Genomic DNA, 52,755 nt, shown 5'->3' on the forward strand with positions numbered 1-52,755 from the left:
TACGCCCTGTTCGCCTTCCGAGTACGGGAGGACGTTCTACACTTCAACTGCGGATAACCCGCGCCTTTTTCCGCGCACCCGCCGCGACAGCAAGAAATGGAGAAAGCGTTATGCGCTGCGAACCCGCGTAGAACGCTGTATCAAGCGCCAGAAAGTCGATTACAAACTGGAAGCGTCGCGCGGGCGCAGAGTTCCCGCCACTGGAACTTTCGCGTGTACTTGATCGCCATGTGCCAGCATGCCGACGCATGGCTGGAAGAAGCCAGGAAACAAAAACAACAGAGGTCCGTTGATAAGTGGCTAAAAGACCTGACAGCCGCTTAATCCCATACGGTTCACATCGCATTTTTTTAAAATGCCCGGGTTTTGGGTTCTTCGGCATACACATTTTTGAAAACAGCTTTCATCTGTGCCATTTCATCGGCGCTTCTGCTTCATTCACCCCTCATTTCGACTCAGAATGCTTGCTTTATTCCGAGCCTCTATTAAAATGCCAAAACAGCAAACGTCTGTGCAATCGTTCGCGCTACTGATGATTTTCCAATCCACTTTTTTATTCCTCTTTTGCTTCGATGAAGGTCTGCTTGATGATTTTTCTGGTTCTTGGATTTCACTAGCATTAATTAGGTACTGAAATAGAACTTGTAAACGCAGATGCAGATGCACTAAATAGCAGGACACCAGAAAGAAAAAAAGAAGTTATTGTTTTTACAGTTGAAAATTTAAATATGTTAAACATATCCTTTTTTATGAAGTACAACAATATTATAACATCTAATAGGAAGATTTCAACATTTTTTTGGTAAAGTGAACTATTATACAAAAAAACTACCTTATAAGAAGTCTCACTCTATCATTATTTACCATAATCGTGTTCAAATTTACTAAGCGTTGGCAAAGGAGAAGGAAACCAGTTACAACCAAGTTCGCACAACCTACGGTTCCGTTGATCAGGGTAAGCTCCCCCTTCGCCGACGATCAAGTTCGCCAAATGGGACAGCTGCGCCAAATCGCCTTGACTACCCGCGTAATCTGCTTCTCCGGTACCGGATTTGATCGAATTCCCGATGATGATCACGTCAGTAGCTGATTATTGTCAGTTATCAAGAACGTATTGAAATGCTTCTTTCTTCGGTTGGAGTGGCCGATCTCAGCGTTGATATAGAACTCGACAACGATAAATCAATATCGAGCTCCGGATATCCCAAACACATGGGGAGTATGTATATTGAGTTCACCAAGAGGAAAAAAATCCCTCGCAGCATTACGCTGCGAGGGCACAAGTCAATCCATATTGCATAGAACCGTAACAGAAAAATGACTTGGAACAGGAATACGGCATGAATAAACGTTACGCTTACTTCGCTACGGTATGGATCGGATGTCCAAGCACGACTTCCGCCGCTTCCATTACGATCTCGCCAAGCGTTGGATGAGCGTGGATCGTCAGTGACAGGTCTTCAATCGTTGCTGCCATTTCCACAGCCAAGCCCATTTCCGCAATCAGGTTAGACGCTTCCGCGCCGACGATCTGGGAACCGAGCACGACGCCGGTATCCGCGTCAGCTACGATCTTGACGAAGCCTTCCACGTTGCCTCCAAGGGACAGCGCACGTCCATTCGCCGCATATGGGAACTTGCCGGCTTTGACGTGATAGCCTTTTTCCTTCGCTTCTGCTTCGGAGAGACCTACGCTTGCGCACTCTGGATCGGTGAAGCATACGGCAGGGATGCACTTGTAGTCGACAACACTTGGCATGCCCGCGATAACTTCTGCAGCCACTTTACCCTCGTAAGAAGCTTTATGCGCCAGAGCTGGACCGGCAACGATATCGCCAATGGCGAAGATGTGCGGAATGCTTGTACGCCCTTGATGGTCGACTTCGACCAGGCCGCGGTCGGTCATTTTGACGTCGATCATTTCGAGGCCAAGCTCGCCATCGGTGTTCGGACGGCGGCCAACCGTTACGAGCAGGTATTCTGCGGAAACTTCTTTGCTTTCGCCTTTGACCGTGAATTTCACCGTAACGTCTGTCTCCGTTTGCGTTGCGCTCTCCGCTTTCGCGCCCGTGAAGATTTCCACATTGGATTGCTTCATGTTTTTCGCGACAAGCTGCGTCATATCTTTATCGAAGCCTGGCAGCACCATGTCTGCACCCTCGATGATCGTTACTTTCGTGCCAAACTTGGAGTACATTTGGCCAAGCTCTGCGCCGATGTAGCCGCCGCCGATGACGATCATCGACTTCGGAATTTCCTGAAGTTCGAGAGCTTCCGTCGACGACAGAATGCGGCCGCCGAACGGGAAAGCTTTCAACTCGATTGGACGGGAGCCGGTTGCGATAATGCAGTTCTTGAACTTGTAGCGCGGCGCTTCTTGGTCGTTGAATACGCGCGCTTCATTTTCGTTGATGAACATGCACTCGCCGTTGAACACTTGCACTTTGTTCGCCTTCAGCAATGCGCCAACGCCGCCGGTCAGCTTTTTCACGACGCCGCCCTTGAATTCTTGCACTTTTTTGAAGTCGACTTTTACATTTTCAGCCGTGATGCCAATAGCGGAAGCATGTTGAGTCACTTCATATTGATGTGCTGCGCTGATCAATGCTTTGGAAGGAATACAGCCGCGGTTCAAACATACGCCGCCGACTCCCGATTTATCTACGATAAGCACGCTTTGACCGAGTTGGGCAGCGCGAATCGCTGCCACATAACCGCCCGGGCCTGCTCCAATAACCAGAGTATCAATGTTCAAAGATGCGTCTCCTACTACCATCCGGTTACACCTCCATGACAAGCAGTTCTGGATTCGCAAGCAACTGCTTGATATAGTTCATAAAGTTTTGTGCCGTTGCGCCGTCGATGAGACGGTGGTCGAAGCTGAGAGACAAGGCCATTACTGGTGCTGCCACGATTTCGCCGTTCTTCACGACCGGTTTTTCCGTAATGCGGCCGGTACCCAAAATCGCAACTTCCGGGAAGTTGATGATTGGAGTGAAGAACATGCCGCCTGCGGAACCGATGTTCGTAATTGTGATCGTGCTGCCTTTCAATTCGTTCGGGCCGAGCTTGCCTTCGCGTCCACGGATAGCCAGATCCTTGATGCTATCGGCGATCATCCAGATGCTGCGGCGATCCGCATCATGGATAACCGGAACGATGAGACCGTTGTCTGTATCGGTAGCGATACCGACGTTGTAGTACTTTTTGTACACAATCTCGTTGTTCGCTTCGTCGATCATCGCGTTCATCGCCGGGAACTGACGGCAAGCCGCAACAAGCGCTTTGACGATAAACGGAAGGTAGGTTACCTTCGTGCCTTTCTTCTCCATCATTGGCTTCAAGCGGGTACGGAATGCAACCAGATCCGTCACGTCCACTTCGTCCATGATCGTAACATGCGGCGCCGTGTAAGCCGACTTGACCATCGCATTGGAAATGGCTTTGCGGATGCCCTTGAATGGCACGCGCTCTTCTTCGGCTTCGCGTCCATTAGCTGCTAGAGCTGCAGGCGCTGCTTTAACTTCGGCAGCAACTTGAGGCGCTTCTGCCTTCGCGGCAGGGGCTCCGCCATTGGCGAATGCTTCCACATCCTCGCGCGAAATTTTGCCGTTTTTGCCGGTTGGAGGAACTTCGCCGATGTTCACGCCCAATTCGCGGGCCAGCTTGCGCACGCTTGGCGTTGCCAGTACTTCATGGTTAGGCGCTGCTGCCGTACCTTCCGCTCTTGGAGCTTCCTCTTTTGGAGCTTCCGCTGCCGGTGCTGCTGCCGGTTCTTCCTTCGACTCTTCGGCCGGAGCCGCTTGTTCTGGAATATCCCCTTCGGCGTCGATAATAGCCACCACTTCGCCCATATGGCATACTTGGCCATCCTTTGCCAGCACTTCCAGCACCGTGCCGTTTACCGGACAAGGCACTTCAACGACAGCTTTATCATTTTGAACTTCCATGATGATGTCGTCGTCGGTAACTTTGTCACCCGGTTTGATGTGTATTTTAATAATTTCGCCTTCATGCAGCCCTTCACCCAGCTCTGGAAAGCAATATTCAAATGTAGCCACAAGAACAACCTCCTTCAAATCTGTACGTTTCTACCTTAGAAGTCCAATACTTTTTTGGCGCCAGCTACGATGCGGGCAGGTGTTGGCAGCCAAGTGTCCTCGATTTGGGCAAACGGATATACCGTATCCGGACCGGTTACACGCAGCACTGGCGCTTCCAGATGAAGAATCGCCTTTTCATTGATTTGGGCAATGACTTCTGCAGCGACGCCGGAAGTTTTTTGCGCCTCTTGAACGACGATAGCGCGGTTCGTCTTCTTGATCGAAGCGACGATTGTATCGATATCCAGCGGAATCAATGTGCGCAGGTCGATCACTTCCGCTTGTATGCCTTCCTTCTCCAGTTCAGCCGCCGCTTTTATCGCCGTATGAACCATCAAGCCGTAAGCGATGATCGTAACGTCCTTGCCTTCACGGACGACCTTCGCTTCGCCGAGCGGAACAGTATAGTCTTCTTCAGGCACCTCTTCGCGATAAGCATGGTACAAGTTCAAGTGTTCCATGAAGAATACAGGGTCATTGTCACGGATCGCCGAGATGAGCAATCCTTTCGCATCAAATGGATTCGAAGGAACGACCACTTTAATGCCCGGTGTCTGTACGAGTAAACCTTCCAACGAGTCCGTGTGCAGCTCAGCCGCTTTTACCCCGCCGCCGAACGGCGTACGGAATACGATAGGCGCATTGTAGCGTCCGCCGGAGCGATAGCGCATGCGCGCTGCTTGAATACAGATTTGGTCAAGAGCTTCATAAATGAAGCCGACGAACTGGATTTCTGCGATTGGGCGGAAGCCCTGGATGCCGAGACCGACAGCCATCCCGCCGATTGCGGACTCTGCCAACGGCGTATCGAACACACGCTCATCGCCAAATTCTTTTTGCAGACCTTCTGTTGCACGGAACACGCCGCCGACATGGCCGACATCCTCCCCAAATAACAACACGTTCGGATCCCGCTTCAACTCCACGCGCATTGCGTCGCGAATCGCTTCTTTCATATTCATTTGTGCCATTGCATCGTATCCTCCTTACGTTATCACACAGCCTGATTCGGACTGGTTCGCATTCTCATGCGATGCTGACTTTTATCGATAACCGGATGCATTTCCTGCTTACCCGGTTCATTGTCGTTCTGCTGTTTATTAAAAATCGGCTTTTTGCTCTTCCAAATATTTTGGCGTCGTCTCGAACATGCTGTCAATCAGACCGGCAACCGTCATCTTTTCGGTTTTTTCCGCACGCTTGATTTCTTCGTTCACTTTCGCTTTCGCTTCGTCTTTCACACGGGCTGTATCTTCTTCCGTCCACAGTCCCTTTTTCTCCAAATATTTGCCGAAGCGTACGAGCGGATCTTTGATTGCCCATTCCGCTTCTTCGTCTTTCGTGCGGTATTTGGTCGTGTCGTCGGCCATGGAGTGAGGACGGAAACGGTACGTCAACGACTCGATCAGCGTTGCGCCTTCTCCCTTGCGTCCGCGTTCTGCCGCGATTTGAACCGCCTTGATGACCGCGAGTACGTCCATGCCATCAACCTGCATGCCGTGAATGCCTGCTGCTACCGCCTTATGAGCGATCGATTTCGCTGCCGTTTGCTTAGTGAACGGCGTTGTAATTGCATAACCGTTATTCTGTACGAAGAAAATAACCGGTAGGTTGTACGCGCCAGCAAAGTTAAGGCCTTCATAGAAATCGCCCTCGGAAGAACCGCCGTCACCCGTGTACGTAATCGCTACGTTCGGTTGTTTTTTCAGCTTGAAGCCTTTGGCAATCCCCATCGCGTGCAGAATTTGCGCGCCGATGATGATTTGCGGCATCAATACGTTGACACCTTCTGGAATTTGCCCGCCATGCTGATGTCCGCGGGAATAGAGGAATGCTTGGTACAATGGCAATCCATGCCATACGATTTGCGGCATGTCACGATATGCCGGCACAACGAAGTCTTCCTTCTCAAGCGGGTATACGCTGCCTACCATGGAAGCTTCTTGACCGGATACCGGCGCATAGAAGCCGAGGCGGCCTTGGCGGCCCAAATTGATGGCACGCTCGTCCCATGTCCGCGTGAATACCATGCGGTACATGATTTCCTTCAATTGTTCGTCGGTAAGTTCCGGCACGAGATCCGGGTTCACGATTTCTCCTTCTGGAGACAAGACGGACAATGGCTGAACATCTTCCGTCTGAACTTCAAATGGATACTTGCTCATTGTTTTCACCTCAATAAAAGTTTGAAGATTTTGTTAAACTGTTATAGAATAATTATACACCTGTTTCACTCAATTGGTCAAAAGAAAACGCGAAAAAAGTAATTATTTTATTGTGGTGTTGTTATAACAGATATAACTTCATACTATAACAGCATGTCACAAAATTGTGAACTTTAGCACAAAGCAGTCCTCTGCCCACAAGCACGGCGTCTATTTCCACAGCGAGCGGATCGCTAAAAAGTGGACTTTTTGACCAGCCTCTTTATAGAAGAACATTTTGGCCAATCAAAGATTATTATTCTGCAATAAAAGCTAAATCTTGCACAAGGCGGTGTAAATGATGTCCGATTCATCCATTCTCAAACGAACGATCCACAAGCATGTCATTCCAAGCAGCCTGCTGAGCGCAGATCGCCATGTTCGCGTCTACCTGCCGCCAGGATATCAGGAGATGCTGAGCTACCCGGTCGTCTACTGCCAGGATGGCGAAGATTTCTTCAACTTCGGCCGCATCGCGACCTATGCGAACAAACTCATTATTGAAGATGAAATGGAGCCTTTCATCATTGTCGGCGTAGACGTGGACAAAAAAATACGTACATCTGAATATTCCCCCGACGGGCAACGTTTTGAATCATATACCCGCGCATTCGTCGAAGAAATTGTTCCCTTCATCGAGCAGCATTATCCGGTACGGACCGATTGGACCGAGACCATCTTGGCGGGCGATTCGCTGGGCGGCACCGTCTCTCTTCATTTGGCGCTTCGCCATCCAGAACGCTTCCGCCAGGTCATCTCGCTGTCGGGTGCGTACTATCCACACTCGCAAGAGCTGATTGCCCGAGAGTCGGACTTGGGCTGGCTGCACTTGTTCATGATCGTCGGTTTGCAAGAAACTGCTTTCAAGACAGATCGGGGCGTGTTCGATTTTGTCGCCTTGAACCGCGCGGCGAAGCAGCTTCTGGAGGACAGAGGCGCCCATATCCAATACAGCGAGCATGATGGCCTGCATCAATGGGGCTTCTGGCAACAGCATATCCCGGACGCGCTCCGCTTTTTCCTTGAATAGTTCCCTTTGCCTGTACCGCCAAAAGAGAACAGCTAAAAGTAGTGGCATACTGAAAGGTATGTCACTACGGTATGCACTACTTTTGTGTCGATTTGCCATGATCCAGGCCCTGCTCCTGAATGATCTTGTTCAACAGCCGGACGCAGCCCGCCTGAATCAGCCGGTATACTTCATCAAAATTGCCGGTGTAGTATGGATCAGGCACGTCTTCCGCCTGCTCCTCCGGAAGCAGTGTCATAAAGCGAATCACCTGAGCCTGTCTCGCTGCTGCCCCTTCCCAAGTCAGTACATTCTGTTCATTGCTTCTATCCATACATACAATATATGTAAAATCACTAAAATCCCCGGGTCTGAATTGTCTGCCCAGTATGCCTTCATATGAAATGCTGCATTCATCCAGTATCGCGCACGTGCCTTGGTGGGGCGGCAGACCAATATGCCAATCTCCGGTACCCGCGGAATCGACGGCAAACACGTGTTCCAGGCCCGCTTGCTTCACTTCTTGTCGAAATATCGCCTCTGCCATCGGTGAACGGCAAATGTTGCCGAGACAGACGAATAATACGCTCACCACTGCTTTACACCTCCTTTTCGCTTCGGAAGGGCTAGGTCTCTTCACTTGTAAATATACCTATTTCGACAACAAATAACAAGCTCATGTACCAAGAAGGCAGGTTAGGGATTGGTCTTGTGGCTGCAATCGGATATACTTAGAATGCACACACATCTATATTCGGGACTTTCAGCGTTAGAAGGTCTCAAAGAGGAAGGATAGCCATGTACATAGCCCCCCCTGTACCCCGCCCTCGCCATGTCGTTATTTGTGCCGGTGGCATTCTCGATGCCTCCCTGCTCTCCGTGTGTAACGAGGCGGATGTCGTTATCGGCGCTGATCGGGGTGCATTAGCTTTGGCCAATCAGGGAATCTGCCCGGACGTGGCGATTGGGGATTTCGATTCCGTCACAGAGGATGAACGGATCCAAATACGAAACTGCAGCAAGCATTATCATGATTTTGACGCAATCGACAAAGATTATACCGACACCGAGCTGGCCTTCCATACGGCGCTCGCATGGAGGCCCGCCCAGATCACGCTGCTGGGTGCAACCGGCACGAGACTGGATCATACGCTTGGCAATATCCATCTGCTGCGGGTCGGTCTTGATCAAGGCATCCAATGCCAAATTGTTGACGCCCACAATATGATCCGGCTAACCAATTCCGAACTGACTCTGCCACGGCAGCCCTACTCATATATGTCGCTGCTCCCGCTTAGCATGACTGTTACCGGCATTACGCTCAAGGGCTTCGCCTATCCTCTGGTAGATGCCACGCTTCAAATCGGGCAGTCGCTCGCTATCAGCAACCAGTTCGCCGCCAAGGAAGGATCCGTCACCATACGGGACGGCTACCTGCTTGTCATCTGCAGCCGCGACTAAGCGGGGGCAATCGGGATGCCGGCTGACGATGTTCTCCTCGAGAGGAAACAACCGCATGCCCTCGGTAAGCTAACACCGGGATGGCAGCAGGCCTGGAAAATCAGGCCGTTGCGGTCCCTTGCTACATCTATCTCAGGGACCTGCTTTTCTCGTTCCGCGCGCATAGGCCTGAAGACGCACTTCCGCTTGCTCCTGCTCCATCTTCGCTGCCCAATCCCGATCGTCTTCGGGAATGACTACTGTGGCCTCCGACCAGCGCTACTCGAATCCGGACTGGTACAGCTCCTTCACGAATTCCAGCTCGGACTCCGGCTCCAATGAACGGAACAGCACTGGAATGAATGCGAGCGGTTCCCCTGGCGCCTTACGGCCCATTCTGGCACGGCCGCGGGAAGTATCCCTGCGCCGCAGCCTCCTTTTCGCTTGCGAAGGTCTCCACAATGGCGCGTCGCTCCCCGCATCGGGAACGGTAATAAATACGAATACCGTCTCGAATCGCTCCATAGACAACGGGACGCTTGACCAGGCGTCCTCCGCCGAACGCATAGTTGTTATAGTAGTGCCCCCCTATCGGAAGCCCTTGAATAAATGCAACGAACCCGATGTCATCGACCGTGTTGTTCCAATCCTCCTGCCCAATTAACGGAAGCGTAAACGTATATGTAATCCCCAGCTTGCGGGCATGCGTATTGTGAAGGTTAATGTAATAGGCAAGATCCGCCTGAATCGAGTTCACGATAGTCATCCGGCGCACCTGCTCGAACTGGTCGGCACCCGCCAATATTGGAATACGCTGACCCACGGCTTCATTGACCCGCTCACGCTTACCCTCGTACCATCGCTCTGTTGTCGCATCGAACGCATACACGTAATCATCCAGGGTGAACGACACGCTATTCCCCGGCGCATCCGCAAAAGCATATGGCTTCTTCGCATGCCATAGCGGCTTGGATTCCAGCTCGCCGTCGCTGCTGCGAATCTCGCCGTAAGCATAAATCCAATAGCCGTCATAATCCATCACAGCGATAGCGGGAATATGTCCGAGCAACACCTGCTGTCCGACGCCATCACCAGATACATCGAAATTCGTGAACAGCGTCTCGCAAAATTGCTCCAAAGCCCGCTCTTTGTTGGCACGGAAATGTTTGAACGATTCGTAGCCCGCTTCATATTGCTGATATTCATTCCTATGAAGCGCAAACGCCGCATCCTGCACCGCGGCATGGATAGCCCCGTCATACATGCGCGTCAGCTCCTGTGCACCAGCCTGATCTTCGATCCGCCAATCCTGCAGCAGCATCGACGGAAAGAAAATGGCGACGAAAAATAGTGCCAACCCGATGAAATAACCGGAATTAATAGTCTTCATTCCGCACCATTCCTCCGTATGGGATGTAGATGCGCGCCAAGTCATCAGGAAGCGTGCGGGTAAGAAAGCTGCGGACAAGAACTGCATTGGTTCCATTCACATTTTTGACAACGACTCGAAAAATATCTCCCACCTTCAAATAATATACCCGGTCTGGATCGGTTAGCGGTGCTGAGGTGTCCGGGAATAAGACGCGGTTCAAATCATCCGCATAATGAAAATCATAATACACCTCGAAGCGCGCTTGGAAGGTTCCGGCATCCGCCGGATCCGTATGGATAGGATTGTATTTCTTGATTCCATGCTCCATCTCGATATCGAATATATGGCCGGTTTGCGCCAGTTGAGCGTTCAGATCATTGACCATGTGCGGCGTAATAAATCCTTTGTCACGGACGGCATCGACAAATCCGGTAACGGACGAATAGGCCAGCGTATAGGCAAGCTGATCCTGCTGTTGATACGAAGCGCCTATCGGATACAGGAATATCAAATAACATGCAATGACAGCTGCGAACAATGTAATGATTCCTTTAGCCACACCGTAATCTCCTTCCTATAGCGGATCGAAAATCACCCTCTCCAGGATCCCGTCCGTACACCATACCTGTCTCATGCGATACAATCCGCTCAGCCAGATTCCCGAAGCGTCTATACGATCCCGGTCCACATCCCGCCCATATTCTGTCGACCCAACTTGGATCACGGCATCTATCGCGCGAATATGATAGATCGATTGCAGCACGACCGCTCCCGTAACCGTATAGGTCTGTGGAATTTGCAGCCGGAGCGCGAGATTCGGGTCCCGCTCATCGAGAACCCGTTCCGCTTCATCCAGCAGAAGATTGTGAGCAGTTACCGCATCATGCGAGAACGAGAGCGCCGCCACAAAAAGGATAAGGGCAACCAAGAGGGATATCATGCGAGGGGCATTTTCCATAAAAATTCTCCCCCAAATCTCCAGTCCTTGCTCGAATGGCAGCACCAAGGACTGGACACAACTTTGAATTGCCGTTCAGGCACCCGTTGCTTGAATTCTCCATTTACTGTTGCTCGAACACAATGCCGCGTGTTACATTGCTCTGGTCCACGATGACACGGGCTTTAAATTTGCCGCTCGGGTTGACATAGCTGTCCAGCGACTCCAGCGTCGACAAATCGAGTCTTTCGTTGCGCTTCGCGCTGGAGAAGGTTCCGTTGTCAAGTACATCCGACCCGTAGTAGGTTCCTTCCTTAATTCCATGCGACTTGTTTTTGCCGGTGATGACGCGAATGCCGAACTGATCCTGCTTATAAAATTTGCGGATGGCGTTCACAACCTGGGAACCACTTACTGCTGTATTGTCATATACAGTGAACGATGCTTTGCTGAGCTCCGTCTGTATAGACGAGAATTCATTTTGCGCCGTCTTCGTCGCCTCCTGGGCGCTAACGAACAGCAATACGACAATCGTAATCAATGCAATGGTCAAAAAGATTCCCGCCGCTACCTTCAGCGCGGATTGAGCATTATTCATGGCAAATCAGCTGCTCCTTTTCGCAATTTTTGTTCTATTGGTCTCTGATTGGTATGCCTGGCTGCCCGAAGCAGCTTACTGGCCGGAAGTTACAATTGGCGAATTTGTTCAAAAGACGTACGCATTTGCTCACCGCTCATCCAGACGAGCGGTATAACCAAGTATAAAAAGACGAGCGCATACATCGGCGCGAATCCGAACCATTTTCCCCATACTGCTTTGGCATCGATGCTCTTCTCATAATGCTGCTTGATCATCTCCTGCTCATATAGCCAGTCCTGCTCTACGTCATCGAAGGCTTGGTGAAGCGGAATCAGATCGAAGGCCAATTCGATTTTTTCGACGAAGCGGACAAAGTCCGGATAGGGGGCATCCCGCTTCAGTTGCTGCAGCGCCTCCTCCGCCCCGCTCTCCCAATTCATGAGGCATGCGTGCAGCGGCCTTTTGAAATAAATAGAGCTGCGCCCCATCCAGCCCACGATCTGTTCAGCCGTCATGCGGTCGAAAGCTCTCAGCAGCAAGGTTAGCGTCTGGAACTGGCTAATCTCCGTCCTCATGTCGATATGCTGCAGTCGGATCCGAAGATGAAGGAGGACGACCGGGCAAGCATAAGCGGCAAGACTTGCGGCAAGGACCAGCACCACCTCCCACCACTGAATGCGGCTCCCTTGCAGCCGATCCGTATAGTGGGCGAAGTAGATGGCTAACTGCTTCGATTTCCGTTCGCTTGACACCGAAGGGTGAGCCAGGAGTTGTCCCCTCCACGTCTCAAGCGCTTCCTGCGACGGCTGCCCGGCGCTGCTGCCGGGGATTGGCGGCATCTCCAGCCCAAGCGCCGTCATCTGCCGCTGAAGTTGATTCCACGCCCCGGAAGAGGCTATCGACTGCAATAGGAACAGCAGACAGACGCCGCAACAAAGCACGACTACAGCCAAGGCCCAGCGCCGGGCATTGAATTGATCAACCGGCATATCATCGTTCCCCTCTCTCAGCAACCGCTGGATCCGGCGAATCACTGCCGCCGGCGTGCGGGCCATCAAACGGTGCACGAGGCGCTTAACGGCAGGACGGGTCCAGAGACGGTGCTCCCATGTCCGTCGGACCACAGCTTCGGCCCCCCGGCCTGCCTGCCAATGCAACTGAAGCAGCAGCCTATGGCAAATGAAGACCGTAATGAACACCGCCAGTTGAAGCAGCCAGCCGAGCTTGCTCTCATAAAATTGATCCATCAACGGGAAATAGGCCTTTGCCCATCGGGCGAGCGGGTTAGCGAATAACACGGGTGCGACCGCAATCGCCTGGAGCCCGCTCAGCAAATAGTCCAGCCGGGAGCGCATCGTCAATTCTAGATGCATCTCTCTGATAAGCATCGAGATGCCTTGAAGATAGGATGATCCTTGCCGCTGAGGCGGATCCCCGTATTCGACCACGAAGCGCGACAATCCGGCGAACAGCTTAAAGTAACGGTTTGGAGCCGCCTCCTCATACGCGGCCAGGGCCGCTTCCGGCTCATGTTCATCCATCATGTCTAGCATTCGTTTCATATGGGGCTCAAGCATCGGGTGGCTGCCGTCCGCCGCCTCGGCGATCGCCGCATCGACCATGCGATGGCGATGATAGGCTTGCCTTACACTGGCGAAGGCCTCCGCCCCAAGCTTCATCAGCTTGTGTTCGGCGCGCTGGACAGCCACATCCCGGTACAGCCCTTCCACGACGCTCAATACGAGCACAAGCATGAGCCATGATAGCACATCCTGTTCGAACAAGAGGAACACAATCGCCGCCAACGCAGCTGTCGCGGCGCTGCCGAGCAAGACGGCTGCCGTCTTCTGGCGCAGCAGCCATGCATCATACGAATAGAATGGGCTTAGCCGCCGCCGGATTGCGTGGGACCGTCCCTTTAACAGCGGTGTCTTCCCAGCTATCACATAGAACCGTTGCAGCCCCGCATGCCATGCCGCTTTGATATATCCGCCCCAAGATTCGCTTTGCCGCGGGAATAGATGAGCCTGTCCCGCTTCAAGCCCCCGACTGATTCGCCAGAGCAGAATACCAACGGCTGCCGAGACGGAGGCCAGCGCCATTAGCACAGTACTAACCGGCAATCGCCATCCCTCCTTCCTGGGTCAGCCATTCGCGGAACCTGCGCTTGTCCTCGGCTGTCATTTCCTGCTCCATTGCTTCCGCCTGCCGATCAGAAATCGGATGAACCAAGCAGTACCGGCCTTCCCGGTATTCGACGATATTGCGGTATTCGAACACGCGCGTACGGTCAAGCCGGCGGTGCAGCTTCTCCGAGGACAGAATATAACGTTCCCAGGATAGTCCTGCGATCCCGCTCCCCACGTCCGGCAGCATGTCCCCTGGCTCCAGATCCGCTACCGGGACGCACTCGGTTATCCGCTCGATATAGCGTTTGCCGTTCACGTCACGTGCCAGATGCACATCAAAGTGGAGAACGCCGCAAACCTGCTGCTCCGCAATCGCTTCATTATGGAACATCCCGCTTTTAAGCAGCGAGTTGCGAATTGCGAAAATAAGATCCGGGAACGTTTTCGCATGATGCGTGAAGACGGTGAACAAGCTTGCGACCTGCGCCATTTGAATCATCCAGGCCGCCACCGGATCGGTAGCGACCTCACCGAGTATATGCACCGTGCCGTCCGTTTTCTTCTGCACGTCTAGCCCGGCCTGGCCGGTGATGCGCTCGGTCTCCCTAAGCGAGACAATATTTCGTTGTGGATACAGGCGCCGCAAATGAAGCTCGAACGCCTGCTCCTGCACGCGAAGCGGATAGAACGGATAGATAGCTTGGACTAGCGCCATCAATAGCGTCGTTTTCCCCGATCCTTGCGCCCCGGTAATGGCCGTCACCCGCGCCCCTTTCATTAAATAAGTAAGCAGGGCGATCGGCAGCTCCGCGTTATTGTCCGTAATTAGCTGTGAAAGCGTTACCTGGCTCGTATCAAATTTGCGGATGAAGAAGCACCATGCTTCAGCAAAGGGAGGGCGGAGAACGACAACCCGCGAACCATCCTTCATATGGTTCACCCGGTAGCCGTCCGCTTCGGTCAGCGGGCCGGGCGATTGATATTTGTAAATGTTATGGCACACCCTTCGCAGCTCCGCATCGCTGCCAAAGGAAAGAAACGCGAACCGAATCGATTTGCCTTTATAAAAAATCCACACACTGTCACAGGCACGGATATGCTCCTTGGCCGGCTCCCCCGATTCCGGCTGCATCAAATCGGCGTACGGCGAGCCGGCCAACACCTCAGGGACCCCGTTAACGCCGCCGGATACGCCGTCAATGCGCATATCACGTATCTCATCAATAACCGAGAACCCTTTATACCGCTGATACAGTCGCTGAGCTACAATCCGTATCCGATCGCGGTACGCGAACTTCAGTCGCTCCAGCCGAAACGCTGCGTCGACATCTGCGCTCGTAACGACATAGCCTGATTCGTCTTCCTCAGACGGAAGAACTCTTAATTCATCCCACTTGAATGTCCGAATCAATTCATCCAATGCGCCGTACCCGTATCGCTGCTTGTATACATACAGGAGTAAGTCAAACTTGTCCTGCACAGTCAGCAGAGCCGGACGGTTGAACGAGATAAGCCGCTCCACCTCATCTGTCGTGAGCTTAATATGCTGTTCGATAATATCGACAATCCACTCTTTAATATATTTCTTGGCCGCAGGATCGCCGCTGTTGCATGCTTTCAGCGCCTTTTTGAGCGCCTGCCGCCGCACCGTCTCGCGCCGGAATTCCTCTTCATTCGTATGCACATTCATCAGAATGTCAGAGGTCCACATTATGAAATACTGCTTCACGACAGCGTCGAGTTTCTCCCATGTCCAATCCTGCCGCTTGTCTGCAATGGCCGCCTCCCTTCCCTTGCTGTGCAGACGCAGCACCAATCCGGCAAGCGTGCCCGCAGTAAAGACTGCGACGAGAATTTCGTTCCAGAACATGCGCTCACCCCGCTTCCCCTGGACCAGAACGCGCTATCGCGCCTGACTCCGACATAAGCCATTTCGCCAGCTTCTTGTGTTGATCGGCGAATCCATTCCGCTGTTTCCGCTGCGGCTTCATGAGCTGTTGAATATACCAGGCAAGCAGCTTGCCATCGTCTGCGGCGTTGCGGAAAGCGGCGGAGTGCGGAATAATGAAGAGCGGTACCTCCGGCTTGTATTGACGCCGAATCCGGACAGCATTTTGCCGGATATCGTCATCATACATGCCTAATATATAGGCGGATACGGGAGAACCCCGATCGCAAAATGAGGCCTCTAACGATGGACGCTGCTGGCTGGCGACGAGCAGCGTCCCATGCACCCGCGCCCCGACAGCCTGCACCATTTCCTCATCTTCCCTGCCCGCGTCCCACAGCAAAATGTCGTACCGCTTTTCTGCCAGTCTCATGATCCTCGGTATCCATTGGTACAGCTTGGCTCTGCCGGACAATCGTTCATGTACGACGTCAAATCCAGTCAGCATATCGAGATTGCGCATGACGGGAGCTGTAAAGGATACGAACATATCATCCTCCACTTGCTGGTGCTCCAGCATGCGAAGGAAATTGCTCCAACCGTTCGGAGTGGCGCGATAATGGATCGAAGACGCAGCCTCCGGCTTCGGCAGGAGCGCCTCCAGACCCCCTCCACGCTGATCGGTATGAATGAGAAGCACGCGCAACTGGAAGCGCCAGGCGATCGTCATTCCCAAGCATGCCATCAAGGAAGTGCTTCCGCACATTCCCCGTCCCGCCGAACGTATCATCCAATGCTTGCATAGCGGCATGTTTGATTACCGTCCTTTCGTCTTGGCCTTCAGGCATCTTCTCCATTCTTTGTCCCCTAACGGACCCGCAATCTGTTCCATCAGCTTGCGCCATGCTTTTCTCGTTCTGCGCGCATAGGCCTGAAGACGTATCGTTCCCGCTTGCTCCTGCTCCATCTTCGCCGTCCAATCCCGATCGTCTTCGGGAATGACTACTGTGGCCTCCGACCAGCGCTGCTTGAATCCGGACTGGTACAGCTCCTTCACGAATTCCAGCTCGGACTCCGGCTCCAAAGAACGGAACAGCACCGGAATGAATACGAGCGGTTCCCCTTCCTGATTGTGCTGGAAGGCAGCCAGCCACTCTTTGTTCTTCGCGATGTGATAGCTCTCTACAGTCTGGCAGAGGAAGCGGCAATTCGCTTCCGCCCATTGCGCGGGAGCAAAAAATGCGGCTGAATCCGTATCAACAAGGACATCATCATAGCTCGGTGGCGCCTCACCTTCCCGCTTCAGTCTCCGGAACGCGTCCATCCACTCCGAGCATCCGGTCAGGACATCGAAGCCGTTCCAGTTGATAAGATTCATCGACGGATCCGATCCAGCAACCCGGTACGCATTCCATTGCGCCCGGCTCCCGTCAATCAACAGTACTTTGCGCTGTAGCCGGGCCAGCAATGTGCAGACTGCAAATAAATGTTCACTCTTGTCTACGCTTCCAATAAAAACTGCGCTGATCAATCGAATCCCCCCCTTCTTCACTTCCACTTCTGCCGGTAACGGCGGACAGGCTCGGAGAAGATCGATTCGTGCTCAGCCGCGTCTTCTGCATGATGTCCGAATCCGCCTGCCCCTTGCTGTGAGGACTTCTCCGGAAAGGAATGATCGGCTCCATCCGGATGCATCGGCTCTGTTGACCGTCCGTCTGTATCCTTCGCTTTTCCTGCGCCTTCGGGAACCGTATTCGGAAATAACCGCTGCGTATCCTGGGCTAACGGTTCTGCGAACGTGCCGCCCTTCGGACCGACGAACGGAGAATCCCTTACCGCCTGCGGTACCCTTCCGGTCAGCGGAGATTCCTCGGTTGCCCGGGCGGAAACAGGATAACCAGTCGCCGGCCGCCCATGCTCAGGGCTCATTCTGGCCCCGCTGTGAGCGTCACTCTTGTCGGCCCATGCCTTTTCCATTTGTTGGCGAAGGCGGGACATGAACGCCGCATTGGCCTGCTTCACGATATTCGGGTTCGACTGCATCAGCTTCAGTACCTGTTCATTCGACGGATAATTGACTACCGCATCCTTTTGCAGTTGAGGTTCGATATACCGCAATGCATAAATCTGCCCCCCATGCAAATAAGCGTCCACACAGCCGCTGGAGAACGACAACCGTTCCCGCTCATCCATCTGCAGCCAGACGATAGGTCCCTGCAGGTCATGAACCGCCTTGCGGGACAGGACGACATAATCTTGGCCATCGGGGAACCGGATGCGCACATCAATTGTATCGCGCTTGCTCAACAGCAGCGGCAGTTGAATGATCGCCGTCTCCACCCAGCGCATATCATCCGCCAGCCGCGCCTTTTCATGCAACAGCGAGGCAAGCACCGGAGTTTTGGCCGATACGTCGATTTTCAACACTTTGCCGATGGCGTCGCTGGCATGTTGCACCCAGCCGACCGTCACAGCCGATTCCGCGATATCCCGCCTCATCAGATCGGCCTTGCTGATTCGGGTCCCGGCCTGAAGTGGCCGCTCGAACACCCATATCGTCGATTGCTGTTTCTGCTGTTCCGCAACCAGACGCTCCAGTCGTTCCAATTCCTGCTTATAATCGGCTTCCACCGATGACCGTAGCGCAAATAAGTGGCGGTCGGACCACCACAGGCAGACACCGAACAAGATGCCTGCCGCCGCTGCGCCGCACAGCGCGGACCACGCCATTTGCTTGCTTCTCCGTGTCCATCGTCTCAACTTCGCACCTCTCCTTTTGCAAGTTTCTTTCCCTTTATCCAAAGCCCGATCCGATTCAGCCAGCCGCGGTCGGTTCGCCTTGACCCCACGAGCTCTTCCGTCCATCGCATGGCGTCCTCGCTCCACTCGAACGGATTCGGCTGATAAGGCAGCTTGACCACGCCTCTGCACTGCCCGCGAATCCGTGTCGGCCGCCAAGAAGGATAAGCATCCGTATGCGCAATGGCTGCGTACCAATGTGTGCATTGATTCGCCTCAAAGCTTAGGGCCGCCTCGCGCAGCTCTTCCCGGTGCCAGGGAGCTGCGCTGCCGACAAGTACGGGTATCTGAGCCCGTTCGAACTCTTCTATCCGGCTTCCTGTCGTATCGGCTCCCATATCAAGCACGATGTATTCGTAGCGGCCAAGCAAATACAACAGGAGATTGGTCTGCGACCAGCGGTAGCAGGTCACACCATGTAGCCGAATTCCTTCGGCCGCTTCACCCTCCGTCTTCCGGCGTGCTTGAATGCGCTCCACCGCATCCGGTTCCTCGCCTTCATAATCCGCCTCCAAGGCACGAATGACCGCACCGTCCGCCTCATCCCGGGCATCGACGTAGGCAGCTCTGCCCCATTTCCCTGCCGTCAGGTGATACGCGCACATGAGCGCCGCATGCGTCGCTCCGATCCCGGGGGAAGTGCCGCGAAAAGCAATAACCACTCCGGCGCCTGTCCTCCAGACAGCATTACGAGGCGCGTTCATGCCCACTTTGGAAGGGCTGCCGTCCCCCGCTGCGAACGGCCTTAATACTTCAAGCAGTTCCTGTGCCGATTGATAGCGACGATCGGGATGAACGGCGAGCAGCTTCACGAGAACCGGAAGGAAGGCGGCCGGAACGTCATCGGCCAGACATTGCGGCTGAAGCGGAATCTCTCCCTTCCAGCGACCAGCTGACATTATATAGGTCAGCAGAGCGCCAATTCCGTACAGATCAGTGCGGGCATCGCTCTGCTTGCCGTCGTACTGCTCCGGCGCGGCGAACCCGACCGTACCGAGCTTCATCGTATCGTGTTCCTTGTCTTCATCGACATTGCGGGCAATACCGAAATCAATCAGCTTCACTTGGCCCTGGGGAGTCAGCATAATGTTCGACGGCTTCATATCGCGAAAAACGATAGGCGGGTGCCGGCTGTGCAAATAAGACAAGGCTTCGCAAATTGGCACCGCGTACCCGATCGCCTCGGCAAACGAAATCGGCCGCTTCCGCATTCGTTCTTCCAATGTCGCCCCCTCGATATATTCCATGACGAGATAAGCCCTTTCCGACGCGTCGGGCGGATAAAAATCAACAATGAGAGGGAGATTCGGATGGCGCAAAGCCGTCAGCAGCCTCGCTTCGTGTACGAGCTGCTCCATTTCCCTGGCCGCAGGCTTGGAAACCTTAATCGCCCACTGCTTCCCAGCCAGTCTCTCGTCTTCCGCCAAATAGACGGAGCTCATCCCTCCACTTCCGAGCAATTGGACAATACGGTACCTGTCGTATAGCAGTTGGCCCAGCTGCAGGCCATATCCATATTCCGGCAATACAATCCCCCCCAAGACAACACAAAAAAGCACCCTGAAAACGAACCATCGTTCGTCATCAGGGTGCTTCCCTGTGTGCACGCTATATTTTGATAATAGTATATAAGATGTGCGGCAGCTTGTCCAGCCTTATTTTGAAAAAGGGTCGTGCCGCTACAGAATTAACATCATTAATATTTCATCATATAAATTGTTATCTCGTCCCGATTGTGGAACAGCTGCTTCGCCCGGATGATTTGGGCATGCTCGGCATATATCGCAGTCACATCGCGAATCGTCTGGAGCGGCTTTTTATGAATCAATTTTACTGTGACGAGAATCGTTCCCCCTGCAATCACCCCGTCCAGCAAGCGGATAACCATCTCCGCCGTTGCTTTGGGGCTCCAGCTCATATCGCAGACGAGCAGATCGAACTCGTTCGGCTCCACCGGGACATCCGCAGCATTCCGTTTCACATACGTCAACCGCGGATGCCCAAGCAAGCTGGGATGCATATTGGCCGGGTCGATCGCGGTTACATCCACTCCACGCTCCAGCAAAAGACTTGTCCACCCTCCCGGCGCGGCGCCGACGTCCAACGCATGCCGATATGCCGAGTAATCGAGGCCGAATGTCCGCTCCGCTTCCAACAACTTGAACTTGGCGCGGGAGATTTGCCCTTTCTCCCTCTGGAACCGCATCGCTCCGCCCGGCCAATCGGAGCCTACTTCCGTAGGAGTCATCATTCCGGCATAGATTGCCTCCTCGCCCATTACGACGGATACGATAACATGCGGTTCGGCCAGTACAGCCTCTCCTCCAAGGCGTTCGATTACGGAGAGGAGCGACTCCCGGATCGCCTTATCTTCCTCTATCCGCGCCCCGCCGGACCGAACATGGACGGCTACGCGCGTACCGACGCCGGCTTGGAGACCGGAGCGCGCACTCAACCGCTCCAGCCACGAGGCACACATCGCCTCCAGTTCTTGCGCTGGACCACTCGCCAGCCCCTCCTCGTGCTTGACCGCCAGGTGCACCGGCTGAATATGTCGGGCGAAGATCGGCAGCTCCTGCTGCCAGCGTTCTATCGCCTCAACAGAACCGGCCGGAAGCTCCATCAAAGCCATCTCGCCGGGGACGAGCAGGCGGCTCTTCAACTGACCGAAGCTTCTGCGCAGTTCCTCCTGCGCATACGAGATATAACCGTGATTGGAGGTGACAATCCAATGGGATGACGGTGTAAAATGTGACTCCAGAATCAATTCTTGTACGGATTCCACGTGGGCAAACCTCCAGCTTTGTTGCGAATCAATCGCTATAATAAATTTCAAAAAGATAACGCTCACGGAACCCGTATCCATGGGCGATCATTCGTCCAGTCTACCTGGACGCGCATATCAAAGGTCTCTGAGAGCAGCTCCGGAGTCATTACCTCGCGCTTCGGTTTGGACGCGATCATCCACCCTCATGCAGCAGCGCGACATGCGTGAACAACGGAATGTTTTCCTCCGATATGATGCGTCACGTAGACAATCCCGAGAGCAGCGCCATATCTTGAAGCAGCTTCTCCCGCTCATATATATCGAGGCCTGAACATGGCTCGTCCTTAATAAGCAGTTCAGGATCGCCCATCAGCGCGCGAGCCAGCATCCGTTCAGCAAGCCGGCACGTCCCACAAAAGGGGCTGTACACATAGAGAGCTTGCGAACTTCCCGCTGCCGCAGTCGGACGACCTGGCATAAATGCCTGATGCTCTTGCCCGCGAACCAGCTTCACTGCTTCTCCATCCTAATCCGCTCCAGCGTATCCCAACCCATGGGCCCGTTATGAAGCTTCACGGAGTCCGGCTTATGCTTATAAAGCTGCTCGTACATCCGTTGTCTTCCTTCCGGACAGGAAGTATGGAGATAGATTTCCTCCTGCGGATAGAGTCCGCGGCGCACCATTTCCAACACCAGATCCGTTCCCGTCGGCTCGTCCGGCCCCAGATCATGATCAAGCGATAAAATCCCGATTCGCTCCTCTTTCAGAAGCAGCAGACATTCCTCCATATTTCGGGCAAGCACGAATCCGCCCGGACAGCGCCGCCAGTCGTCCAGGTAAACATGAATCATCGCATTCCCTCTTTCCCTTCATCATGAAATCAATTGTTGTCGACCCGAACCGCCTGCTTCAGCCTGATCCACTCGGGAACATGTCCGCATTGGCCGCTGCCCGGCGTCTCCAGAATGAGCGGCTTGCCACGGATCCCTTTAGCCATGGCCAGGCAGGCCAACTCCTCGATGCCGATGTGCCCGTCTCCCAGATTAGCGTGTCGATCTTGGCGCGAAGCATAAACTTCTCTTGAATCGTTCAAATGAATGACCTGCATATGCTGCCAATAACCGAGCTCATGTCCTCTGGCGACCAATTCATCGGTCTTGGACGGGTTCCACAAGCCGCTGGCGAACGCATGGCAGGTATCGAAGCAATAACCGAGCTTATCGGAATAGCGGCTTAACTGCCTGATCTGGATAAGCTCCTCCAGCGTCACTCCGAGGCCGCCATGACTGCCCGCCTGATTCTCCAGCAGAAGCAGGGCTCGCCCGTTCCAGACGGCAAGCACCGTATCGATCGTGCGGATAATGTTCCCGTAGTTGCGCAGCAGAAGCTGCTCTCCGATAGCCTTGCCTTTGAACATGCCGAAATGGGCGACGACTCCAATCGATCCGCAGGCTTCGGCAATCATCAAATCATTCAACAGCGATTGAACCGTTGCCCGGAACCGCTCTGGCGCCTGTTCGGCATCGACCGTCAGATTCGTTGGATACGGGGTATGCACGACCGTATGAATCCCATGCCGCTCACATAGCTCCCGAGCCGCCTCCGCCTCATCCTCGTACCCGAGCTTGACGGACAAGACCCTCGGATTCTTGCTGAAATATTGATAGCAGCCAAGGCCGAACGCCGCCTGCAATCGTACCGCGTCACGCGCAGCATAGCTATAGCCGCCCCGCAGCGATAAATGACAACCGTATTGCAGCGCGAAGCTGCCGTCTCCCCTCCCCGGGAGACTAGAATTCATCCGCTGACGGCAGCGGCTGGCACTGCGGACAGTAATACGCAGGCTTCCGTTGAATCAGCACTTCTTCAATTGGCGTGCCGCAGCGCGGGCAAGGCTCTTCTGTCCTACCTGCGATTCCCCATGGAAGTGAAGCTGTGTTGCCATCTGCCGCCGCTCCGCCGCTCCCATCCTGCCGCTCGATCACTTCCTGAAGAATATGAATCATTGATAAATACAACCGGTCAAGCTCTTCTTCCTGTAGCCGATCAACCCGCACAGAGGGGTGAAGTCTGGCAGCAAACGCGATATTATCCGCATACCGGCTGTCAATCCCGGACAGCAGAGCGGGATTCATCAAGGCCGTCTTCAAAGTCGACCGCCGCTTCGTGAACCGTTGGCGGAACCGTTTCGCCGTTAAGTGGCGGGACAACGGATCAGGTCCTTGCCCCCGCTGCTGTTGATCCAACTCCTTCGCCGTCAGCAACAATAGCTGAAGTGACCGCGACTTGTCCACGGTCACCTCCACGCTGTCCAAGCACAGCGAAAATGCAGGCTTGCTGGCACTAGCGGCCGCATTCTGTTCCTCGTCCTCCGTACCGGCTTCGAACCTGTCAATATGAAGCTCATCCTCCTGGCCCAGCCGAAGCACCAGGCGCTGACCATTATCCAAATGAAAAATAAGATCCGTTCCTCTTCGTTCCACAAATAAAATTTGTCGGCCAAGAGCCAAATCGTGAATACGTTCCATTTCCACGTTCAGCCCGGATTGGCGCTGCATATCCAATCTTCGAATCCGTTGGTCTACCGTATTCTGATCCAGCCGTTTGCGGTAACCTTCGATCTCGGGAATTCCCGGCATCGAGCATCTTCCTTCCTATGTCTATAAATTAAAGTAGCTCATTCGTTATGATGCGCTTGTGCTAAGAACCACTGGCGCATCTCCTCCAGCGTATCGCATATGATATCGGGGTTGACTCCCGAGCGCTTCTGGTAATCTTCGCGGTTGTCCGCCGTCGTAATCCCTGTCAAGACAAGCGCCGTCCGGCAGCCCGCCTGATGACCTGCCAGCATATCCGTCATCATATTATCGCCGATGACAATGGCTTCCTCCGCACGGCAACCCAGCCGTTCCAGTGCGGCGTCCATGATGATGCGGCTCGGCTTGCCGATCACGACGGGTTCAGCCCCCGAGGCCGCCTGGATCGCCGCCCCGATCGAGCCGGCTCCAGGGGAGAATCCCCGATCGGAAGGAAGCATCAGATCCGGATTCGTCAGAATCGAAAGCGCTCCCTTGCGCACTGCGGCTGCGGCCGCTTCCAGTTTCGCATAGCTCACACTCCGATCAATTCCCTGAACGACGATATCAACCTCTTCATTCCATACGGCCTCCATATCCGCCGTCCACGCAATACCGGCATCCGTCAACGCTTGCTCCAGGCCCCGTTCCCCGATCAAAAATACGCGGCGGCCCGGAAATTTCTTCAAAATATACGATGCAGCAGCTTGCGCCGACGTGAGCACCTCCTCACTTTTTGCGTTGATTCCGAGCCCGTTCAGCATATCCGCAACTTCCTCCGGCGTGCGCGACGAGTTGTTCGTCACGAACTGATACGGAATTCGGAGCTGCTGCAGTGTCGAGACAAGCGCATCCGCTCCTTCAATCATGGTCGATCCGTGATACATCGTTCCATCCAGATCAATGCAAGCGTACCATTTTATTTCCATCATGATGCCTCCCATTCCTTTCTGCCTCACGCCGTAAGCAGTCATGGCTAGACCAGCCGCTCCCGGCCGGTACGGATAATATGATCCACCCACTGCTCCACCGCATAGCCGTCCGCCAAGGTCGGAGCGATATCCGGCCAGCGTTCATCTCCGGACAATCGCAAAATGAAATGATGAAGGGCCGCAAAGTGGCTGTCCTGAAACACGCCCATCGTCGCCTTTTCGTCCGGCAGCAAAGACAAGCTGTCCGGTTCAGGGAGCGCAGGCTGCTGTCTATTCAACAGATGAAGGGCCGGTATCTTATCCCGTTCCAGGTCGCATGTGATGCTTCCCTTCGTACCGACGATGTCTATACGGAACGTATCAGCTCCATAAGCAATCCGAGACACTTCAACCATCCCGTGAACGCCGCTCTCTGTCTTATAGGTCATGACGGCCCAATCATCGACGTGGATCGGGACGCGCTCTTCCGAGCCAGCGAACTTCGGCCGCTCCGGCACGAACGTATGTACATGACCATCCACGCTCGCGAAATCACCGAACCAGTAACGGATCAGATCAAGTGCATGCACGCCGATATCCGTAATGGCACCTCCGCCAGACAGCGAGTCGCTCAGCCTCCAGCTGAAAGGCCTCGATTCGCTCAAATATCCGGAGCGCAGATATGCGATTTTACATTGCAGGACATCGCCGACCAGCCCCGCTTCCAGCCAGGCGCGAATGCGCATGACAGCAGGATGATAGCGAAAGACAAATGCGAGCTGCTGCGGGTGCTGTGCAGGTATCTCCTCCACCAAATCCTTCGTCGCCTGCGCATTGTCCGTTACCGGCTTCTCACAATATACACCCTGCCGATAGGCGACAGCGGTTCGAACCTGATCCGCGTGCAGCGCATTCGGCGTACAAATGCTTACCGCATCGGAACCTTGGATCTGAAGCGCCTCTTCTAGCGAACTCGTGATATGGGCAAATCCAATGCGGCGTGCCTGGACCTTCACCTCTTCGGACCGTCTGGTGACCAACGCGTGAAGGGACAGTTCTACAGGCAGCCGCTTCACAATCGGCAGCGTTCTCAATGCGATCAAATGGGTTTTGGCGATCGTGCCGAACCCGAGTATAGAGAAACCAAGCTTCTGCATGGAGGATTCCACCTTTCCTTATTTCCGGCCTTCGCTGCCGATAGCTTGCAGGGAAATGCTCAACTTTGATCCATTGTAAAGAACCGCCATTCCGCTTGCAAGGCCGGATGCAGAATAATCCGTCCACTTTCGACAGTACGCCGGGTCGATCGGCGTCGAATTCCCTTCCATTTCTCCCGTTCCGTCCCGGCAGGAGCATCCTTTGTCAACTTGTGCGCTTTCCCGGAAAATAATCCGCCTTCACTTCCGGTTTCCGCCGTTCAGCTAGCGCACCGTGGAACGAGCTTCCCTAATCGACTATTGCTCCGTTTCCATCGCCAACGGAACGGCGAGAAGGTCGTCAGCGAGCACGGTGGGGAGAAAGATAGCCCTCGCCTCAGCCAGCAAACGGGCCAGCGTCTCCTCATCTTTGTAGCGCGAGCTGAAGTGGTTCAGCACCAGCTTGCCCGCACTGGCCTTCCGTGCGATGGCGGCCGCACCTGCGGCCGTGCTGTGGCCGTATTCATCCGCATGGCTGCGCTTGTCTTCCATGAACGTAGCTTCATGAACCAGAACATCCGTCCCTTCCGCCAACCGTACCGCGTTTTCGCACGGGCGCGTATCGCCTAAAATTGCAACCGCCTTCCCCGATATCGGTTCTCCCAGGACGGACGCCGCCGCAATGCGCCGCCCATCCGGCAGCACGACATCTTCACCGCGCTTCAGCTTCCCGTAGATCGGTCCGGGTTCGATGCCCATCCGCTCAAGCATCTCGATGCGCAGCTTGCCCGGACGGGCAAGCTCCTGTACCCGGTAGCCATAGGAAGGCACACGGTGATCCAGCGGCAGCGCGGTGACGCGAAAGCTGTCATCGGACCAGATCTCGCCCGGCTCGATCTCCTGGATATGCAGCGCATAGGGAAAATGAGTATCACACACTCGAAACGCGGTCTCCATGAATTCGCTTAGCCCTGCCGGTCCGAACACGGTCAACGGATCAACCCCGCCTTGATACGATCGGCTAGACAACAGCCCAGGCAGACCGAACAAATGATCTCCATGCAAATGCGTGATAAAGATGAACTCACACTTGCCAAGCTTCAATGGTGAACGGAGAACTTGATGCTGCGTCCCTTCACCGCAATCGAACATCCAGAACGTTCCCCGTTCTTCTTGCAGGCGCAGCACGAGGCTGCTTACATTCCGTCGGGTAGTCGGCATACCGGCCCCGGTGCCGAGAAAATAAAGATCCATGGCCCTGTTTTCCCCCCTTTACTTCATAATTTGAACCTCTCATGGCTAAAGCCACGAGATTCTTGGGTAGTCCGCTCTATTGAACAGAATGAGTACATGATGTACCACCAAGCTATCCCCGCAGTTCCTGCGGTTACTGCGATTCACTTTCTGATGAACATGGTCACAATCACTTTCAATTTTTGAAATCGTGAAATCATTTATCTGTAGCTATTTGATTGAGTACACATATCCTCTGCCATGTTTGACTTCTGCCATGCTATCCACCTCAAGTATATGATAACATATGTCAAATATTTTTCAAGTTATAACCGCTAAATATCAGTGTTTTTGTTAATAGATAAGTTAACATACGTCGGACCATTGACGTGTCAAAAGACACGCCTTGTCCGAGGCCGATTCATCTCATGACTGAAGTCACAAGTGTTCTCGGCTAATTCATAAAATAATCTCGGTTACTGATAGTACATTCATAGTAAGCTATACCCAACTGCGCTTCGTTCGATTCTGCCCTTGCCCCCACAAAACAAAACCACCGCACCAACCAATAGAGGAAGCGGTGCGGAGTTAGTATTTTGGATCAATTATGCGTATGCGGACAGCCTTCTAATGCCAAATCCACGTTGAAGTACGTTGCTTGCGGATGAGTGAATACGATCGCGGTGACGGATGCTTCCGGCTCCATCATGAAGCCTTCCGTCAAGTGCACGCCAATATCCTCCGGATGCATGAGGCGGAACAGCGGTTCCTGATCCTCCAGGTTCGGACAGGCTGGGTAACCGAACGACACCCGAATGCCCTGGTATCTGGCGCCGAACCGTTCCTTCATCGTCATCTCAGTGGGATCGGGGATGCCCCATACTTCCCGCATCTCATTGTTGTTGAACAAGCGGCCTACCTCTTCCATTCTTTTCATCAGCGGGCCATTTATCATGTCAAGTGGCGAATATTTCTCCAGGGCGAGCGTCAGATCCGGGATAAGTCCTTCCTTCGTGCCCTCCACTAGATATGAAGCAAGCCGTTCCTCCAATGGAGAGTCGTTCGTCTTCACTTTTTTATCTACCGTACGATTGCGGAACGCGGCCACGAATTCGGCAAGCGTCTCGTCATTCGTGTCGTAGAGAAGCGCTTCGGGCAGCTTCCGCTCATGCTCCGGTGTCGTTCCGCAGCAGCCACCCGCAGTATTCAACCAGCCCTGCTCGGCGAAAGTAGTGATTTTCCGAGCAAGCGATTTCGGGGATTCATGATAATGTCCGTTCTCGTCAGGTAGGCCTGCATTCGGGTAACAGCTGATCGCCGTGCGGCTAAGCGCGGAGAAAGAGCGCAAATGATCGCGCGTGAATTCCGGACCGGTCGCGCAGTTCAATCCAATCGACAACGGATTCAGATGCTCCAGCGAGATATTGAAGGATTCAATGTTCTGGCCGGCAAGAGTCGTTCCCATCGGCTCGATCGTGCCCGCGATTATGAACGGCAGCTTCTGCCCCGTTGTCTCCATCGCCCGTTGAATAGCATTTGAACCGGCCTTCACGTTCAGCTAGCACGATGCTGTTGGCACCGAAGGTGTTCGTCTCCAAAATGTCAGCCCGACTTCAAGGTATTGTTCGTGTATTCGTGAAATGACGTCGGGACGAGTCAGTACGAGCATTTCGGTGCATTCATCCAAATGTTCGCCTCCGGAATCTTCCGGCGATAAATCCGCCTGCTGAATATCGTCCCCATCGCACCGTCAAGAATGAGTATACGTACTTGAAGTCGCTCTTCAAATGTCGGTTACTTCATCCTTCTGCCCACTCTATGTCAAGCATTTAGAACCTAGTTTAACAGAAGCGCAATGTTTAGGAAAAACTTGTAATCTTTTCACTCGATACGCTCTTGCCCATTTATTTTCTGTATTTTAATGTATGATCATAATCATTCCGGTTGGGAACGTAAGGGTTGGTAAATGGTTGGAGATTCAGATTTGAAACACGAATGAAAAGAATACAGAAGAAGAAAATATTCGTAACTTCCTGGAGGGACAAGGCGTGCTGTACGAGCATTGGAATCCGAACAAACGAGACGCCTCCCTCCAAGACAAATTTGGCAAGTTCATACCCCATACCGAGAATGAGGTTAGAAGCCCTGCCGCCATAACAGTGCTTCCTGCTTTATGATTTGACTTCGAATTGCTTCTTCGGCATCGAATGCATATCCCGTGCCGTTACATGGGAGATCACATTGTAGGTGCCTGCTTTGTCAAACGTACGTTCGATTTGATATGTACCATCCTGTGTGAAGGAACCCTCGGCCTGCTGGTGCTGCTCTTCCCCTTTCAGCCAATACTCGAATTCCACTTTGTCCGCATCATCGACCGCTTGGTCGTTCTGCGTAACGCGGGCGGTTATCGTGGCAAGCTCATTCACTTTGACTTCCGTAGGAACCTGCAGGTCTACTTTAATCAAGTCCGGTACCGCCTCATCTTGCCCATGCGCTTCGTGCCCACTGTGATCGCCTGAGCCATTGTGGCTCGCACGCTCTCCGCCATTGCGATTTCCATTCCCGCAGCCTGCAGCGAAAATAAGCATCATGCATAGTGACAGCGCTAACATTACCTTCTTCATCATGCCCATTCACTCCTTAGCTATTTCCAACCTCTCTATGCATTCATTATAACAACAATACTCCGCAAGATATGACTCGAGCGGGCTAGATTTTGAGCGGTGATGTTGACGGGGTATGGCATTCATCACACCAACATTAGCGCAGGTCAGTGCAGCGGCCGTAACGTTTGACCCATCAAGCAACAAAGCCCGCCCTTAGGGCAGACATCCCATCATTTATTGGTTCTCTTTAACGCCGCTTGATTTATCTCTTCAATTACGCCCGTCAGTTCCATCAAGTTGGCTATTTGGTGTTCGGGCCGGATATTGCCGGTCAATGTTACGCCCTTGCGGTTGATCCAGGCATGGTGCATCCAGACATTCTGAGCCCCTAATATATCTGTAGTCAGTTTGTCCCCAACCATCAATCCTTCGCGAGGGCCGATGCCCAGCAAGGACATCGCATGGCGGAACAGGCTTGGCGCAGGCTTCCCTTCCGAATGATGGCCGGAGATCACGATATGATCGAAGAACGGAATGATATCCGGGATGCCATCAAGCTTGTCCTGCTGTAAATCCGGAGCCCCGTTCGTCAAGAGGAGCAACTGATAATGAGGCTTCAACGTTCGCAAAATATCATACGTCTCCTCATACACGTAAGAACGGGCCCGCCGTTCGCGCATGAAGCGATCCGCGAGCTCTGCTCCCAACGACCCATCATCGCAACCCGACTGGCGAAGACCGATCGTCCATGATGCGCTCCTGTAAGTCGGCGCCAACTGCTGCAGGCTGCGGAACTGCTCATGCTCTCCCCCGGTAAAATGCCCCCACAATGCCTCGAACGGATTGATGCCAATGTTGGTCGTGAAGGCGTAGGTTTCATAACTTTCATATAAAGATCTTGCAGCGTTTCGCACTTCAGTCTCCAATTGCTTCGCATCAACTCCCGCTTTGGAGTGTGCATATTGGCAAACGGCGGCAAAGGCTTCCCCTACACACCGCTCATCCCACAGGAGCGTGTCATCCAGATCGAATAATACGGCACGAATGGCCATCGCGTCTCCCCCTTGTCTCCACTCCCGGAAAACTATTTCTTCGGCTTCATGAAGACGACTTCGTCCGAATGCTCCGACTCAATGGACTTGTCGTCCTTGTCTGACGTAGAATTCTCTTCGTACGCTATCCGGTTCTGAGCAGCGAACTGCTGCAACTGCGCATGCATCGCTTCGATGTCATAGCGGTTCATCATTCGGGAGAACACCCAGTTCGAGCCTTTGCCGTTCTTTTCAATAATAAGGTAGCCAGGCTGATACGTTATTTTTTTGATGTCTTCCACTTTGAGCGTACGCAGCCGATTCCATTTGGTCGTGCTTAGTTCGTCTTTCGTTATCCGTAAAAAAGGCCGGCGCAAAAACAGCATCAGCGCCAATGCCAAATAACATATAACAGTTACCCAGTACAGCGGCGGGTTCGTGCCTACAGTGCCAAGCAGCGCATAAAAGATCGTAAACCCGGTCAATATCAATGGAAGAATAAAATTCCGACCCTTAAATTCATCAAACGCAACCGAATAGGAATTGATCCCCGGCTTGCCCTGCTTTTTGCGTTGCTTGTTCAACTGAGCGCTATTGCGCCGTACTTGACGTTCCCAACTACGCGACATCCTATCCAGACCTCCTATATGCTGAACACTCTAATGAACGATGCTTCCCGGTTGATTGTTCTGGTCGCCCTCTTCGTCTTCCACATAGCGAATGCTGTCCAACTTATTGCGTACCTGCTGCCGGAACAATACGAGATATTGCTCTCTTAGCGTGGCCCGTTCCGCAAGTTCCTCTGAGTTCAGCCCTACGCTCTTATCCTTGCGGGCCAGCTCATTGATGCGCGCGATTAATTTATCCATGTTCATCTTGTACCCTCCATACACTGGTGCATAACTCCTACTTTGACATGCTGCATCAGTCTTGTCAAGCAAGCGACAGCCGAAGAAAACAAGAAGCAACGCCTTCGTCCTCAACAGGAGAGATAAGCACTGCTGTGAGAAATATGCTCCCAACACAATGGTAGTATCGTCAAGAAATAATCGGCACAACAATGATGATACCGGATTGGAGCATTTGTCCGCTTAAATTATTCAATTGAATAATCTTATATATGTACTCTCGGGTATCCATTCCGTTCGGTTTGTATTCCGTTGCGATCTTCCACAGGCTATCCCCAGGCTGAACAAGTACGCGCTCCGTAACTACAGAAGGCTGTTCGGATACCCTGTCATCATCCCCCCATGCTTGTATAATTCCCGCACACAAAAGAAATAGCAAGCCGAAGAGCAATAGCGCTCGAATCAATTTCCTACTATTATATTGGTTCTGGTTTAATGGTTGATACATAGATGGTCTTGCTTCTGTTCGATATGCATAATTCCGTCTCGGGTTATATGTCACCTGACTCATGTTCGCCCACTCCCCAAACACTTGTTCTACTCTTGTTGTCCATAATGTAACACGAACATACGTTCAGGTCAACAACTATTTACGGAACATGAGTTCTCTTTTTTATTCCCCGAATCCCAATATGTGACGTTTTCAAAAGAAAAACGAAAATACCGCATAAAATAAAGCTTTTTTAGAACTTACGTTTGTGCGAACGGAGGTTCCATGGTATAATTTTGACAAAAGAGCATTCATTGGAGTTGATATCTTTGTCTAAAATATCAAGTCGACAACAAGCGATCCTTGATTTTATACGTGAAGAAGTCCGCACCAAGGGCTATCCTCCCTCCGTGAGAGAAATCGGGGAAGCTGTCGGCCTCGCATCGAGTTCAACGGTGCACGGTCATCTGGACCGGCTAGAGAAGAAAGGCTTTATCCGCCGGGACCCGACGAAACCAAGAGCAATCGAACTGCTCAGCGAACAGTCGGATCGCCATTCGGAGTTCAGCCATGCCGTAGCACACGTTCCCGTCATCGGGAAAGTAACGGCCGGCGAACCGATTACGGCAACAGAGAACATCGAAGATTATTTCCCTCTTCCAGTGCATATGGTGGGAGATGATGACAACATCTTTATGCTATCCGTTGTCGGAGACAGCATGATTGAAGCCGGTATACATAACGGAGACTACGTTATCGTCCGCCAGCAGCTGACAGCGGATAACGGCGATATTGTCGTGGCCATGACCGAGGAGAACGAAGCAACGGTGAAGACCTTCTACAAGGAACGCGATCATATCCGCCTTCAACCGGAGAATCCAATATTTGAGCCGATCCGGTTGATGCATGTGACGATCTTGGGAAAAGTGATTGGGTTGTTCCGTGATTTTCATTAACACTTGCAGCCTATGGGAACAAAGGTGGAGAAGCCGCTTTGAATACAGCATTTCTGTATTCGGAAGCGGCTTTTTGACGTGTCTGGCCACATACTGTGATTCATTCCGGAGCGATGTGGTAAGTTGCGTTACATGGTGAACTTGCAGCATCCGCAGGAGCGCATCGAAGGCATTTCGGACGAACAGCTTCAACGCACATTCAAAAACTAACGTATTTGCCATATTCTATCTGAGGAAGGCGGCAATATCCCAATTGAAGCAGGAATCCGGCGCTATCATTAACACCGCTTCCGTCACCGCGTATCGCAGAAACGCAAATTTGTTGGACGATTCAGCGATCAAGGGCGCGATTGTCGCCTTCACTCGCTCCCTGTCAGTGAATTTGTCACCGGATAGATTCTGCATGTTAACGCGGCGAAATCCTTAATGGATAACAAACCCATGCTTAGTTGATTATGAAGACAAGCAGTCGATCTGGCACCGTAACCCGTTACTTATGCCAGCAGGACTCGATATTTTGATAGGCGACAGCCGAATTGATCCTCTCCCAAGAGGATCAACATTGCTCAAGTGGACAGTGAAAAAGTCAAAAGGTCGAGTACAGGAGCAAATGTAACCCCTGACTCGACCTTCTTTCGAATTTACCGTCATCTCACAGGTAGAAAAAAACTACTTTTGGGACAGCTTCCTCTTACAAAAGGTTACCTTTCATCACAAATCCGAAAAGCACTGTCTCATCAGGACCTATTAATAAATAAATGCTCGGGAAACGATGACAAGCAGAATAAACAACACCAAAATTACACCTGTCGACGTCCAGAGACCTCCAACACCACAAGTAACTCCACTCATTTGAGTTACCTCCTTTCTCTTGGTACTCCATAATATTAGAATTACGGACGATTTGACTTGACGATAACCCATATGCTCAACATTTGGGCCGTTTATGCGAACGACTCTCTCCTTGCAGCCGCGGCTGCTCAAGGTGCACAGATGTTAACCGGATAGCCTTACCATATCGGTTATTTTGATCTACTGCCTTGCCACGCCCCAGTATTACAACAGTGACCTTGCTGCTCTCAGAAACCAAAGTGTTAGGATATAGCCTTCATATAAGTTTCCCCCAGCTTTAGCACAATCATTTAAGGCAATCACTCATATTGTAATATAGAAAGGAGGTGGCTTGAATGAGACATCATCGCAGAACAGTCACTGTTGTTCTTAGACGAGGTCAGAGAGTTTTGGTAGTGTGTAAAAAACGTAGAAGACAATGTTGTTTCTAATTTACTCATTTCTGTGGAGCACCGTAGATCCTTAGGGCGGTGCTCCATTCCCTTCCTTTCGCCCTAATCGGGGTTTTCCCATGGGGGGCCTTACCCCCACATTCCTGAAAATTGGCCAAAAAAGCCTGATCGTCTACCCGCTTCTTTCCAAACGCACGTAGAGCGTGAACTTCGATAGATGATAACGGATGTTGCCGATGCATGGCATGGAACTTCGGAATTCTCAACCAGCGTCCAATCGCGATACGTGAAGATTGACAGTGGAAGCCAGCGATTTCGTACTGCCGCTATGCGGTCGATTTTGTGTAATGCGGCCGGGCAAGGTCGTCAATTCTAGTGGGTGGCAGTCCCATCAGGATAATGCCTAACCAGCAGTCCTGTAGCTAGTTCTTGGAGGTTACCCGGTAACGGATAACATTAAAGCGTAGAACGGCAAAATAACGGGCCGAAAGCGAAAGCTGAAGTGATGGAACCTCGAAAAATAAGTGGAGACAGGCCGATGTGGTTACACATACAGAAGGCGAAACGCATTCAAGCGCAAAGGTGAGTTTGAATGGGCACTCCGGGGTCTAAGAGCTTGGCACGTTACAAACAGAGAATGAGCGGGAACCCGGGAGCCCTTATCTCTTCCTGGAACCAGCGGGTATGCCGTACAAGTGAAAACCAAGCAAGGAAAGCAAAAGAGAGATAGGGAGTCGGATGGCTGAATAGTATCGAAGAAGCTGCGTAATGGCAGCGGAGAAAAGGAAGCCACATCAGAAGACCGAGACAAAGGACACAATTCCCACACGCAGAGGTGGAAGTGAATTGAAAACAAAACTTGTTAAGATAGCACAAGTAGCAAGAGAACGACCAAAAGAGCAGTTTACAAGCCTGATCCACCTTCTGGACGAAAAGGCATTGCACATGTGTCACCAGGAACTGAAAGGAAATAAGGCTGTTGGTGTGGACGAGGTTACGAAAGCGAAGTACGAGGAAAACCTGGACATAAACATAAGGAATCTCCATCAATCCTTGCTTAAAATGGCTTACAAACCTCAGCCCGTTAGAGGAGTGTATATCCCTAAACCACTTGGAATCCTCTTTTGGATTTCGGCCTGGACGTGGATGTCATGATGCACTGCGAACACTACACACAATCATCATGACGAAGAAAACGAACTGGATTGTGGATGCGGATATAGCAGGATTCTTTGATCATGTCGATCATAACTGGATGATGAAATGCTTAGAGGTACGAATCAAGGACCGTAAACTCTTACGACTGATTCAGCGTATGCTCAAAGCAGGAATAATGGAGGAAGGAAGGAGCCGGCAGACAGAGCAAGGCACGCCACAGGGAGGAATTATCTCACCCGTACTCGCTAATATCTACCTACATTACGTACTGGACTTATGGTTCGAGAAACGAATGAAGAAGCAATACAGAGGCCAGACCTATATGGTTCGATATGAGAATGATTTTGTATGTTGTTTCCAAACGGAAGGCGAGGCAAGAAACTTCTACCTGCAACTCAAGGACAGGCTTAAGAAGTTCAACCTGGAGGTCAAATCAATGTTAGCTCAACTCAAAGCAAAACTCGTTGGACACTACAGATATTACGGTATCACCGACAATGGGCCAATGCTGTCGAGATACGGGTACGGTACAATGAAGCTACTATTTTAATGGTTGAATCGAAGAAGTCAAAGAAACAGCTATACTTAGGAGAAATTCTTATTGCTAATGAAAGCCAATCCACTACCAAAACCAAGAATACATTCGAGTGTATTTTGACGGAACGGGATCCGTGTGAAACTTCTGATGAGGAGCCGTGTGCGTAAATAGCGCAAGCACGGTTCTGCGAGGGGGGAGCGTACAATCCAGTGAAGAAAGGCGCTCCTCTACTCTACAACTCTTGACAGATCCTTTCTCAACGGATCCTTTACATTATAAATTAAACCTAACTTATTTCAACCTCTCTTTCCTTTGCGTCCCATCCAATCACTTGAGCTGCACGAGTACAATATTAAACACCACATCAAGCCATATTTCAAAGAAATTTTATTAAAAGATGTAAAGCCGCTGATGTACCAGAAATTCATTAACTACATTCTTGAAAAAGGGTACAGCAGAAGAACTACGGAACTCGTTCATTCTACGATGCATAACTGCATACAGAAAGCTTGTTTGCTTGGAAAGCTTGAAAAGAATCCGTGTGTGGGCGTTGAGTTCAAGGGAGCTAAAAAAAGGGAAGGTATAAAGTATATCGAATCAAGCGATATTCCGGGTTTCCTGCAAACAGCACACGAATACGGATATATTTACTGGATATTCTTCAAGCTACTCATCGAGACCGGTATGCGTAAAGGTGAGGCGGCCGCACTTAAATGGAGCGACATCGACTTCAAGAGCAAGACAATTTCAATTAACGAAACCTTGGACTTCACGCGAAGGATAAAAGCGAACTGTTTGGAGATACGAAAACAATTCGATCCACACGCACAATTACCATGAGTCAATCGCTGACTAATGACTTGCGGTATCATATGAACTGGCAAAACCAGAAACTCGCTCTTCATGGCGCATACCACCGCGATCTGAATTTGGTGCTCTGCCGGGAAGACGGTAATTTCATGCCAAAATCATCACTCTTTAATGCGTTCTCTAAGATTCTGAAGCGTGCAGGATTACCGTCGTTGCCGATCCATTCACTGCGTCACACCCACGCCGTCATTTTGCTTGAGATCGGAGCCGATATGAAGTACGTCCAGGAGCGGCTCGGACATGGGAGTATTCAGATTACATCGGACGTGTATTCTCACATATCCAAAAAACTTGAAGCGGAAAATATGAAGAGATATGAGGAGAACACACAACAAATATTTCGCCCATAAATTTTTGGGGGCGTTTTGGGGGCATCACCCTGAACGCCGCTAAAATCCTCTCCATGCCCCCCACACTAAAAATCCCCAGAAGCCTTACGGCTCTAGGGATTAAGCTATTAATATAAGGTCATATATTGATCGCGTTCCCACTGATGAACCTGTGTTCTATACATATCCCACTCGATTTCCTTCAGCTCCATGAAGTGCTGCAACGCATGCTCGCCAAGCGCATCGCAAATGATCTTATCGCGGACCAGTGCTTCCAGCGCTTCTTTGAGGCTGGATGGCAAGCTTGGGATGCCTTCCGCATCGCGCTCTTCGTCCGTCATCACGTAGATGTTTCGGTCGGTCGGCGCCGGCAGATCGGAATTTTGCTTGATGCCGTCCAATCCGGCCTTCAGAATGGCGGCCAACGCCAAATACGGGTTAGCTGATGGATCCGGGTTGCGCACCTCGATACGCGTGCTGAGACCGCGGGATGCCGGAATGCGGACCATCGGGCTGCGGTTGCTTCCGGACCAGGCGACATAGCACGGAGCCTCGTATCCCGGAACGAGCCGCTTGTAGGAGTTAACCGTCGGATTCGTAATAGCCGCGAAGCCGCGGGCATGCTTCAACACCCCGGCCATGAAGCTGCGGGCATCGTCGCTTAAGCCCAGCTTATCCTTCTCGTCATAGAACGCATTCTCCTTGCCCTGGAACATCGAAATGTTGCAGTGCATGCCGGAACCGTTCACGCCGAACAGCGGCTTCGCCATGAAGGTAGCGTGCAGGCCATGCTGGCGCGCAATCGTCTTCACGACGAGCTTAAAGGTCTGAATCTGGTCGGCGGCCTTGATGGCGTTCGCGTATTTGAAATCAATCTCATGCTGCCCCGGTGCCACTTCATGGTGGGACGCTTCGATCTCAAAGCCCATTTCCTCCAGCTTCAATACAATCTCGCGGCGGCAGTTCTCTCCGAGATCCGTCGGGGCCAAATCGAAATAACCGCCCTGATCGTTCAACTCCATCGTCGGATTGCCCTTCTCATCTGTTTTGAATAGGAAAAACTCCGGCTCCGGCCCGACATTCATCGCCGTATAACCCATTTCTTCCGCTTCCTTCAGCGCCCGCTTCAGAATGCCGCGCGGACATCCGGCGAATGGAACTCCGTCTGTTGTATATACGTCACAAATCAACCGCGCGACTCGATCTTCCGTTACCCATGGGAACACTACCCAAGTTTCCAAATCAGGCACCAGATACATATCTGATTCTTCAATTCGCACATAACCTTCGATGGAAGAGCCGTCAAACATCATTTTGTTGTCCAGCGCCTTGTTCAATTGGCTTACCGGGATCTCCACATTTTTGATCGTTCCCAGCAAATCCGTAAATTGAAGCCGGATAAATCGTACATTTTGTTCTTCCGCGATGCGTACAATATCTTCTCTGGTGTATCCCACAGGGTAACATCTCCTTCTTGTGAACCTGGATTAGATTAGCATGATCATTTCGTAAAGAAACGGGACAGTTCACCTTGAATCAACGACACTTGACCCGGTCTCTTTCCAGAAATGAGCTGCTGCTTCAGCATTCGATGCAGTTGAATATCCGACAGTTCCTTGCGTTTACTTTCCGAATCTTCGCTTAACACGGTCGCCTCCTCTGATTCCTTGGAGACCGGATGAAGCATTTGCTTGATCCCGGCGATATTCACACCCTTCTCAATAAGCGCCTTAATTTCCAGCAGCCGCTCCACGTCATTGAATGAGAATAGACGCTGGTTGCCGGACGTGCGTGCAGGCATAATCAATTCATGCTGCTCGTAGTAACGAATCTGCCTTGCGGTCAAATCCGTCAGCTTCATTACGATGCCGATTGGAAACAAAGCCATATTTCTGCGAATTTCATCCCCCACCGCTCATCAACCTTCCTCTGATGCTCACTTGCTTCCCTACATTGTATCTCCCGTTCAAATAGGTGTCAACAGATGTCAGGAAAACTGACAGAAATATCAGAACCGCTTCAACAGTCCCAGCTCTACCATGGCGGATAGTGCGGTCATCGCTCCCAGCTTCGCATGGGCATAAGTCAATCCGCCCTGCATGTATGCCGTATAGGGTTCCCGTATCGGCGCATCCGCAGACAACTCCAGGCTGCCGCCCTGGATGAAGGTACCTGCCGCCATAATGACCGAATGATCGTAGCCGGGCATATCCCATGGTACCGGCACGACATGGGCGTCGACGGCTGACGCCTTTTGGATCCCTTGCACGAAGGCGATAAGATGCTCGGCGGAATCGAAGCGGATCGCCTGGATGAGATCCGTCCGCGGTGCCGACCAGTGTGGGGACGATTGGAATCCAAGCTCCTCGAACATGGCCGCCGCGAAGACGCTGCCGCGCACGGCTTGTCCCACGATACTCGGCGCAAGGAACAGCCCTTGGTACATGGCGCGCGTCATGCCAAGCATCGCCCCGACTTCTCCCCCGATCCCTGGGGCGGACAGACGCGCCGCCGCTGCTTCCACGAGGCGCCGCTTACCAGCGATGTAGCCTCCGGTCTCAGCGATGCCGCCCCCCGGATTTTTGATAAGCGAACCGGCAATAAGATCCGCCCCGACCTCCGTCGGCTCCAGCCGTTCCGTAAATTCGCCGTAGCAGTTATCGACGAACACGATCGCATCCGGGAGCAGCCGCTTGACTTGGGCAACCATGTCCGCGATCTCATCGACGTAAAACGATGTCCGCCAGGCGTAGCCGCGCGATCGCTGAATGCCTATCACCTTGGTGCGCGGCGAGATCCGCCGCTCGGCCTCCGTCCAATTGACTCGGCCCTCATCCGTCAGCTCCACCTCGTCGTAATGAATGCCCCAGTCGCGAAGCGAGCCGGTCCCGTCGCCTTCCTCTCCAATCACCTTGTGCAGCGTATCGTAAGGTGTTCCGGTAATATACAACAGCTCATCGCCCGGGCGAAGCACCGCGAATAAAGCGGTCGCGATCGTATGCGTTCCCGATACAAAATGAGGCCGTACTAGCGCCGCCTCCGCGCCGAATACGTCGGCATAGACCTCATCCAGTACTTCTCTGCCCCGATCATTGTAGCCGTAGCCCGTCGATCCGGCAAAATGAAAATCGCTTACCTGATGACGCTGAAAAGCTTGTATAACCTTCCACTGGTTCTGTTCCACAATCGACTCGATGGCTCGGACCCGATCCTTGATTTGCTCCTCTATCCGTTCTGCCAGCCTCATCATCTCAACTGAAAATTGCATGTTCCATTCATTCCCCTTGTTCTCGACAACGCACTTCCCAATAAGCTCCCGTTGTACTTATGATAGATAAGACTCCAGCTTGAAGCTATGGAGCCCTGCCTCCGCCCGATCGAGTCCTCAAATTCCTGCATGGAATCTTCCATACGAAGCCGGCTTCCCGCTTCTGTACCCCAGTATACCTCATTTTTACTCCCATTTTACATCTTGCGGCCACAGCGTCATCTGCTCCAACTTGCCTGGCGACTGCTCGGGGTAGGTCTGCAGCAAGCGTACCGCCTGGTTGCGCATCACCTTCTCCATGACATTGCACACGAACCGCGCATTGCTGAACAAGTTGGAACATATCATCCTCTCCTCCAGAATGACATTCTTCAGCTTCAAGAGCAATTGAGGCATCAGCACATTATCCAGCTCCGTAACTATTTTACACAATGATACGGACTCAACTCTTTTTTCTCTTCCCAATTTTTCACCTCAATAAAGTCCTCATAAACTAATTTCAAAAGTGTTTCCTTGGACAGCTTACCTGATTTTTTTACTAGTCTTACTGCTTGATTCCGAATGGCTTTTTCTATTAAATTTCTGATAAATCGTGCGTTACTGAAATTGCAATTCATAAATTTTTCTGCTACAATGAATTCTCTTATTTTTACCATGGCTTCCGGTGCAAGTACATACTCTTTTTCAAAAGCCATTTTGTGGGCAATTTTAACTAATTGCTCGTCAGTATAGTCAGGGAAATCCATGTGGATTGCAAATCTTGAAGGAAGTCCAGAATTTGTATCAAGTAAGTCATCCATCTCATTTGGATATCCAGCCAGTATTAGCACAAAATCGTTTTTCTGGTCTTCCATAGCTTTTACAAGTGTATCTATACACTCCTTGCCGAAATCTTTCTCTCCCCCGCGAGCCAAGCTGTACGCTTCGTCAATGAACAAGACGCCTCCGATTGCCTTCTTGATAACTTCTCGTGTTTTTTGTGCTGTGTGTCCAATGTACTCTCCCACTAAATCGGCACGCTCGACTTCAATTAGGTGTCCTTTACCTAATAGCCCCATCGTTTTAAACATCTTTGCTATGATCCGGGCGACCGTCGTCTTGCCCGTCCCCGGGTTCCCTTTAAATATCATATGAAAGACTTGTTCGTCAACTTTTAACCCTTCAGCTTTACGCAACTTTCTGACTTGCAAAATAGCATACATGGAAAAAACGAATTCCTTTATTTTTTCTAGTCCTATCATATCATCGAGTTCCATAATTATTTTGGAAAAAACATCAGGCTGTGACTCGAAGTCTAATTTGGGTACTACTTCTTCAACTGCTTTTATCTGCTCAGGGGAATTTCTAAATACGACGTTTATTTTTCTATCTTGAGAAGTAATAACACGGCTATCACTCTTCATTGGCATCCTCCCCCTCCCCATACTTGTAGGGTTCTTCGTACAAAAGGTGGGCTACATCCGAAATTATTCTGATTCCCCTCTTTCAGTAACTGAAATTGTAGGAAGGTCCATTTCATTTCATATCATATGATAAACATGTGGCTGACACGTGAGGACCGCTTCCTGGCGACGGCGATTCATTTGACGCGAAGGTCTTGCTTTTGCGTTCGAGGCGGCCGCTTTGTGTCGTACATTCATATGCGTCACCCTTTCGGCGTTCAACCCTCGCTCCTGCCATTCCGAGGCGTCTATGCTGTTCAATATATTCTAGCGTCGAACAGGTTATTAGAAGTTTTGTATTATACGCAAAAAGAAAAGCGCGCAATTCATCATTGCGCGCTTCCTTTGATGCGTAGAAATGTGCATTAACCATTTCCGTCGCCGTTATTTCCGTTACGGCCAAAGCCATGGCCATTGCCATTGCCCTCTCCGTTGTTGCCCGTAACGGCCGAATCCTGAACGTGATCCGTATCTTCGTAGCCATCCATCTGATCCGGCTGAGCAGGCGGCTCCGTTTGATCAGGAACCACGGTTCCAGGCACACTCTCCGTCCCATCCTCGTCGCCAGACGGATCGGAACCGTCAGGGTCAGGCGGGAACGGATCAACCGATCCGGCAGGGTCTTCTCCCGGGTCCGGAGTGTCCGAAGTGTCCGGAGGATCCGTAATCGGCGATTCCGGCGGATCCGGTATCTGAATCTCTTCTTCCTCGATCTTGACCGCGGCGACGTTGGAACGGGCCGATTCCTCGTCTCCACTTACCGCCGTCACAACATAGGAATACGTCTCGCCTGCGAATACGCCGATATCCTCCGCATTCGTTACCTGCAGTCCAGACAGCAATTTCGTGTATTCCTGCTCGGCGGAAGACTTCCGATACAGATTGTAGACAATCTTCTCGCCTTGAACCGGCTTCCAGCTTAGCGACACTGTCTTCGTCGCTTCCGAGTAGGACGCGGTCAGGCCGCTAACCTTCTGTACCGGATCTGGCTCTTTCTCAACATGATCCGGCTTCCCGAAGGAACCGGACTTCCGATCCTTCAACGCCTTGCCCACCACTTCGCTGAACATGCGCGAAGGCACCCGGCTGCTCTCATGCAGCACGTGATCACGGTCCGTCTTATCATATCCCATCCATACCGCCGCCGCCCATTCCGGCGTATAGCCGACGAACCACGCATCCCGGTCGCCCGCTCCGTCATAGCCCGGAACCGAATGCTGTGTCGTGCCGGACTTGCCTGCTACCTGGCGACCGCTAATCTGCGCCTGCGTACCGGTTCCGTTCTGCACGACATCCGTAAGCATCTCAGTCATATAGTAAGCGGTCTGCTCGCTCATGACACTCACCGGCTTCGGCACATGATACGTGTAAAAATCATGCCCCTTGCGATCCACAATCTTCGCCACAGCGTAAGATGGATAATAATTGCCTCCATTGGCGAATGCATTATAGGCGGTAGCCATATTTATTGGCGTCACGCCGTGGGTCATCCCACCCAATGCGATCGACAGGTTAAAATCGTCATTCGTCAGCGGGAAGCCCAGGCTCTTCGCAAATTCAAAACCGGTCTTCAATTTAATCTCATTGAGCAGCCAAACCGCCGGAATATTGATCGAGCGTCTGACCGCTTCCTTCATACTTACGCTAGTCGTATAGCCGCCCAGGTTGGTCGGACTGTAGCCGTTGAAGGATTGCTTCTCATTGCTCAGCTTCGACCACGGGAACCATTTGCCGGTCTCCAGCGCCGGGGCGTAGGACACAATTGGCTTGAAGGCCGAACCCGGCTGCCGCTTGATGGTCGCCCGGTTCAATCCTTTGCGGGCATAGTCTCGTCCGCCCATCATCGCCAGGATTGCGCCGTTCTGATGATCCGTAATGACCATCGCGCCCTGTACCTTCGTCTCGTCTTTGCTCTTCTCGAACATCTCGTCATTATTGAAGGCGCCGTACATGATACGCTGTGCATTCGCATCCAGCGTCGTGTAGATCTGGTACCCACCGCGGAACAACTGGTCTTCGGTAAGACCGGTCCTTTCCACGATTTCCTCTACCATATAATCAAGATAAGAATAATACACTTCTTCGTTATTATTGTCGACGGCCCCTTCATCCTTAGTCTCTACCGGCACGTAATCGACCGCAGACGCTTCATCCCGTTCCTGCGCTGTAATATAGCCCTGCTCGTACATGAGCTGGAGCACAACCTGGCGCCGTTCCTTCGAGCGCTCCGGATTATTGATCGGATTGTAATGGGTCGGTGCCTTGGGTATGGCAGCCAGCGTGGCAATCTGCCACAATTCAAGCTGATTGAGATCTTCCGTACCGAAGTAAGTTTTCGATGCGGCGATAATGCCATAGGCCCGTTTACCGAAAAAAATACGGTTCAAATACATCGTCAAAATTTCGTCTTTGGTAAAATGGTTCTCCAGCGCCAACGCGATGGACACCTCGGTTGCCTTCCGGAAGAAGGTCTTGTCGCTGGTCAGGAACATGTTCTTCGCCAGCTGCTGTGTAATCGTGCTGCCGCCCTCGGCCAGGCTTCGCGACACGATATCTTTCATCATGGCGCGCCCAATGGACCATAGGTCGACCCCGATGTGCTCGTTGAAGCGCCGGTCCTCCGTCGAGATGAACGCATCGCGGACACCCTGTGGAATATCTTCCGACTCGGCAATCTCCCGATGCTCAATTCCTCTGCCCAGATGGGCGATAACCATATTATTGCTGTCAAATACGGTGGAGATTTCAGCCATCTCGAACATGTCGGCGTCCTTATACTCGCGCATCAGCCGCTCCCCGTTCAGCAAGATAAACAGATAACCGCCAACCGCGATAAAGGCGGCAAATGCAGCCATAAAGAACGACAGCCAGAAGGTTTTGCGCCAACTCCACTTGCCGCGCTTCTTCGGAGGCTTCGCCTTTTCTTTCCCCTTCGTTGTCACCGGTGTGCGCGTGCGTGTACGCTGGGGAGGTTGCTTCTCTCTCGTCATCGTAACCGACTCCCTTTTGTTCACAGAAATGAGTTCTCTCTACTCTATCTCTTACGTTTTGCATGCTATCCAGCACCTAATGGGACGTGCAATGAAAAGAACAACCCTTCAGGGTTGTTCGGCAGCGGACTATACCATTAGACGCAAAACAGGGGCGAAAAGTTGCATGGCTTCCCTTCGGCCCCTGCTGAAGCTTATTGCGTGTCGTTCTGATGATCCTGCATCAGGGATACGTTACGCTGCGGCGTAAACGTGGAAATGGCGTGTTTATACACCATTTGCTGGCGGCCGTCGCTGTCTATGACGATGGTAAAGTTGTCAAAAGCACGGATAACCCCGCGAATCTGGAACCCGTTCGTTAAGTACACCGTCACCGGGATGCTTTCCTTGCGCAATTGGTTCAAAAACGTGTCTTGGATATTAATAGATTTATTCATCGTCCGTACCCCCATAATCATAAGGTTGTGTTGAAATATATTCAACCTCTTACCGAAACTTTCCTGCTATGATTTTACAAATTCGATCGAAATGTTCGTCCGCATGCTCCGCTTCGCTCACATCCACCCATTCAATATCTTGCATGCGGCGGAACCATGACAGCTGACGCTTCGCAAAACGCCGTGTGTCCCGCTTTACCCGTTCGACGGCGGCCTCCAGCGACACTTCATTTTCCAAGTATGTAGCGATTTCCTTGTAGCCCAGCCCCTGCATGGAGACGAGCTGCCGCGAATAGCCTGCATCAAGCAAGCGGCGCACTTCCTCAATCAGTCCGTCCCGGATCATGACGTCGATACGATCTTCAATACGGTTATATAGCAACTGCCGTTCCATTGTCAAACCGATGAAGCACATGTCATACGGAGACGCCTTCTGTTGGCCTGCTAACTGCGCGGATAGCGTCTGGCCGGTCAGATGGTAAACCTCCAACGCCCGCACGATCCGCCGCTGATCATTCGGGTGCAGCCGGTTCGCCGTTACCGGGTCGACGGCCTGCAGCTTGGCGTGCAGCGCTTCGGGACCATAGACGAGCGCCATTTCCCTCATCTCCCGGCGAAAAGCCTCGTCCGAACCGGCATCGCTGAACTCGAAACGGTAACAGACCGATTCGACATACAAGCCGGTCCCTCCGACAAGGAACGGCAGCCGATCCCGCGCTGTGATATCGTCAATAAGATGACGGCATCGTTCCTGGAATTCGGCGACGGAGAAGGCATAATCCGGATCATGAATATCCATAAGATGATGAGGTATCCCCCGCCTCTCCTCCGGTGGCAGCTTCGCCGTTCCGATATCCATCCCGCGGTACACCTGCATGCTGTCGCCGGATATAATCTCGCACTCGAAGGCATGAGCCACATCCAGACTCAGCTTTGTCTTGCCAACTGCCGTAGGGCCGACGAGCACGAGCAGCCTTGGCCTAGTTGGCGACGTTGTTGCCGACAATGTCAATCACTCCATATGCTAATTTCGTCCCGGTATGTACAATTCGTTCGAATCCGAGCCGTCTGAATTCCTCGCTGCCTCGCAATTCCTTCATGACGATCGTCTTCCTGGCCACGCGGCAAGCTTCGTGAATCGCCTCCGGCTTCACGGCTCCCGGATTGGCCAATGCACGCAGCGGGTCGATCGATGCCGATTCCTTCACTGGTTCACGGAACATCGGATCGAAATAGACGATGTCCACCGAATAGTCGGGAAGGCCGCGCAGCCACTCCAAATGATCCGCCTGCTTCAGCTCGATGCGGCGCATCGCCTCATTAATGCATTCAATTCTGCTCTCATACGAGAGAAGCCCTTCATGCAGCAGGGTGAACAGCGCCTGCTCACTTTCCAGAGCCGTCACGCGGCCCGCTTCGCCTACGACATGGGAGAAGACAAGCGCATCGGACCCGAGACCAGCCGTACAATCCAGCACCTTATCGCCCGGTTTGGCGCGGCTGGCGGCAATCATCGTGTCCCCATCACCGGCCAGCAGTCGCTTGATGCGGACATAGGCCATGCTGGGGTGATAGATCATCTCGGTTACCCCCAGCTTCGTGTATCGTACATCTTTATTACGGTAGACGACAAATTCATCGTCCCCGTACCGATTCCGAAGAGCGGCCAGCGTACATCTGCGGCGCTCGACGAACCGATGGCCGAACATCTCGGCCATCCTCCGGGCACGTTCCCTTATGTGCGAAGAGGTTTTGTCCCCTGTAGTTACAATCATGAGCTCCTCCTCATTATATATGCTTTAGAGAGGGAAACACAAATGCGGCAGCCGCATTACATGACCCGCTTGAACATTTTCTCCAGATCATAGGTTGTGAATTTGACGACGATCGGGCGGCCGTGCGGACAAGTATATGGCTGGCGGCATGCGGCCAGCCGGGCCAGCAGCGTTTCCGCTTCCGCCTCGGCCAGGCGCTGGTTCGCCTTGATCGAGGCTTTGCACGAGCACATAATTGCCGAAGCCTCTCTCAGCTTGGCGATATCCGGCACTTTCTCGCGCAGTACCCAATCCGTCATCTCCCGTACCAGATCGGCCTCTTCCCCGTTCGGGAACCAGTGGGGATACGACCGGACGAGGAACGTCTGCCCTCCGAACGGTTCCAGCCAAATCCCAGCCTGCTCCAGCAGATGCAGCCGATCCCGGATGCGCACCGCCTCCGCCGTCGTGAACTCCAACGTCAACGGCAGCAGCAGCTCCTGCGACGCCTCCTCGGGATGCCCGAAGCGCTCATAATAATATTCATAATTGATGCGTTCGTGGGCGGCATGCTGATCGACCAAATATAGCCCCTCCGTATTGGATGCGATGAGATACGTTCCGTGCAGTTGACCAATAAGCTCTACGGCAGGGAACGGGGGCAGTTCCGCCTCCGTCGGCTTGCCCGCGCCAACCTGCCATGCCGCCAGAGCGCCCGCCTGGCGGAAGCCAGACGGCGGCTCGGTCGGCGCTTGCGCCGAGGCAGAAACACCGGAACGCGGGCTTCCGCTCCCGTCAGCATAGCTTCTCCAGGACTCGCGCACCGCTTCCGGTTCCTTCATCGGCCTCGCAGCCAGCTTAGGCGCCCGCTCCGCTGTCGTAGCATCCCGGCGGCGATAGTCCGCCTCTGGAGCAGCCGCATGGCCGCTCTCCGCTGGCGCGGGTGCCGCCCCGGCGCTCCGCTTTGCATCATCTGCAGGCTTCACGCCAGCGCGGGCAAGCTCATACCCGGCCTGATCCGAACCCAGATCAGGGGCAGATGCTTCGCTCTCGGGCGGGAGCGGCGACAGCTCTGGCTCCGCCGACGGAACGAGCGCGCCCATCGGCTTGAGCCGGGCCTCTTCTCGGCCTCCGGCCAGCGGCGCGGCAGCCCACTGCCATTCCGTCTGCTCGACATAAGTGCGCACCTTCGCCTTGCCTGGAGCGGCCTGCGGGATGAGCGCCTGCTCAAGCAGGATGTCGCGCAACGTTGACGAGATGAATTCGCACAGATCCGGCTCTTTGCTGAACCGGACCTCCAGCTTCGCCGGATGCACATTGACATCAACCAGCGTCGGATGCATCTGCACATGGAGGACGATCATCGGGAACCGATTGATCGGCAGCAGCGTATGATACGCCTTGAGCACGGCCTGGTTCAAGGCGAAGCTGCGCACATAACGCCCGTTCACGAACCAGGACATCGCGTTGCGGTTCGATCGGGTCAGCTCCGGCTTCCCGATATAGCCCTTCAACTTGTAATCGAGCTGCTCCGCCTCCACCGGCACCATGCTCTTCGCCGTCTGCACGCCGTACACCGCCGCGATCACCTGCTGTAAATCGCCGTTCCCGATCGTCTGCAGCAGCAGATTATCATTATGCCTCAGCGTGAACGCAATCTGCGGATAGGCGAGCGCCAGGCGGTATATGTAGTCGGAGATATGCCCGAGCTCGGTCTGCACCGTCTTCATATATTTCAATCGGGCCGGCGTATTGTAGAACAAATCGCGTATGGCGATATCCGTACCCCGCATGGACTGCTCCGGCCCGAATGCTTTTACGGTTCCCCCTTCCATCGTCAGCTTCCGCCCGAGGCCGTTGTCGTCCGCGGAGCTGGTGAGCTCCACCCGCGCGACGGCGGCGATGCTGGGCAGCGCTTCTCCGCGGAAACCGAGGCTGCGGATAGCGAATAGATCTTTGCCGGAAGCGATTTTGCTTGTCGCGTGGCGCTGGAAGGCGGTCTCCACATCGTCTTCCGCGATTCCGGACCCGTTGTCCTTGACCCGGATCAACTGGAGCCCTCCCTCCTCGACGGTCACATCTATCCGCGTGCTCCCGGCGTCGATCGAATTTTCCACCAATTCCTTGACAACGGAGGAAGGCCGTTCCACGACCTCTCCAGCCGCAATCTGATTGGCGATATGATCGTCCAAAATATGAATGACGGCCATCTCGGATCCCCCCTTAGTCGTTCTTCAGTCCACGCGCCTGCTTCATGAACGCGTGCAGCGCGTTCATCGCCTCCAGCGGCGTGAGCGAGAGCACATCGATCTCCCGCAGCTCGGCGATCAACTCGTCGGCCTGCCGGTTCCGCCGCTGCTCCGCCTTCACGGCCGGATTGGCCGCCGCCGCAGATTGTTCCCAGCCGAACAGCGACAGCTGCTCGACGGCCCCGCTTGCGGCCGATGCCGCTTCCAGAACCGGCATCGGCTCCGCAGCCCCCCCCCTGTCCAGGCCTTCCATTGCAAGCGCCGGCGGCTCGGCCTGATCCCTCTCCCGATCCGGCAGTGCCGGCCGATCTGGCAACGTGCTGCCTGCGTCAGCCGGAGTTGTCTCTGCAGTAGTCTCCCGCAGCGCTTCTGTCTCAACTGTCTCATAGGTCTGCAACAGATCATAGGAACGGCGGATAATCGAATCCGGCAGCCCAGCCAGCTTAGCGCAGTAAATGCCGTAGCTTGTGCTCGCCGCTCCCGGAATCAGCTTCCGCAGGAAGGTCACCTGATTCCCACTCTCCTGCACCGCCATACAAACGTTGCGCAAGCCGTTCAACCGTTCCTCGAGATGAGCCAACTCGTGGAAATGGGTCGATACGAGCGCCTTGCAGCCGATCTGGTCGTGCACGAACTCGATCACAGCCTGCGCAATCGACATCCCTTCGCTCGTCGACGTTCCCCGTCCGAGCTCGTCGATAATGACCAAGCTCTGGCGCGTCGCCTTCGCGGTCATCACCTGGATGTCCATCATCTCCACCATGAACGTGCTCTGTCCGCCGATCAGATCATCCGCCGCGCCGATGCGGGTGAAAATCCGATCGACAATCGGCATGACGGCCCGGTCGGCCGGCACGAAGGAGCCCATCTGGGTCAAAATCGACATCAGCGCGACCTGGCGCATATAGGTGCTCTTCCCTGCCATGTTCGGCCCGGTAATAAGGAGCATCCCGGCGTCCTGCTCCTCGAGCACGGTATCGTTCGCCATGAACGAACCGCTCTCCATGACCGCTTCAACCACCGGATGACGACCGGCCTCGATCAACATATCATAGCCGTCGGTGATCTCCGGACGGACGAAGCGATGCGCCGTGCTGACCGCCGCAAGGGACTGATAGACGTCGATCTCTGCGATCACCTCGGCCAGCGTCTGCAGCCTCCGGATCTGTTCGCCGATGCGCTGGCGCAATTGACTGAACAGATCGTATTCCAGCTCGATCATCTTATCCTCCGCTTCCAGGATGAGCGCTTCCTTCTCCTTCAGCTCCGCCGTAATGAACCGCTCGGCGTTCGCCAAGGTCTGCTTTCGCTCGTAGCGGCCCTCCGGCAGCGCCTGAAGATTCGATCGGGTAACCTCAATATAATAGCCGAACACTTTGTTGTAGCCGACCTTCAGCGACTTGATGCCCGTCTCTTCCCGTTCACGGCGTTCCAGCTCCGCGATCCACTGCTTGCCGTTCACGCTCGCTTCCTGCAGCTTGTCCAAATACGCGTCATAGCCCGCCTTGATGATGCCGCCATCGCGCACCGACACGGGTGGCTCCTCGACGATAGCGCGATCGATCCACGCCACGATATCCTGACAGTCATCCAGAACGGACACCCGCTCGCGCAGCGTCGCCGAATCCGTCTCCTCACAGCACCGTTTCAAGCCGGGAACCCGCTTCAGGGATTGCTTCAGCGCGATCAGATCGCGGCCGTTCGCCGTACCGAACGCAATTCGGCTGACAAGACGCTCCAGATCGTACACCTGATGAAGCTGCTCCCGGATATCCTCGCGCCAAATCATTTGATGATACAGCGTATCCACCGCTTCGAGCCGCGCTTCGATCGCCCGCTTGCTCATCAGCGGCTTGTCGATCCAGCGGCGGAGCAGGCGGCCTCCCATCGACGTCTGCGTCCGATCAAGCAGCCAGAGCAGCGAGCCCTTCTTCGCCCGTTCGCGCACCGTCTCCGTCAGCTCCAGATTGCGGCGCGTGAACGGATCGAGGACCAGATATTGATCCGGCTCGTATGTCCGGACCTGCGTCAGCTGAGACAATGAGCGCTTCTGCGTCTCAGCCAAATACGACATCAGCAGCGCCAACGCCTGCCGGCGTTCCGGCTCGAGCCGCATCCACGCCGCCTCGCCGAATTGCCGCTGAGCAAGCGCCTCATCCCCCTTCGTCCAAGGGGTGAACAGAACCGGCTTGCTCCATGCCTTCGTCACCGGGCGCGCCTCGTCGAGCACCCGCTCCGCACCGAGGATCTCCGTCGGTGCATATACGTTCAATTCGTCCAGCAGCCAGGACTGGCCGGCCGGAGCGGACGTCACCGTCACCTCGCCGGTCGACAGATCGCAGGCGGCCATGGCATACATGCCTTCATGCTCCGTCATACAGAGCAAATAATGATTGGCCTTCTCATCTATCATCTTCCCTTCCATTATCGTGCCCGGGGTAATAATCCGCACGATTTCGCGGCGCACGACCCCCTTCACGGCCGATGGATCCTCCATCTGCTCGCAGATAGCGACCCGGTACCCCTTCTCGATCAGCCGCTGGATGTAACTGTCGGCGGAATGATACGGAACGCCGCACATCGGGATCCGGTCTTCCGTTCCGCTGCTGCCCCGCCCGGTGAGCGTAATCTCCAGCTCCTTAGCCGCCACAATTGCATCGTCATTGAACATTTCATAGAAATCACCGAGGCGGAAAAACAAAATCGCGTCCTCTGCCTGCTGCTTAATCGCCCAATATTGCTCCATCATCGGCGTCATCTTCGCCATGTAACACCCTCCGATACCTGACCTTGAATCGTCCCCATTATACCAAAAAAAGTGCGCAGACTCACGCCTACGCCGTGCCCTCCATCCCGACGGCCCATGCCTGGCGGATATCTGCGCGCTCATTCCACCGCCAGCCCGAATCGATGCGGCGGGCGAAGGAACGAATGAGGGCCAGCTCTCGTTCGGTTCCGGATTCGGCGGAGACGGCTTCATCTTCCAGCTCGGCCAGCAGCCCCCGCACCGCCGACCAGGCGATCAGACGCAGCTCCTCCGTCGTCCGGCCGGTGTGGTAAGCGCGGATGACCGGATCACACAGACTGTCGCGCCGCTTCAAGCGATGGCGGTGTGTGACAGCCGCCTTCATCAGAGCAAGCACTTCCCGAGCCAACGCGGGCGAGATCAGGAAGCTGGGCAACGTCCGGTATTCGAAGCCGCCGGCCCCGCCGTGCACCTGGAGGCGCACGTCGCCGAGCGTCCCGTAGCGGGGCCGGCGCGACGCACCGGACGGGTCCTCCAGCACGGCCACCGGCAGGGTGACATAAGTATCCAGCACCCGCACGAGCTCGGACGTGAGCGGCAGTCCGCTCAGATGAATATGCCCGCCAAGCGGGAAGCGGCCCAGCGGTCGGCCGCCGGCAAGCCACTCCAGCGCGGCGCTGTCCTCCGCCACTTCGAGGCTGCGGCGGGGCCCCC

The 52,755-nt window shown here is 53.3% G+C and carries 46 protein-coding genes and 5 pseudogenes; 8 read left to right on the forward strand and 43 right to left on the reverse strand.

Annotated elements, in window-relative coordinates; genetic code table 11:
• Nucleotides 1–223: pseudogene (locus PPOP_RS23665) on the forward strand (hypothetical protein); the annotation flags it as partial.
• Between the two features lie 1,134 nt (nucleotides 224–1,357).
• On the opposite strand, the gene lpdA reads toward PPOP_RS23665, so the two are convergent.
• The 4 genes from lpdA to pdhA all read right to left on the reverse strand — a co-directional run bounded on the left by lpdA (nucleotide 1,358) and on the right by pdhA (nucleotide 6,268).
• A complete protein-coding gene (lpdA, locus tag PPOP_RS00125; RefSeq protein ID WP_042226712.1) occupies nucleotides 1,358–2,776 on the reverse strand; it encodes a dihydrolipoyl dehydrogenase in 1,419 nt (472 codons plus the stop codon).
• Nucleotides 2,777–2,780: 4 nt separating this feature from the next.
• Complete coding sequence (locus tag PPOP_RS00130; RefSeq protein ID WP_006283916.1) at nucleotides 2,781–4,061, reverse strand: dihydrolipoamide acetyltransferase family protein; 1,281 nt, start codon at nucleotides 4,059–4,061, stop codon at nucleotides 2,781–2,783.
• 35 nt (nucleotides 4,062–4,096) lie between these two features.
• Nucleotides 4,097–5,074, reverse strand: coding sequence for an alpha-ketoacid dehydrogenase subunit beta (locus tag PPOP_RS00135; protein ID WP_006283917.1), 978 nt, complete (start codon nucleotides 5,072–5,074; stop codon nucleotides 4,097–4,099).
• A gap of 129 nt (nucleotides 5,075–5,203) precedes the next feature.
• Nucleotides 5,204–6,268: a pyruvate dehydrogenase (acetyl-transferring) E1 component subunit alpha gene (gene pdhA / locus PPOP_RS00140; RefSeq protein WP_042226715.1), complete on the reverse strand. Its 1,065-nt coding sequence runs from the start codon at nucleotides 6,266–6,268 to the stop codon at nucleotides 5,204–5,206.
• 340 nt (nucleotides 6,269–6,608) lie between these two features.
• Here pdhA and PPOP_RS00145 point away from each other — a divergent pair, with 340 nt between their 5' ends.
• Nucleotides 6,609–7,337 carry an alpha/beta hydrolase gene (locus PPOP_RS00145; RefSeq protein ID WP_042226718.1) on the forward strand — a complete coding sequence of 243 codons (729 nt, stop codon included), beginning with the start codon at nucleotides 6,609–6,611 and terminating at the stop codon, nucleotides 7,335–7,337.
• A gap of 76 nt (nucleotides 7,338–7,413) precedes the next feature.
• Here PPOP_RS00145 and PPOP_RS00150 read toward each other — a convergent pair whose 3' ends face one another.
• On the reverse strand, nucleotides 7,414–7,911 hold the full coding sequence (locus PPOP_RS00150) for a low molecular weight protein-tyrosine-phosphatase (protein ID WP_006283920.1): 498 nt from the start codon (nucleotides 7,909–7,911) through the stop codon (nucleotides 7,414–7,416).
• A gap of 203 nt (nucleotides 7,912–8,114) precedes the next feature.
• On the opposite strand from PPOP_RS00150, the gene PPOP_RS00155 reads away from it, so the two are divergent.
• The gene (locus PPOP_RS00155; protein WP_006283921.1) at nucleotides 8,115–8,777 is read left to right on the forward strand and encodes a thiamine diphosphokinase; all 663 of its coding nucleotides are present in this window, start codon (nucleotides 8,115–8,117) and stop codon (nucleotides 8,775–8,777) included.
• A gap of 364 nt (nucleotides 8,778–9,141) precedes the next feature.
• Here PPOP_RS00155 and PPOP_RS00160 read toward each other — a convergent pair whose 3' ends face one another.
• From PPOP_RS00160 to PPOP_RS00280, 25 genes and pseudogenes are all read right to left on the reverse strand, one after another.
• Nucleotides 9,142–10,146 carry a hypothetical protein gene (locus PPOP_RS00160; protein WP_042226720.1) on the reverse strand — a complete coding sequence of 335 codons (1,005 nt, stop codon included), beginning with the start codon at nucleotides 10,144–10,146 and terminating at the stop codon, nucleotides 9,142–9,144.
• Nucleotides 10,133–10,687, reverse strand: coding sequence for a hypothetical protein (locus tag PPOP_RS00165; RefSeq protein ID WP_006283923.1), 555 nt, complete (start codon nucleotides 10,685–10,687; stop codon nucleotides 10,133–10,135). Before PPOP_RS00165 ends, PPOP_RS00160 begins: the two co-directional genes overlap by 14 nt.
• Before the next feature lie 15 nt (nucleotides 10,688–10,702).
• Nucleotides 10,703–11,086 (reverse strand): hypothetical protein, encoded by a 384-nt coding sequence (locus tag PPOP_RS00170; protein WP_006283924.1) that lies wholly within the window; start codon nucleotides 11,084–11,086, stop codon nucleotides 10,703–10,705.
• A gap of 103 nt (nucleotides 11,087–11,189) precedes the next feature.
• Complete coding sequence (locus PPOP_RS00175; protein ID WP_006283925.1) at nucleotides 11,190–11,663, reverse strand: hypothetical protein; 474 nt, start codon at nucleotides 11,661–11,663, stop codon at nucleotides 11,190–11,192.
• Between the two features lie 89 nt (nucleotides 11,664–11,752).
• On the reverse strand, nucleotides 11,753–13,768 hold the full coding sequence (locus PPOP_RS00180) for a hypothetical protein (protein WP_006283926.1): 2,016 nt from the start codon (nucleotides 13,766–13,768) through the stop codon (nucleotides 11,753–11,755).
• Nucleotides 13,758–15,644 carry an ATPase, T2SS/T4P/T4SS family gene (locus tag PPOP_RS00185; RefSeq protein WP_006283927.1) on the reverse strand — a complete coding sequence of 629 codons (1,887 nt, stop codon included), beginning with the start codon at nucleotides 15,642–15,644 and terminating at the stop codon, nucleotides 13,758–13,760. The genes PPOP_RS00180 and PPOP_RS00185 overlap by 11 nt, the downstream gene beginning before the upstream one ends.
• 4 nt (nucleotides 15,645–15,648) lie before the next feature.
• Nucleotides 15,649–16,407, reverse strand: a complete 759-nt coding sequence (locus PPOP_RS00190) for an ABC transporter permease (RefSeq protein WP_234399619.1) — start codon at nucleotides 16,405–16,407, stop codon at nucleotides 15,649–15,651.
• 72 nt (nucleotides 16,408–16,479) lie between these two features.
• Nucleotides 16,480–17,193 carry a hypothetical protein gene (locus PPOP_RS00195; RefSeq protein WP_006283929.1) on the reverse strand — a complete coding sequence of 238 codons (714 nt, stop codon included), beginning with the start codon at nucleotides 17,191–17,193 and terminating at the stop codon, nucleotides 16,480–16,482.
• 17 nt (nucleotides 17,194–17,210) lie between these two features.
• Entirely contained in the window at nucleotides 17,211–18,422 is a 1,212-nt protein-coding gene (locus PPOP_RS00200; protein WP_234399620.1) for an SAF domain-containing protein, read from the reverse strand.
• Nucleotides 18,419–19,987, reverse strand: coding sequence for a serine/threonine protein kinase (locus PPOP_RS00205; RefSeq protein WP_042226724.1), 1,569 nt, complete (start codon nucleotides 19,985–19,987; stop codon nucleotides 18,419–18,421). Before PPOP_RS00205 ends, PPOP_RS00200 begins: the two co-directional genes overlap by 4 nt.
• A 170-nt stretch (nucleotides 19,988–20,157) precedes the next feature.
• A complete protein-coding gene (locus PPOP_RS00210) occupies nucleotides 20,158–21,246 on the reverse strand; it encodes an SAM-dependent methyltransferase (RefSeq protein WP_006283932.1) in 1,089 nt (362 codons plus the stop codon).
• 241 nt (nucleotides 21,247–21,487) lie between these two features.
• Complete coding sequence (locus PPOP_RS23215; RefSeq protein WP_006283933.1) at nucleotides 21,488–21,742, reverse strand: hypothetical protein; 255 nt, start codon at nucleotides 21,740–21,742, stop codon at nucleotides 21,488–21,490.
• Complete coding sequence (locus PPOP_RS00225; protein ID WP_006283934.1) at nucleotides 21,739–22,080, reverse strand: cyclic-phosphate processing receiver domain-containing protein; 342 nt, start codon at nucleotides 22,078–22,080, stop codon at nucleotides 21,739–21,741. Before PPOP_RS00225 ends, PPOP_RS23215 begins: the two co-directional genes overlap by 4 nt.
• 29 nt (nucleotides 22,081–22,109) lie before the next feature.
• A complete protein-coding gene (locus PPOP_RS00230; RefSeq protein ID WP_006283935.1) occupies nucleotides 22,110–23,030 on the reverse strand; it encodes a deoxyribonuclease IV in 921 nt (306 codons plus the stop codon).
• Entirely contained in the window at nucleotides 23,020–23,868 is an 849-nt protein-coding gene (locus tag PPOP_RS00235; RefSeq protein WP_006283936.1) for a DNA-formamidopyrimidine glycosylase family protein, read from the reverse strand. Before PPOP_RS00235 ends, PPOP_RS00230 begins: the two co-directional genes overlap by 11 nt.
• A gap of 38 nt (nucleotides 23,869–23,906) precedes the next feature.
• A complete protein-coding gene (locus tag PPOP_RS00240; protein WP_006283937.1) occupies nucleotides 23,907–24,737 on the reverse strand; it encodes a TIGR01457 family HAD-type hydrolase in 831 nt (276 codons plus the stop codon).
• Nucleotides 24,738–24,781: 44 nt separating this feature from the next.
• Nucleotides 24,782–25,873: a Gfo/Idh/MocA family protein gene (locus PPOP_RS00245; protein WP_006283938.1), complete on the reverse strand. Its 1,092-nt coding sequence runs from the start codon at nucleotides 25,871–25,873 to the stop codon at nucleotides 24,782–24,784.
• Between the two features lie 297 nt (nucleotides 25,874–26,170).
• Nucleotides 26,171–27,106, reverse strand: a complete 936-nt coding sequence (gene rnz, locus PPOP_RS00250) for a ribonuclease Z (protein ID WP_042226727.1) — start codon at nucleotides 27,104–27,106, stop codon at nucleotides 26,171–26,173.
• Between the two features lie 153 nt (nucleotides 27,107–27,259).
• A pseudogene (locus PPOP_RS25640) lies at nucleotides 27,260–27,332 on the reverse strand (IS200/IS605 family transposase); the annotation flags it as partial.
• A 354-nt stretch (nucleotides 27,333–27,686) separates the two neighbouring features.
• Nucleotides 27,687–28,828: pseudogene (locus PPOP_RS00255) on the reverse strand (homocysteine S-methyltransferase family protein).
• Nucleotides 28,829–29,256: 428 nt separating this feature from the next.
• Nucleotides 29,257–29,712 (reverse strand): FixH family protein, encoded by a 456-nt coding sequence (locus PPOP_RS00260; RefSeq protein ID WP_148277779.1) that lies wholly within the window; start codon nucleotides 29,710–29,712, stop codon nucleotides 29,257–29,259.
• Between the two features lie 209 nt (nucleotides 29,713–29,921).
• Nucleotides 29,922–30,743: an HAD family hydrolase gene (locus PPOP_RS00265; protein ID WP_006283943.1), complete on the reverse strand. Its 822-nt coding sequence runs from the start codon at nucleotides 30,741–30,743 to the stop codon at nucleotides 29,922–29,924.
• Nucleotides 30,744–30,775: 32 nt separating this feature from the next.
• Complete coding sequence (locus PPOP_RS00270) at nucleotides 30,776–31,351, reverse strand: hypothetical protein (protein ID WP_006283944.1); 576 nt, start codon at nucleotides 31,349–31,351, stop codon at nucleotides 30,776–30,778.
• A 30-nt stretch (nucleotides 31,352–31,381) separates the two neighbouring features.
• A complete protein-coding gene (locus PPOP_RS00275; protein WP_042226730.1) occupies nucleotides 31,382–31,597 on the reverse strand; it encodes a DUF896 domain-containing protein in 216 nt (71 codons plus the stop codon).
• 163 nt (nucleotides 31,598–31,760) lie between these two features.
• A complete protein-coding gene (locus tag PPOP_RS00280) occupies nucleotides 31,761–32,141 on the reverse strand; it encodes a LysM peptidoglycan-binding domain-containing protein (RefSeq protein ID WP_006283946.1) in 381 nt (126 codons plus the stop codon).
• 248 nt (nucleotides 32,142–32,389) lie between these two features.
• Between PPOP_RS00280 and lexA the strand changes: the two genes are divergently transcribed.
• Together lexA and PPOP_RS19740 are read left to right on the forward strand one after the other, a co-directional pair.
• The gene (gene lexA, locus PPOP_RS00285; protein WP_006283947.1) at nucleotides 32,390–33,016 is read left to right on the forward strand and encodes a transcriptional repressor LexA; all 627 of its coding nucleotides are present in this window, start codon (nucleotides 32,390–32,392) and stop codon (nucleotides 33,014–33,016) included.
• Nucleotides 33,017–33,127: 111 nt separating this feature from the next.
• Nucleotides 33,128–33,404, forward strand: a pseudogene (locus PPOP_RS19740) (SDR family NAD(P)-dependent oxidoreductase); the annotation flags it as partial.
• Nucleotides 33,405–33,763: 359 nt separating this feature from the next.
• On the opposite strand, the gene PPOP_RS23670 reads toward PPOP_RS19740, so the two are convergent.
• The gene (locus PPOP_RS23670; RefSeq protein ID WP_234399621.1) at nucleotides 33,764–33,868 is read right to left on the reverse strand and encodes a sporulation protein YjcZ; all 105 of its coding nucleotides are present in this window, start codon (nucleotides 33,866–33,868) and stop codon (nucleotides 33,764–33,766) included.
• Nucleotides 33,869–35,028: 1,160 nt separating this feature from the next.
• Here PPOP_RS23670 and PPOP_RS23675 point away from each other — a divergent pair.
• From PPOP_RS23675 to PPOP_RS26285, 3 genes and pseudogenes are all read left to right on the forward strand, one after another.
• Nucleotides 35,029–35,415 (forward strand): reverse transcriptase family protein, encoded by a 387-nt coding sequence (locus tag PPOP_RS23675; protein WP_006283948.1) that lies wholly within the window; start codon nucleotides 35,029–35,031, stop codon nucleotides 35,413–35,415.
• Nucleotides 35,372–35,968: a reverse transcriptase domain-containing protein gene (locus PPOP_RS23680; RefSeq protein WP_234399622.1), complete on the forward strand. Its 597-nt coding sequence runs from the start codon at nucleotides 35,372–35,374 to the stop codon at nucleotides 35,966–35,968. Before PPOP_RS23675 ends, PPOP_RS23680 begins: the two co-directional genes overlap by 44 nt.
• Nucleotides 35,969–36,283: 315 nt before the next feature.
• Nucleotides 36,284–37,176 (forward strand): annotated as a pseudogene (locus PPOP_RS26285) (tyrosine-type recombinase/integrase); the annotation flags it as partial.
• 107 nt (nucleotides 37,177–37,283) lie between these two features.
• Here PPOP_RS26285 and glnA read toward each other — a convergent pair.
• The 12 genes from glnA to PPOP_RS00360 form a co-directional block, all read right to left on the reverse strand.
• Nucleotides 37,284–38,612: a type I glutamate--ammonia ligase gene (glnA, locus tag PPOP_RS00305; protein ID WP_006283952.1), complete on the reverse strand. Its 1,329-nt coding sequence runs from the start codon at nucleotides 38,610–38,612 to the stop codon at nucleotides 37,284–37,286.
• Nucleotides 38,613–38,656: 44 nt separating this feature from the next.
• Nucleotides 38,657–39,067, reverse strand: coding sequence for a MerR family transcriptional regulator (locus tag PPOP_RS00310; RefSeq protein ID WP_006283953.1), 411 nt, complete (start codon nucleotides 39,065–39,067; stop codon nucleotides 38,657–38,659).
• A gap of 96 nt (nucleotides 39,068–39,163) precedes the next feature.
• Nucleotides 39,164–40,423 (reverse strand): methionine gamma-lyase family protein, encoded by a 1,260-nt coding sequence (locus tag PPOP_RS00315; protein WP_042226736.1) that lies wholly within the window; start codon nucleotides 40,421–40,423, stop codon nucleotides 39,164–39,166.
• Nucleotides 40,424–40,609: 186 nt separating this feature from the next.
• Nucleotides 40,610–40,855 (reverse strand): hypothetical protein, encoded by a 246-nt coding sequence (locus tag PPOP_RS00320; protein ID WP_234399623.1) that lies wholly within the window; start codon nucleotides 40,853–40,855, stop codon nucleotides 40,610–40,612.
• Entirely contained in the window at nucleotides 40,843–41,826 is a 984-nt protein-coding gene (locus PPOP_RS00325) for an AAA family ATPase (protein WP_042226738.1), read from the reverse strand. The genes PPOP_RS00320 and PPOP_RS00325 overlap by 13 nt, the downstream gene beginning before the upstream one ends.
• A gap of 404 nt (nucleotides 41,827–42,230) precedes the next feature.
• A complete protein-coding gene (locus PPOP_RS00330; protein ID WP_042226741.1) occupies nucleotides 42,231–44,855 on the reverse strand; it encodes a PBP1A family penicillin-binding protein in 2,625 nt (874 codons plus the stop codon).
• 194 nt (nucleotides 44,856–45,049) lie between these two features.
• On the reverse strand, nucleotides 45,050–45,292 hold the full coding sequence (gene hfq, locus PPOP_RS00335; RefSeq protein ID WP_040730128.1) for an RNA chaperone Hfq: 243 nt from the start codon (nucleotides 45,290–45,292) through the stop codon (nucleotides 45,050–45,052).
• Between the two features lie 49 nt (nucleotides 45,293–45,341).
• Nucleotides 45,342–46,259: a tRNA (adenosine(37)-N6)-dimethylallyltransferase MiaA gene (gene miaA / locus PPOP_RS00340; protein WP_006283959.1), complete on the reverse strand. Its 918-nt coding sequence runs from the start codon at nucleotides 46,257–46,259 to the stop codon at nucleotides 45,342–45,344.
• Between the two features lie 13 nt (nucleotides 46,260–46,272).
• Nucleotides 46,273–47,067, reverse strand: coding sequence for a class I SAM-dependent methyltransferase (locus PPOP_RS00345; RefSeq protein WP_006283960.1), 795 nt, complete (start codon nucleotides 47,065–47,067; stop codon nucleotides 46,273–46,275).
• Between the two features lie 56 nt (nucleotides 47,068–47,123).
• Nucleotides 47,124–49,256, reverse strand: coding sequence for a DNA mismatch repair endonuclease MutL (gene mutL, locus PPOP_RS00350; protein WP_006283961.1), 2,133 nt, complete (start codon nucleotides 49,254–49,256; stop codon nucleotides 47,124–47,126).
• Nucleotides 49,257–49,269: 13 nt separating this feature from the next.
• Complete coding sequence (gene mutS, locus PPOP_RS00355; protein ID WP_006283962.1) at nucleotides 49,270–52,062, reverse strand: DNA mismatch repair protein MutS; 2,793 nt, start codon at nucleotides 52,060–52,062, stop codon at nucleotides 49,270–49,272.
• A gap of 67 nt (nucleotides 52,063–52,129) precedes the next feature.
• On the reverse strand, nucleotides 52,130–52,732 hold the full coding sequence (locus tag PPOP_RS00360; protein ID WP_234399624.1) for a putative amidoligase domain-containing protein: 603 nt from the start codon (nucleotides 52,730–52,732) through the stop codon (nucleotides 52,130–52,132).
• Between the last annotated feature and the right edge of the window lie 23 nt (nucleotides 52,733–52,755).

The sequence above is a fragment of the Paenibacillus popilliae ATCC 14706 genome (assembly GCF_000315235.1).
Classification (GTDB): domain Bacteria; phylum Bacillota; class Bacilli; order Paenibacillales; family Paenibacillaceae; genus Paenibacillus_B; species Paenibacillus_B popilliae.

What these genes read in the sequence shown, in the direction of transcription:
- lpdA (WP_042226712.1), bottom strand. Translation starts at nt 2,776, where the DNA reads ATGGTAGTAGGAGACGCATCTTTGAACATTGATACTCTGGTTATTGGA.
- PPOP_RS00135 (WP_006283917.1), bottom strand. Translation starts at nt 5,074, where the DNA reads ATGGCACAAATGAATATGAAAGAAGCGATTCGCGACGCAATGCGCGTG.
- pdhA (WP_042226715.1), bottom strand. Translation starts at nt 6,268, where the DNA reads ATGAGCAAGTATCCATTTGAAGTTCAGACGGAAGATGTTCAGCCATTG.
- PPOP_RS00145 (WP_042226718.1), top strand. Translation starts at nt 6,609, where the DNA reads ATGTCCGATTCATCCATTCTCAAACGAACGATCCACAAGCATGTCATT.
- PPOP_RS00155 (WP_006283921.1), top strand. Translation starts at nt 8,115, where the DNA reads ATGTACATAGCCCCCCCTGTACCCCGCCCTCGCCATGTCGTTATTTGT.
- PPOP_RS00160 (WP_042226720.1), bottom strand. Translation starts at nt 10,146, where the DNA reads ATGAAGACTATTAATTCCGGTTATTTCATCGGGTTGGCACTATTTTTC.
- PPOP_RS00170 (WP_006283924.1), bottom strand. Translation starts at nt 11,086, where the DNA reads ATGGAAAATGCCCCTCGCATGATATCCCTCTTGGTTGCCCTTATCCTT.
- PPOP_RS00175 (WP_006283925.1), bottom strand. Translation starts at nt 11,663, where the DNA reads ATGAATAATGCTCAATCCGCGCTGAAGGTAGCGGCGGGAATCTTTTTG.
- PPOP_RS00185 (WP_006283927.1), bottom strand. Translation starts at nt 15,644, where the DNA reads ATGTTCTGGAACGAAATTCTCGTCGCAGTCTTTACTGCGGGCACGCTT.
- PPOP_RS00190 (WP_234399619.1), bottom strand. Translation starts at nt 16,407, where the DNA reads ATGGCATGCTTGGGAATGACGATCGCCTGGCGCTTCCAGTTGCGCGTG.
- PPOP_RS00225 (WP_006283934.1), bottom strand. Translation starts at nt 22,080, where the DNA reads ATGATTCATGTTTACCTGGACGACTGGCGGCGCTGTCCGGGCGGATTC.
- PPOP_RS00230 (WP_006283935.1), bottom strand. Translation starts at nt 23,030, where the DNA reads ATGAATTCTAGTCTCCCGGGGAGGGGAGACGGCAGCTTCGCGCTGCAA.
- PPOP_RS00235 (WP_006283936.1), bottom strand. Translation starts at nt 23,868, where the DNA reads ATGCCGGGAATTCCCGAGATCGAAGGTTACCGCAAACGGCTGGATCAG.
- PPOP_RS00240 (WP_006283937.1), bottom strand. Translation starts at nt 24,737, where the DNA reads ATGATGGAAATAAAATGGTACGCTTGCATTGATCTGGATGGAACGATG.
- PPOP_RS00245 (WP_006283938.1), bottom strand. Translation starts at nt 25,873, where the DNA reads ATGCAGAAGCTTGGTTTCTCTATACTCGGGTTCGGCACGATCGCCAAA.
- rnz (WP_042226727.1), bottom strand. Translation starts at nt 27,106, where the DNA reads ATGGATCTTTATTTTCTCGGCACCGGGGCCGGTATGCCGACTACCCGA.
- PPOP_RS00260 (WP_148277779.1), bottom strand. Translation starts at nt 29,712, where the DNA reads ATGATGAAGAAGGTAATGTTAGCGCTGTCACTATGCATGATGCTTATT.
- PPOP_RS00265 (WP_006283943.1), bottom strand. Translation starts at nt 30,743, where the DNA reads ATGGCCATTCGTGCCGTATTATTCGATCTGGATGACACGCTCCTGTGG.
- PPOP_RS00270 (WP_006283944.1), bottom strand. Translation starts at nt 31,351, where the DNA reads ATGTCGCGTAGTTGGGAACGTCAAGTACGGCGCAATAGCGCTCAGTTG.
- PPOP_RS00275 (WP_042226730.1), bottom strand. Translation starts at nt 31,597, where the DNA reads ATGAACATGGATAAATTAATCGCGCGCATCAATGAGCTGGCCCGCAAG.
- PPOP_RS00280 (WP_006283946.1), bottom strand. Translation starts at nt 32,141, where the DNA reads ATGAGTCAGGTGACATATAACCCGAGACGGAATTATGCATATCGAACA.
- PPOP_RS23670 (WP_234399621.1), bottom strand. Translation starts at nt 33,868, where the DNA reads ATGAGTGGAGTTACTTGTGGTGTTGGAGGTCTCTGGACGTCGACAGGT.
- PPOP_RS23675 (WP_006283948.1), top strand. Translation starts at nt 35,029, where the DNA reads ATGGCAGCGGAGAAAAGGAAGCCACATCAGAAGACCGAGACAAAGGAC.
- PPOP_RS00315 (WP_042226736.1), bottom strand. Translation starts at nt 40,423, where the DNA reads ATGCAATTTTCAGTTGAGATGATGAGGCTGGCAGAACGGATAGAGGAG.
- PPOP_RS00325 (WP_042226738.1), bottom strand. Translation starts at nt 41,826, where the DNA reads ATGAAGAGTGATAGCCGTGTTATTACTTCTCAAGATAGAAAAATAAAC.
- PPOP_RS00330 (WP_042226741.1), bottom strand. Translation starts at nt 44,855, where the DNA reads ATGACGAGAGAGAAGCAACCTCCCCAGCGTACACGCACGCGCACACCG.
- hfq (WP_040730128.1), bottom strand. Translation starts at nt 45,292, where the DNA reads ATGAATAAATCTATTAATATCCAAGACACGTTTTTGAACCAATTGCGC.
- PPOP_RS00345 (WP_006283960.1), bottom strand. Translation starts at nt 47,067, where the DNA reads ATGATTGTAACTACAGGGGACAAAACCTCTTCGCACATAAGGGAACGT.
- mutL (WP_006283961.1), bottom strand. Translation starts at nt 49,256, where the DNA reads ATGGCCGTCATTCATATTTTGGACGATCATATCGCCAATCAGATTGCG.
- mutS (WP_006283962.1), bottom strand. Translation starts at nt 52,062, where the DNA reads ATGGCGAAGATGACGCCGATGATGGAGCAATATTGGGCGATTAAGCAG.